General features: G+C 61.2%; 54 protein-coding genes and 1 tRNA gene (1 of these 55 cut by a window edge). 20 read left to right on the forward strand and 35 right to left on the reverse strand.

The genetic code is table 11. From position 1 onward, the window contains the following. Positions 1–174 precede the first annotated feature (174 nt). The 6 genes from BM399_RS07020 to BM399_RS07045 form a co-directional block, all read right to left on the reverse strand. Entirely contained in the window at positions 175–582 is a 408-nt protein-coding gene (locus BM399_RS07020) for a DUF3168 domain-containing protein (protein WP_092866540.1), read from the reverse strand. A 172-nt stretch (positions 583–754) separates the two neighbouring features. Beyond that, entirely contained in the window at positions 755–1,087 is a 333-nt protein-coding gene (locus BM399_RS07025) for a phage head closure protein (protein ID WP_092866543.1), read from the reverse strand. Then, positions 1,084–1,659, reverse strand: coding sequence for a head-tail connector protein (locus tag BM399_RS07030; RefSeq protein ID WP_092868091.1), 576 nt, complete (start codon positions 1,657–1,659; stop codon positions 1,084–1,086). The genes BM399_RS07025 and BM399_RS07030 overlap by 4 nt, the downstream gene beginning before the upstream one ends. 243 nt (positions 1,660–1,902) lie before the next feature. Next, a complete protein-coding gene (locus BM399_RS07035) occupies positions 1,903–3,141 on the reverse strand; it encodes a phage major capsid protein (protein WP_092866546.1) in 1,239 nt (412 codons plus the stop codon). Positions 3,142–3,319: 178 nt separating this feature from the next. Continuing rightward, positions 3,320–4,024 (reverse strand): HK97 family phage prohead protease, encoded by a 705-nt coding sequence (locus tag BM399_RS07040; RefSeq protein WP_092866549.1) that lies wholly within the window; start codon positions 4,022–4,024, stop codon positions 3,320–3,322. A 962-nt stretch (positions 4,025–4,986) separates the two neighbouring features. Continuing rightward, positions 4,987–6,339: a phage portal protein gene (locus BM399_RS07045; RefSeq protein WP_143111360.1), complete on the reverse strand. Its 1,353-nt coding sequence runs from the start codon at positions 6,337–6,339 to the stop codon at positions 4,987–4,989. Between the two features lie 72 nt (positions 6,340–6,411). Between BM399_RS07045 and BM399_RS07050 the strand changes: the two genes are divergently transcribed. Beyond that, entirely contained in the window at positions 6,412–6,732 is a 321-nt protein-coding gene (locus tag BM399_RS07050; protein ID WP_092866552.1) for an EF-Tu C-terminal domain-related protein, read from the forward strand. Here the strand turns inward: BM399_RS07050 and BM399_RS07055 are convergent. The 4 genes from BM399_RS07055 to BM399_RS07070 all read right to left on the reverse strand — a co-directional run bounded on the left by BM399_RS07055 (position 6,719) and on the right by BM399_RS07070 (position 10,107). Beyond that, the gene (locus BM399_RS07055) at positions 6,719–8,182 is read right to left on the reverse strand and encodes a DNA-packaging protein (RefSeq protein ID WP_177228077.1); all 1,464 of its coding nucleotides are present in this window, start codon (positions 8,180–8,182) and stop codon (positions 6,719–6,721) included. The genes BM399_RS07050 and BM399_RS07055 overlap by 14 nt on opposite strands. Beyond that, a complete protein-coding gene (locus BM399_RS07060; RefSeq protein ID WP_092866558.1) occupies positions 8,100–8,657 on the reverse strand; it encodes a hypothetical protein in 558 nt (185 codons plus the stop codon). Before BM399_RS07060 ends, BM399_RS07055 begins: the two co-directional genes overlap by 83 nt. 251 nt (positions 8,658–8,908) lie before the next feature. Further along, entirely contained in the window at positions 8,909–9,256 is a 348-nt protein-coding gene (locus BM399_RS07065) for a GIY-YIG nuclease family protein (RefSeq protein ID WP_143111361.1), read from the reverse strand. Between the two features lie 308 nt (positions 9,257–9,564). Continuing rightward, the gene (locus BM399_RS07070; protein WP_244531137.1) at positions 9,565–10,107 is read right to left on the reverse strand and encodes a YcgN family cysteine cluster protein; all 543 of its coding nucleotides are present in this window, start codon (positions 10,105–10,107) and stop codon (positions 9,565–9,567) included. 184 nt (positions 10,108–10,291) lie between these two features. On the opposite strand from BM399_RS07070, the gene BM399_RS07075 reads away from it, so the two are divergent. Genes BM399_RS07075 through BM399_RS07085 form a run of 3 tightly spaced genes read left to right on the forward strand, consistent with a single transcriptional unit; the run spans position 10,292 to position 13,904 of the window. Further along, entirely contained in the window at positions 10,292–12,649 is a 2,358-nt protein-coding gene (locus BM399_RS07075) for a transglycosylase domain-containing protein (RefSeq protein ID WP_092866564.1), read from the forward strand. After that, positions 12,646–13,329 (forward strand): DUF1214 domain-containing protein, encoded by a 684-nt coding sequence (locus BM399_RS07080; RefSeq protein ID WP_244531138.1) that lies wholly within the window; start codon positions 12,646–12,648, stop codon positions 13,327–13,329. Before BM399_RS07075 ends, BM399_RS07080 begins: the two co-directional genes overlap by 4 nt. Next, on the forward strand, positions 13,326–13,904 hold the full coding sequence (locus BM399_RS07085) for a DUF1254 domain-containing protein (protein WP_092868094.1): 579 nt from the start codon (positions 13,326–13,328) through the stop codon (positions 13,902–13,904). The genes BM399_RS07080 and BM399_RS07085 overlap by 4 nt, the downstream gene beginning before the upstream one ends. Here BM399_RS07085 and BM399_RS07090 read toward each other — a convergent pair. From BM399_RS07090 to BM399_RS07100, 3 genes are all read right to left on the reverse strand, one after another. After that, on the reverse strand, positions 13,901–14,107 hold the full coding sequence (locus tag BM399_RS07090; RefSeq protein ID WP_092866570.1) for a hypothetical protein: 207 nt from the start codon (positions 14,105–14,107) through the stop codon (positions 13,901–13,903). The two genes, BM399_RS07085 and BM399_RS07090, sit on opposite strands and share 4 nt — an antisense overlap. 208 nt (positions 14,108–14,315) lie before the next feature. Then, the gene (locus BM399_RS07095; protein ID WP_092866573.1) at positions 14,316–14,660 is read right to left on the reverse strand and encodes a DUF1491 family protein; all 345 of its coding nucleotides are present in this window, start codon (positions 14,658–14,660) and stop codon (positions 14,316–14,318) included. Between the two features lie 33 nt (positions 14,661–14,693). Next, positions 14,694–15,419 carry a peptidoglycan-binding domain-containing protein gene (locus BM399_RS07100; RefSeq protein ID WP_092866575.1) on the reverse strand — a complete coding sequence of 242 codons (726 nt, stop codon included), beginning with the start codon at positions 15,417–15,419 and terminating at the stop codon, positions 14,694–14,696. 258 nt (positions 15,420–15,677) lie between these two features. On the opposite strand from BM399_RS07100, the gene BM399_RS07105 reads away from it, so the two are divergent. Then, a complete protein-coding gene (locus BM399_RS07105) occupies positions 15,678–16,061 on the forward strand; it encodes a DUF5330 domain-containing protein (protein ID WP_092866578.1) in 384 nt (127 codons plus the stop codon). A gap of 121 nt (positions 16,062–16,182) precedes the next feature. Beyond that, positions 16,183–16,614, forward strand: a complete 432-nt coding sequence (locus BM399_RS07110) for a SufE family protein (RefSeq protein WP_092866581.1) — start codon at positions 16,183–16,185, stop codon at positions 16,612–16,614. 64 nt (positions 16,615–16,678) lie between these two features. Here the strand turns inward: BM399_RS07110 and BM399_RS07115 are convergent, their stop codons facing one another. The 3 genes from BM399_RS07115 to BM399_RS07130 all read right to left on the reverse strand — a co-directional run bounded on the left by BM399_RS07115 (position 16,679) and on the right by BM399_RS07130 (position 18,765). Then, a complete protein-coding gene (locus BM399_RS07115) occupies positions 16,679–17,254 on the reverse strand; it encodes a DUF6456 domain-containing protein (RefSeq protein ID WP_092866584.1) in 576 nt (191 codons plus the stop codon). Continuing rightward, positions 17,255–17,788 (reverse strand): helix-turn-helix domain-containing protein, encoded by a 534-nt coding sequence (locus BM399_RS07120; RefSeq protein ID WP_092866587.1) that lies wholly within the window; start codon positions 17,786–17,788, stop codon positions 17,255–17,257. 569 nt (positions 17,789–18,357) lie between these two features. Beyond that, positions 18,358–18,765: a Ros/MucR family transcriptional regulator gene (locus tag BM399_RS07130; protein ID WP_092868095.1), complete on the reverse strand. Its 408-nt coding sequence runs from the start codon at positions 18,763–18,765 to the stop codon at positions 18,358–18,360. 348 nt (positions 18,766–19,113) lie between these two features. Here BM399_RS07130 and BM399_RS07135 point away from each other — a divergent pair, with 348 nt between their 5' ends. Then, entirely contained in the window at positions 19,114–21,270 is a 2,157-nt protein-coding gene (locus BM399_RS07135) for a S9 family peptidase (protein WP_092868096.1), read from the forward strand. Between the two features lie 11 nt (positions 21,271–21,281). Here BM399_RS07135 and BM399_RS07140 read toward each other — a convergent pair whose 3' ends face one another. The 3 genes from BM399_RS07140 to BM399_RS07145 form a co-directional block, all read right to left on the reverse strand. Continuing rightward, positions 21,282–22,454 (reverse strand): hypothetical protein, encoded by a 1,173-nt coding sequence (locus BM399_RS07140; protein WP_092866592.1) that lies wholly within the window; start codon positions 22,452–22,454, stop codon positions 21,282–21,284. Positions 22,455–22,706: 252 nt separating this feature from the next. Then, complete coding sequence (locus BM399_RS21480; protein ID WP_280140533.1) at positions 22,707–22,838, reverse strand: hypothetical protein; 132 nt, start codon at positions 22,836–22,838, stop codon at positions 22,707–22,709. Between the two features lie 307 nt (positions 22,839–23,145). Next, a complete protein-coding gene (locus BM399_RS07145) occupies positions 23,146–24,480 on the reverse strand; it encodes a hypothetical protein (protein WP_092866595.1) in 1,335 nt (444 codons plus the stop codon). Between the two features lie 741 nt (positions 24,481–25,221). Here BM399_RS07145 and BM399_RS07150 point away from each other — a divergent pair. Then, the gene (locus tag BM399_RS07150) at positions 25,222–26,379 is read left to right on the forward strand and encodes a putative peptidoglycan binding domain-containing protein (protein ID WP_092866598.1); all 1,158 of its coding nucleotides are present in this window, start codon (positions 25,222–25,224) and stop codon (positions 26,377–26,379) included. A gap of 30 nt (positions 26,380–26,409) precedes the next feature. Here the strand turns inward: BM399_RS07150 and cutA are convergent, their stop codons facing one another. Next, complete coding sequence (cutA, locus tag BM399_RS07155; RefSeq protein ID WP_244531139.1) at positions 26,410–26,787, reverse strand: divalent-cation tolerance protein CutA; 378 nt, start codon at positions 26,785–26,787, stop codon at positions 26,410–26,412. A 55-nt stretch (positions 26,788–26,842) separates the two neighbouring features. On the opposite strand from cutA, the gene BM399_RS07160 reads away from it, so the two are divergent. Continuing rightward, positions 26,843–27,625, forward strand: coding sequence for an NAD kinase (locus tag BM399_RS07160; RefSeq protein ID WP_092866601.1), 783 nt, complete (start codon positions 26,843–26,845; stop codon positions 27,623–27,625). Between the two features lie 196 nt (positions 27,626–27,821). Here the strand turns inward: BM399_RS07160 and BM399_RS07165 are convergent, their stop codons facing one another. Beyond that, entirely contained in the window at positions 27,822–28,409 is a 588-nt protein-coding gene (locus tag BM399_RS07165; RefSeq protein ID WP_092866604.1) for a nitroreductase family protein, read from the reverse strand. 114 nt (positions 28,410–28,523) lie between these two features. Here BM399_RS07165 and BM399_RS07170 point away from each other — a divergent pair, with 114 nt between their 5' ends. Together BM399_RS07170 and BM399_RS07175 are read left to right on the forward strand one after the other, a co-directional pair. Continuing rightward, the gene (locus tag BM399_RS07170) at positions 28,524–30,455 is read left to right on the forward strand and encodes a vWA domain-containing protein (RefSeq protein WP_092866607.1); all 1,932 of its coding nucleotides are present in this window, start codon (positions 28,524–28,526) and stop codon (positions 30,453–30,455) included. Continuing rightward, positions 30,452–31,546: a hypothetical protein gene (locus tag BM399_RS07175; RefSeq protein ID WP_092866610.1), complete on the forward strand. Its 1,095-nt coding sequence runs from the start codon at positions 30,452–30,454 to the stop codon at positions 31,544–31,546. Before BM399_RS07170 ends, BM399_RS07175 begins: the two co-directional genes overlap by 4 nt. On the opposite strand, the gene BM399_RS07180 is transcribed toward BM399_RS07175, so the two are convergent. Then, positions 31,533–32,129, reverse strand: coding sequence for a hypothetical protein (locus BM399_RS07180; RefSeq protein WP_092866612.1), 597 nt, complete (start codon positions 32,127–32,129; stop codon positions 31,533–31,535). The two genes, BM399_RS07175 and BM399_RS07180, sit on opposite strands and share 14 nt — an antisense overlap. Positions 32,130–32,188: 59 nt before the next feature. Further along, positions 32,189–33,226: an amino acid ABC transporter substrate-binding protein gene (locus BM399_RS07185; RefSeq protein ID WP_092866615.1), complete on the reverse strand. Its 1,038-nt coding sequence runs from the start codon at positions 33,224–33,226 to the stop codon at positions 32,189–32,191. A gap of 194 nt (positions 33,227–33,420) precedes the next feature. On the opposite strand from BM399_RS07185, the gene metC reads away from it, so the two are divergent. Then, positions 33,421–34,608, forward strand: coding sequence for a cystathionine beta-lyase (metC, locus tag BM399_RS07190; RefSeq protein ID WP_092866618.1), 1,188 nt, complete (start codon positions 33,421–33,423; stop codon positions 34,606–34,608). 28 nt (positions 34,609–34,636) lie between these two features. Here metC and BM399_RS07195 read toward each other — a convergent pair whose 3' ends face one another. Next, positions 34,637–36,406, reverse strand: a complete 1,770-nt coding sequence (locus BM399_RS07195) for a L,D-transpeptidase family protein (protein ID WP_244531140.1) — start codon at positions 36,404–36,406, stop codon at positions 34,637–34,639. Positions 36,407–36,839: 433 nt separating this feature from the next. Continuing rightward, a tRNA-Arg gene (locus BM399_RS07200) sits at positions 36,840–36,915 on the reverse strand. A gap of 292 nt (positions 36,916–37,207) precedes the next feature. Here BM399_RS07200 and BM399_RS07205 point away from each other — a divergent pair. Further along, on the forward strand, positions 37,208–37,534 hold the full coding sequence (locus BM399_RS07205) for a hypothetical protein (RefSeq protein ID WP_092866621.1): 327 nt from the start codon (positions 37,208–37,210) through the stop codon (positions 37,532–37,534). A 70-nt stretch (positions 37,535–37,604) separates the two neighbouring features. Here BM399_RS07205 and BM399_RS21115 read toward each other — a convergent pair whose 3' ends face one another. Then, on the reverse strand, positions 37,605–38,087 hold the full coding sequence (locus BM399_RS21115; protein WP_177228078.1) for a hypothetical protein: 483 nt from the start codon (positions 38,085–38,087) through the stop codon (positions 37,605–37,607). Positions 38,088–38,430: 343 nt separating this feature from the next. Between BM399_RS21115 and BM399_RS07215 the strand changes: the two genes are divergently transcribed. From BM399_RS07215 to ligD (BM399_RS07225), 3 genes are all read left to right on the forward strand, one after another. After that, positions 38,431–38,658 (forward strand): hypothetical protein, encoded by a 228-nt coding sequence (locus tag BM399_RS07215; RefSeq protein ID WP_092866624.1) that lies wholly within the window; start codon positions 38,431–38,433, stop codon positions 38,656–38,658. A 229-nt stretch (positions 38,659–38,887) separates the two neighbouring features. After that, complete coding sequence (gene ligD, locus BM399_RS07220) at positions 38,888–40,570, forward strand: non-homologous end-joining DNA ligase (protein WP_092866627.1); 1,683 nt, start codon at positions 38,888–38,890, stop codon at positions 40,568–40,570. A gap of 4 nt (positions 40,571–40,574) precedes the next feature. Further along, positions 40,575–41,645 carry a non-homologous end-joining DNA ligase gene (gene ligD, locus BM399_RS07225; protein WP_244531141.1) on the forward strand — a complete coding sequence of 357 codons (1,071 nt, stop codon included), beginning with the start codon at positions 40,575–40,577 and terminating at the stop codon, positions 41,643–41,645. A 240-nt stretch (positions 41,646–41,885) separates the two neighbouring features. Here ligD (BM399_RS07225) and ku read toward each other — a convergent pair whose 3' ends face one another. The 4 genes from ku to betB all read right to left on the reverse strand — a co-directional run bounded on the left by ku (position 41,886) and on the right by betB (position 46,362). Next, entirely contained in the window at positions 41,886–42,791 is a 906-nt protein-coding gene (gene ku / locus BM399_RS07230) for a non-homologous end joining protein Ku (RefSeq protein ID WP_092866630.1), read from the reverse strand. A gap of 105 nt (positions 42,792–42,896) precedes the next feature. After that, on the reverse strand, positions 42,897–43,091 hold the full coding sequence (locus BM399_RS07235) for a hypothetical protein (RefSeq protein ID WP_177228079.1): 195 nt from the start codon (positions 43,089–43,091) through the stop codon (positions 42,897–42,899). Between the two features lie 102 nt (positions 43,092–43,193). Continuing rightward, the gene (gene betA, locus BM399_RS07240; protein WP_092866633.1) at positions 43,194–44,855 is read right to left on the reverse strand and encodes a choline dehydrogenase; all 1,662 of its coding nucleotides are present in this window, start codon (positions 44,853–44,855) and stop codon (positions 43,194–43,196) included. Between the two features lie 46 nt (positions 44,856–44,901). Continuing rightward, a complete protein-coding gene (gene betB / locus BM399_RS07245; protein ID WP_092866636.1) occupies positions 44,902–46,362 on the reverse strand; it encodes a betaine-aldehyde dehydrogenase in 1,461 nt (486 codons plus the stop codon). A gap of 372 nt (positions 46,363–46,734) precedes the next feature. Here betB and BM399_RS07255 point away from each other — a divergent pair, with 372 nt between their 5' ends. The 4 genes from BM399_RS07255 to choV all read left to right on the forward strand — a co-directional run bounded on the left by BM399_RS07255 (position 46,735) and on the right by choV (position 51,108). Further along, on the forward strand, positions 46,735–47,778 hold the full coding sequence (locus BM399_RS07255; RefSeq protein ID WP_092866642.1) for a GlxA family transcriptional regulator: 1,044 nt from the start codon (positions 46,735–46,737) through the stop codon (positions 47,776–47,778). Positions 47,779–48,048: 270 nt separating this feature from the next. Next, the gene (gene choX, locus BM399_RS07260; protein WP_092866645.1) at positions 48,049–48,975 is read left to right on the forward strand and encodes a choline ABC transporter substrate-binding protein; all 927 of its coding nucleotides are present in this window, start codon (positions 48,049–48,051) and stop codon (positions 48,973–48,975) included. Positions 48,976–49,066: 91 nt separating this feature from the next. Further along, positions 49,067–49,921: a choline ABC transporter permease subunit gene (gene choW / locus BM399_RS07265; RefSeq protein ID WP_092868101.1), complete on the forward strand. Its 855-nt coding sequence runs from the start codon at positions 49,067–49,069 to the stop codon at positions 49,919–49,921. Next, on the forward strand, positions 49,918–51,108 hold the full coding sequence (gene choV / locus BM399_RS07270) for a choline ABC transporter ATP-binding protein (RefSeq protein WP_092866648.1): 1,191 nt from the start codon (positions 49,918–49,920) through the stop codon (positions 51,106–51,108). The genes choW and choV overlap by 4 nt, the downstream gene beginning before the upstream one ends. A 10-nt stretch (positions 51,109–51,118) precedes the next feature. Here the strand turns inward: choV and BM399_RS07275 are convergent, their stop codons facing one another. The 5 genes in view from BM399_RS07275 to BM399_RS07295 are tightly spaced (at most 25 nt apart) and all read right to left on the reverse strand, a layout consistent with a single transcriptional unit that may run on beyond the window. Beyond that, the gene (locus BM399_RS07275) at positions 51,119–52,234 is read right to left on the reverse strand and encodes an FAD-binding oxidoreductase (RefSeq protein ID WP_092866651.1); all 1,116 of its coding nucleotides are present in this window, start codon (positions 52,232–52,234) and stop codon (positions 51,119–51,121) included. Between the two features lie 6 nt (positions 52,235–52,240). Then, the gene (locus tag BM399_RS07280; RefSeq protein WP_092868102.1) at positions 52,241–53,521 is read right to left on the reverse strand and encodes an aromatic ring-hydroxylating oxygenase subunit alpha; all 1,281 of its coding nucleotides are present in this window, start codon (positions 53,519–53,521) and stop codon (positions 52,241–52,243) included. 25 nt (positions 53,522–53,546) lie between these two features. Then, positions 53,547–54,332, reverse strand: a complete 786-nt coding sequence (locus BM399_RS07285; protein WP_092866654.1) for a hypothetical protein — start codon at positions 54,330–54,332, stop codon at positions 53,547–53,549. Further along, positions 54,325–55,449, reverse strand: coding sequence for an electron transfer flavoprotein subunit alpha/FixB family protein (locus BM399_RS07290; protein ID WP_092866657.1), 1,125 nt, complete (start codon positions 55,447–55,449; stop codon positions 54,325–54,327). Before BM399_RS07290 ends, BM399_RS07285 begins: the two co-directional genes overlap by 8 nt. Further along, positions 55,446–56,515 carry the 3' portion of a (Fe-S)-binding protein gene (locus BM399_RS07295; RefSeq protein ID WP_092866660.1) on the reverse strand. 811 nt of this gene lie beyond the right edge of the window, so 1,070 of the gene's 1,881 nt are visible here — the last part of the coding sequence; its start codon lies beyond the right edge, outside the window — the gene reads right to left on this strand; its stop codon occupies positions 55,446–55,448. Before BM399_RS07295 ends, BM399_RS07290 begins: the two co-directional genes overlap by 4 nt.

Genomic DNA, 56,515 nt, shown 5'->3' on the forward strand with positions numbered 1-56,515 from the left:
TGCCTGGCGACTCGCGTTCCGCGAGCCGGCCGCCAGGCACGGGGCCGATGAGAGAGTTTTCATTGGAGATGTTGGTCGGAGTGTCGTGTCAACGAAGCGCGCAACATCACGCTCGCAAACGCGTCGCCAGCGCGAACGCGGGATGGTTGCTTCAGAGACTAACGAAGCTTTGCGTCAGCCCGGCTCCGTCACCGCACGAAAGCGGGAGATGCCATGGAACGTCTCGCCGTCGTTGTCGCGTCTCGCTTCGGAGAATTCGTGACGCAAGTTAACCAGCCGGTGGCCTTCGAGAGACAATACCTGGTCGTGTAATGCTTTCCGCGCTGCGGCGATGACGGCATGCGTTTCCTTGCGTCCGCGCGCACGCGACCAGACGTGAAGCGTTATGACGTGCTCGGAGCCGTCTTCTGTTCCGGTCGACCAATCCCGTTCGGTTGATTGGCCAAACGTCATGAATGGAAATTCAGCACGGGCCGGAACGTCGTCATAAATCCGTGGGCCGCCCAATGCCGAAGTCGTCGCGTCATCTGTCGTCAGTTTCGTAAAGATCGCTTGTTGAAGGGCGTAGGCTGCGTTCGCCATCATTTGCCTCCTTGCGGGGAAAGCGGGTCTGTACTGCCGGTTGCGTGCATCGAGGGCCTGTTCGCCAATGCGGAAGCGAGGCTCGCCTCGCGTTTCGCAATTGCGTCGCGCACGAGCATCAATGCCCGTCGCCGGCCTGCCGATCGCAATCCGATCATGGTGCAATGCACATTCATAGATCGCGTTCCTCCGATGGGCACTTCAGCCAGCGCCCACGATCGTCGACGTCGATCGCGCCAAGAATGGCGAAGACGCGGTTGCCGCAGCGAATCCGCATGTCCGGCGTAACGTCGCTGCGGTGGCGTATCCAGATGTCGTGCGTCGCTATGCCCGCGATGCGGTCAGCTGAAAAAAATTCGCCAGCCGATCTTGACCAGATGGCAGCCCAGACTTCAGCGACGCTTTGCCAATCGATCGTCGCGCCGCCCGCCTCATCGGCCGTTCGCGCGGGGCTTTCGATCGTCACGCGATGCCGGAGATCACCGGCGTTGATGGGAGCCTTCATAGCCTGATCGTCCGAAAGGGATTGATGAGCGCGGAAACGGCTTCGGGGATGCGCGCCGCGTCCGATCCGATCTCCTCCGGGTCACGGTGCTCATACCAGTGTGCCGTCAGCATCAGCATCGCGTGCTTCAAAGGCGCAGGCACGCTCTCACCGGTGCTGCCGAAGCCGGCCGTCATGTCGATTTCGATGCCGCCCGCGGGGACTTGCGGTTCGGGCCGCGCCGTATTGTTCCAGACGAGCAGCGCGGGCCGCGATGAGAGATCGACGAGATAGCTTTCTGCAGGCACGACATTGGCGACGCCGGCGGCGTTCTTCACGCGGACTTCATCGATCGAGCGAAGCGGCGTCAGCGGCAGCTCGACATCGCGGCTGCCCGGCCAGCGATTAAGCGTCAGCGTCCACGACTGCGTGATGAGCGCGAGCGACAGCGCCACCTCGATGTGAAGCCGCGACGTCAGCAGCAGGCTCGCGATCAGAACGTCCTCGTCATTGCCGTCGATGCGCATGTGGGCCTTGGCGTCGGCGACCGTCACCGGCTCGACCGCCGGCGGCGCCGTCATCACGAGAGACATAAGAATTCCTTTTTTGATTGCGCTCGGCGACTCGCGTTCCGCGAGCCGGCCGCCGAGCGCGGCCTTGTGGCGCGAGCACGGCGTACAAAAAAATGCGGGGCTGCCGGAGTGAGCAGCAGCCCCGCAGGTTTCCGCGCGGGCGGGAGGGGAACCCGCGCGGAGATTTCGGAAGCGCGCTTGGCGATTTTTGGTCGTGCCGAGCGACTCGCGTTCCGCGAGCCGGCCGCTCGGCACGGACCGGGATCAGGCCGCGAACTTCAGAAGCTTGATCGCGTCGAAATCCTGGACGCCGCCGCCGACGCGCTTCGTCGTGTAGAAGAGCACGTAGGGCTTGGCGGTGTAGGGATCGCGCAGTACGCGGATGCCGGCGCGGTCGACGATGAGATAGCCGCGCGAGAAATCGCCGAACGCGATGCCGAGAGCATTGGCGCCGATCGCCGGCATGTCTTCGCTTTCCGCAACCGGATAACCGAGCAGCGACGGCCATTCGCCCGGTGCGTTTGCTGGCTGCCAGAGGTAGTTGCCTTGACCGTCCTTGAGTTTGCGCACGGCCGACACCGTCGATCGGCTCATCAGGAATGTGCCGTTGGCGCGGTACGGCGCCTTCGCCGCGTAGACGAGGTCGAGCAGTTTGTCGCCGGGATCGCTCTCCGGGAACGCGCCTGCCTCGCCCGTCGCGATGAAGCCGAGCTTGCCCCAGGCCCACGAGCCGTTGGCGACCGTGTCGTAGCTCAACAGGCCCTTCGGCTTGTTGGTGCCATCGCCGGTGACGAAGGCTGTTCCTTCCTGCGCGGCGAAGGCGATGCGAACTTCTTCGGCGAGCCACTCGTCGATGTTGACGATCGTATCGTCGAGCAACGTCTGCGACGCTGCCGGCATCGCGTAAAGTTCCATCGTCGGGAACTGCAGCTCTGCGAGCGTCGGCGCGGTGCTCTGCGAACGTGCCGCCGTCTCGGCCACCCAGCCCGTATCCGCACCTGCCGTTGCAAACGGCCGCTTATAGACAGAGCCAGACACCTGGCGGATGCCGGAGATTGCGCGCATCGGCGAGATGGCTTTGAGCGCGCGATTGACTGCCGCTTCCGTTTCGGCCGGCACGAGATAGCCGCCATCCGGGCCGGAGCCGACGGACAAGGCCTTCTCTTCGATGCGCGCGAGACGTTGCGCATCGCCACGGCGAACGTAGCCGTCGAATGCTGACTTGTGTGCGAGATCCGACGTGGACGGTGCGCCGCCGGTGAGATGCGGGCGCGCCGACTTCAGCGCGAGATTATCCGCCACACGCTTGGTGGAATCGAGAGTTTCCTCGATGCGCGCCAGCTTCTCGGCGACGAGCGTATCGGATGCGCCGCGGCTCTCGACCTCGGCCAGCCGCTGATCGTTCGTTTCCTTGAAGGCTTCGAAAGCTTCGAGGAATTCTTCGAAGGCGCGTGCGGTCTCCCCGCCCGCCCCCTTCGTTTCGAGGGAAGTCGTATCGGTCATGTGATGTCCTGTTTTCTATGGAGCCGACCGCATCCGATGTTGTCATCCCGGCCGAAGCGTAGCGGAGAGCCGGGATCCAGAACTTCAGCTCGGACTTTGCAAGTCCATGTCGGCTGCCCTGGGTCCCGGGTCTCGCCGAATGGCTCGCCCGGGATGATAAGTGCGGAGTTGGCGCGGCTTACGTTGCCTGCATCAACCGCGCCGCCTCGCGGAAACGAGAAGCTAGCGTGGCGTCGTCGCCGAAGGTCCGGCCTGCATCCCGCAAAGCCTTGAGACCGTGGAAACCCGAGCGGAGCACCGCCCTCGCCTCCATCCGCGTCAGCCCAGCATCCCGCGTGAGCCAACGCTCGAATTCACGTTCGGTCGGAGCGCCGGCCACGAACGGCCGCGCCTTCACGCTTTCGACGCGTGCGCCCGGCAGCATCGGAAACGTGACGACCGAAATTTCCCAGAGATCGACCTTCTCGATACGGCGCACGCCGGACGCCGCATCGCGCCTGGCCTTCACCGCCTTGAAGCCGATCGAAAGTCCATCGAGCGCGCCAGCCCGCATCAACTCCAAAACTTCTCGCGCCTTGGAGACAGCGGTCATCAACCGTCCGCGGACGTACAGCCCGCGCGCGTCTTCGCGAATTTCATCCCACACGCCGATCGGCTCGGCCGGGTCGTGCTGGAACAGCATCTTGATGCGTGCGGCGCCACGACTGAGCAAACTCTCGCGGAAGGCGCCGGGCGCGATGACGTCGTGCCCTAAGTCCTCGCGATTGAAGAGGCTCGCATACCCTTCGAAGATCCCGTCGCCGAGCGACTTCGCCTCGAGCGGCAACGCCCGGCCGCGTTTCGACAACGAAGCGGGCAGCAGGAAGTGTTCGGTCGCGTGCATTTGCACTCCGTTGTCAATTGAGCCTAGCGGTATTTGAAATTCGAAAAGTCTGGCTCAGCGGCCCTACGCGCCGCAGCGCGCTTTTTCGTTGGTGGTGAGGAAGGAGGCGCCTTCGAGGCGTTTCCACAGCGCGTCGCGTTCGGACGATATCAGGCCGAAGTCGAAGACTTTATCATCTGCTCGAGGTTTTGGAGCGTCAAATAGAGATAGGGTCGCAAATCAGGTTCCTGTATTCTCAGGATGACGGATTCAAGAAATCCGTCCTCTGGAACCTGCGCAACACCGTCGAGAGTCGCTGCGGCATAGCCACTTAAACCATGAAAGACTTCGTTGAAATTTTTTCGCGACCTCGACAACCACATCCGAAGGTTGGTCTAGAGCGAGCACCCGGAATCAACCGTCATTATGTGCATTAGATTTAAGAGAACAGCCGCGCGGTCCGCCGTCGGTTTACTCCAGAACCTTGCTTTTATTTCTTCCAATTCCATTCGAGAGGCTCCTTCAATTGAGCAAGCGGCGATTAGTAAAGAAAATCGTTTCGTCTATCTCGCAACGGCGATAATTTTGGTCCGCCCCCGAGGCCGCCTGGACCGCGAATACCGCCTCCTCCACCTCTCGGGCCACCAGAACTTCCTGCGCCCCCTCCTCCGCCACTGCCTTCTGAACTAGGCAGGGTCGTTCGTGGTAAGGTGTTCACGTCATACCCCCGCTCTTGCAGAATTTTGATCCTTTTATTCCCATCCATGATGGTGCCGTCGGGTTTGACTAGTAATGGCCCGCCCATTTTTTGACCCGATCCTGGCTTTAGGCTTTCGATGAGGAAGTCTGTAGACTTCTTTCGATGATATTCTAGCGAGCCTTTCGCTTTCTGATCTTGTTCATAAGTTGAATCGGGGTGCAATCTACGCAGCGGCGCTTCGCCGTCAGCCTGCGCAATGCGAACGCGGTCGTCGGTCTTCGCGTTATTTTAGGCTCGGTGAATTTTCGGGCTTTGCTGTGTATCCCGCCGCAACGCGTTTCTCGTCGTCGGTGAGGAATGATGCGGCTTCGAGGCGTTTCCAGAGTGCGTCGCGTTCAGACGACAGCGCTTCGATCTGATCGAGATCGGGTTTGAGTTCTAAGTTTGTGCCCCGCGACCGGCCATAGTTTTCGTTTGCGCTCGGCGACTCGCGTTCCGCGAGCCGGCCGCCGAGCGCGCTTGATGTTGCAAACGCAGGTGCCAACCAGCTCGAAAGTGCCCGCGAGGTTCGGTTCACCAGCGGCAGTACGGTCTGGCGCCAGAAGGCGCGCTGCGCTTCCTGATAGTTCGAGTACGTATTGTCGCCCGGAATACCGAGCAGCATCGGCGGCACGCCGATGGCGAGCGCTATCTCGCGCGCGGCAGAGTTCTTCGCCTCGATGAAGTCCATGTCCTTCGGCGAGAGCGACAGCGGCTTCCAGTCGAGGCCTCCTTCCAAGAGCAGCGGACGTCCGGCGGCGCGCGCGCCTTGGAAGTTCGTCTCAAGCTCGCTTTTGAGGCGCGTGAACTGCTCGTCCGTCATCTGCCCGTTGGCTGCTGCGTAGACGAGCGCGCCCGAGGGCCGTGCGGAGTTGTCGAGCAGCGCCTTGTTCCAGCTCGACGCGGTGTTGTGAATGTCGATTGCGGTTGCCGCCGCTTCGATCGGGCTCATGCCGTAGTGATCGTTCGCCGGATGGAAGAGGCGCACGTGCAGGATCGGCCGCACGCCCGCCGCCACTTCATCGATGAAGCGCACGGACCGTCCGGCGACGGTGTATTCGTAGCCTTCCGGCCAACCGTCGAGACCGGGGATGACCTTCATGCGGTCGGGGCGCAGGATATGCAGCTCGCGGATTTCGCCGTCGAGTGCGACGGCTTCGACATACGCATTGCCCGCGACGAGCAGGAAGCCGTACCAGGCTTCGAGGAAGTCCGTGCCGGTGTGATCGAGGCTCGGCCGCCGGAGCAGATCGATCAGCGGATGATCCTCGATCTCGTTCGCGCCCTCATAGAGGAGCAGCGGGATCGAGGCGGCGGCCTCCGCTATCATGCGCACGGAGCGATAGACGATGGCGTTCTGCATGAAGCCTTCGCGGGCGAAGGCTGCATAGTCCCGCGGCGCCCATACGGGCTCGCCGAGATTTTGATAGGCGATGAGCGGGCCGGTTGAGGTGCCTTTTTGATTGGCGCCCGGAACGAGTCTTTCATTTGCGCCCGGCGACTCGCGTTCCGCGAGCCGGCCGGCGAGCGCGGGGTTGTTGCGCACACGACCGTGCATCGGCAGCCAGCGCGTCAGCGCTTCCGAAATCAGCGACATTATTTATTTGTCCTGTGAATTGCTGTATCGAGATTGGACTTCCCAGACTCTGTCCGATCCGGGACCACCTGAATGTCAGTTGAACGACATATCGAGGCGACGCTCTATTTCCTCACTTCCGATGAAGGCGGCCGCGGAACTGCCGTTTCAACCGGTTATCGAGGTCAGTTTTACTTCGACAACATCGATGTCGATGCGCAGCACGAATACCCAGACGTTGAGTCGGTTCAGCCTGGGGATACGGTTCGCGGCTATTTTCGTTTTTATCGGCCGGAAGCGCATCTTCCTAAGATGCACATTGGCAAAGAATTTCTCATACGAGAGGGCATAAGAGTCATAGCCAAAGGCGTCGTGACGAGGGTGTTCAATCTCAACTCATTCAAAGCATCCTGACCGATGGTTTCGTCGTGTCGCCCAAAAGCAAATCGGTGAGCGCCCAGACGAGTGCGTCGGCGCGGTCGGGGCTGCGGCCCTTGACCGTGCCATCGGACCCAAACGCGCACATCTGATCTTCCAGCGCGTCGAAGCGCCCGACGTGCGCGACGCGGCCCTCCGCATAGAGCGCGGCGACCGGCTCGGCACGAACCCATTTTCCCCGCGTCGCCCTGACTTTGACGACGGGGAAATTCTCGCGAAACTGCTGCAGCACCGAGATCACCAGGTCGCCGCCCTGGTTGACTTCCGCCACCATGCGATCGGCTTCGAAATCATCGTAAGCGCCGAGCGCCGCCCGCGCCCAGAGTTCCGGCGTGCGGCCCTGGATGGTTCGATCCGCCAATACATAGGCGCGCTTATCGACGCCCAATCCTGCGACCACGATCCCGCAAGCGTCCGACGACGCCGTCGCCGTTACCGGCGGATCGAGCGCGACGACGACGCGTTGCATCTCGGGCGCGTTTTCGACGCGCGCCTCTTCGATCCAATGACGCCGCCAAAGGCCGTCGCTTGCATCTTCGACGATCTCGCCGAGCAATTCCTGCCGGCCGATGGCGGAGCCCGCGTAGCGGCGCGTCATCTCGGCGAGGAAGGTCGGCGCGAGGTTCGTCGCGTTGTCGGCGGTCGCGAGGTTGACGGTCACGGTCGCCTCGTCGGCAATGATCTGTTTCAAAAGCTTCGTCGCGCGCGGCGTCGTCGTCACGCACACGCGCGGCGCTTCGCCGAGGCGTAGCGCGAACTGCAGCATGTCCCACGCCCTTTCGGCTCCGCGCCATTTCGCGAGTTCGTCGCACCAGGCGGCCGTGAATTGCGGGCCACGCAGCGCTTCGGCTTCGTCCGCCGAGAACAGTTCCGCGACCGCCCCGTTCGGCCACGTCAAGCGACGCTTCGACGGCTCGAACAGCGGCCGCTCTCGCGGCGGATGAATGGCGAGCAGTCCCGACTGGCCTTCGATCATGACGTTTCGCACGTCGGCGAGTGTTTTGCCCACCAGCGCGATGCGAGTGTCTTTTGTTGGCGCCCGGCGACTCGCGTTCCGCGAGCCGGCCGCCGGGCGCGGGGATGTTGCTTCGTTCATTGGGGAAGAAAGGGCGAGTGATCGCACCCACTCGGCACCCGCTCGCGTCTTTCCCGATCCGCGGCCGCCGAGCAGCAGCCACACACGCCAGCTTTTGATTGCGCTCGGCGACTCCCCTGCGGGGAGCCGGCCGCAAGGCGCGGGCTTGTTGCGCGAGTCTTGCACAATCAATGCTGGTGCAAGCTGCTCATCGCGCGCCCAAAGCTCCCAATCATGGGAGATGAACTCGAGTTCGTCCGCGCTAAGCTCATTCAGGATTTCGCTGAGACGACCGCTTGTGATTGAGGCGTTCAAGACGTTCCGCAATTTCGCGGCGTAGGTTTTCCGCATGGGCGAGCGCCTCCTTGCTCTTGGCGTCACCTCCCGTTGGCTTCCGCTTCGTCATCACGCGTTGCATCTCAACAGCTTTCTCCAATGCATTGACCATTTGCGACAGGGCGCGGGACGCTCGCTCGCGATCCTGCGATGTCAGCCCTTTTTGCTTCTCGAGCTTCGTCAGCTCGCCATCGATCGTGTTGTAGACGCGCTGCACCAGGGCGTTAGGCTTTGCTCGCATTCGCGTCGCGGGCGGCTTGGCGCGCGTGCTTGCCGCCGTTTTCGAAGCCGGAGCGGAGCGGGCGGGTTTCTCGACGGCATCGTTTGCGACAGCTTTCGTTTTCGAAGCGCTCGCGCTCTTCGTGGCAGTCTTCGTAGCAGTGCGCTTCGCCTTCGGCTTTTCTTCCGCCGGATCGTCGTCGTTCGTTGCAGCCACCTTCGTCGTCGGGACGCGCGAGGTCGTTCGCCGCACGATCGATGCCGCCGCCATGCACACTGCCTTTTTGGAATTTCGGTGATTATCGCTGCGGAGCGTTGTTGGACATAGTCGCCCGGGGCCAGTCCCGGTGGCCCCTCACACTTTCCGCGTTATACAGAAACCTACCGGAAGAGCGTTACGCTGTCAATGGATAAAATGCGATAACGCATTGAAATTGCGTGATAAAATCTCTGACGCCAGGACAAACTTTCCGATTATAAGATCGCGCGCCAGAGCGAGGATAAGTTTTGTCGCGGAGCCGCTCAGATTGCAGCTGACCTCTTTTTAGTACCGCGGTTGCGATTTCCAAACGGCAACGCGCCGACCTCCGTCTCGAACATTCCGATCATGGAATGCTCGGCCTTGATCCGGTCGGAAGCGACGCCCCAATAAACTTCGACTGAAGCAGCAAGTAATTTGATTGCCTCTCCGCCCCTATGAGGGCTGGGACGACCATGCACGTGGCGATAAAATTCCGACAGCCGGCGGCGCAGCTTGGTCGCTCTGCCGATGTAGATTATCTGTTGTCCGGCGTTCCAGTGACTGAGCTCTGCTTCCGGCAAATTTTCAGCGAAGCTAGCCGCCGGATCAACAAGGCCAATGACGTACACCCCGGAGGCGGTCTCCGGTATCGGAGTGCTCCACGGCACGGGCCCACGCATTTCTATGGAAGCTCTTCGAAAAAGTTCGGGAACGGATAGCATTGCACTCCCCCCACTTCTTGTTTCGCTCTGTGTGAGCACTTTCTACGATTCTCTATTTTCGGGCGAACGCACCTTCGCGACCGCCCCACCATCGTCATGCCGGCGGAGGCCGGCATGAGGGCAAGTATCAGCGAGGGTGCTGTCGAATGTGCTGCACCGCCGATGCCGCTCGCGGGGACGAGCGTGAGGTGCACCGTCGCGAATCTTCGGCGGCGCTATTCCGTAGGTTCTGAGGGAATTTGCCCGGCGCGGGGACGGTGGCGGTTCTTCTCAATCCCGTCACCCTCCGGCCCGTCGTCCGGAATGATGTATTTCCAATAATTCTCTTCTTTGACGCGACGTTCGCTCATGGCGAAGCTGCGGACGGAAACGCCGGCCTGATGCACCGTGTCGGGCGAACCTGAAACCAGCGGGTGCCACCACATCAGGTCTTGCCCCTCGCCGACGAGGCGGTAGGCGCAGGTCTTCGGCAGCCAGGAAAGCTCGCGCGCGCGTGCAATATCGATCTCAAGACAATCCGGCATCTTCTTGAAGCGATTGGGATAGTCCTTGCAGCGGCAGGTTCGGACGTCGAGCTGCGCGCACGAGAGGCGCGTCAAGTAGACCTCGGCCGTATCCTCGTCCTCGAGCTTGACCAGGCAGCACCGTCCGCAGCCGTCGCACAGAGCTTCCCACTCGTCGCGGTTCATCTGTTCGAGGGTCTTCGTGCGCCAGAACGGTGGATCGTTGCCGTCCAACATCAAGTCTTGCTCTTCCATTGTCGGTTCAGTCGCGATAACCACAATTTCGTCGACTTACGCCGTGTAACGTCGGCAAATCGGTTTAAGCGGCGCGTCCTACTGGAAGCGTCGCGATTGTTGTTGCAAGAAAGACTCTCGCTGTTGAGGGCTTAAGCCCACGTCTCACGCGTGACAAGAGCGACGTCGTTAGGGTGGCCGTTTCTTGAACGACTGGTTTCATAGACAGGGCGGCCGCGACCGCTTCATCGACTGGCTGAGGCTCGATTCGCAGATCAATTCCGCGCTCGGGGAAGCATGGTCGCGCGTCAAAGACTACTGGAATGCCGGATCGAGCTACTTTGCCCGATTCCAGCTCGTCGGCTGGCGCCGCCTCCTCAATGAATTCGCCTCCGAAAGCCTGACGATGCTGTTCGGCGGCTTCGTCGTTCTTTATGGGCTCGCGCTGCCGGCGTTCGAGGAATTCGACGAGAGCAAATTTCTGACCGGGCGCTACGCGGTCAAATTCCTCGACGTCAACGGTAACGAGATCGGCCGCCGCGGCATTTTGCATAACGACGCGGTGCCGCTCGAAGATATCCCTGACGTCCTGATCAAGGCGACGCTCTCGACGGAAGACCGGCGCTTCTTCGAGCACTACGGCGTCGACGTCCTCGGCACGATGCGCGCACTCGTCACCAACGTACAGGCCAACGAAGTCGTGCAGGGCGGCTCGACGCTGACGCAGCAGCTCGCGAAGAACCTGTTCCTGTCGTCGGAGCGCTCACTGCAGCGAAAGATCAAGGAGCTGTTTCTCTCGTTCCTTCTCGAGAGCCGCTACTCGAAGCGGGAAATCCTGAAGCTCTATTTCGATCGCGCCTATATGGGCGGCGGCACCTTCGGCGTCGAAGCAGCTTCGCAATACTACTTCGGCAAGTCCGTCCGCGACATCAACATGTCGGAAGCGGCGGTGCTGGCCGGTCTCTTCAAGGCGCCGACGAAATACTCGCCGCTCGTCGATCTTGCGGCATCGCGCGCGCGCACCAACCAGGTTCTCGATAACCTCGTCGAGGCCAAATATTATACGGCGGGCCAAGTGCATTCGGCGCGCATGAACCCGGCGAAGATCGTCGAAGCGCGTACCTCGACGAGCCCCGACTGGTATCTCGATTGGGCGTTCGAAGAAGTCCAACGCCTCGCCGACGGCAAAAACCAGTTCGTGCTGACGGCGCGGACGACGGTCGATCTGACGCTGCAGCGGCAGGCCGAAGAGGCTCTCGCTGCGGCTCTGCGCAAGGAAGGCCGCGACCTTCACTTCACCTCAGGCGCGATCGTCCTGATGGAGACGGACGGAAAAGTCCGGGCGATCGTCGGCGGGCCTGACTACGGCGAAAGTCAATTCAACCGCGCAACCCACGCCAAGCGCCAGCCGGGCTCGTCGTTCAAGATCTACGTTTATGCAACGGCGATGGAGAACGGCTTCACGCCAGAGACCATCGTCCGTGACGCGTCGCGTTCCTGCGGAAACTGGTCGCCGTCGAACTACGGCGGCGGCGGCGGCTCGGGCTCGCGGATCCCGCTCTGGATGGCGCTCGCCAAATCGTTGAACACGGTTGCGGCAGAGCTGTCGTTCGTCGTCGGGCGCGAAAAGGTCGTCGAGATGACCAAGCGCGTCGGCATCGAGGGCGTCAAGAAAACCTGCTCGATGGCGCTCGGCGACGGCGGCATCACGGTTCTCGAGCACACCGGCGGCGTCGCGACATTCGCGAACGGCGGCAAGCTCGCCAAGCCTTATGGCATTCTCGACATCACGACATCGAAGGGCGATCTTCTCTATTCGCGCGAACGCGACGAACCCCCGCCGCGGCAGGTCGTATCGCGGCACGTCGCCGAAGAGATGAACGTCATGCTCAATCGCGTGGTGACGGAAGGCACGGGCGGCATGGCCAATCTCGATTTCACCAACGCCGCGGGCAAGACCGGCACCTCAACCGGTCCCAAGGACGCGTGGTTCATGGGCTTCACCGGCAAATACGTGGCGGGTGTCTGGCTCGGCAACGACGACAACCGGCCGATGCGCTCCGGCGTCACGGGCGGCCATCAGGCGGCGCCCATCTGGCGCGACCTGATGACGGTCGCGCACACCGACATGAATATCCCGACCATTCCGGGCCTCAAGCCGCATCCGCGTCAGATCGCCGAGCAGCAGCGGCTCGCGGAGGTTCGGGCGGCGCAAGTCGCGGCGGGCATCGAACCGGCGCAGCTTGCAGGCGACGCAACGAAGACGCAGGCTGTCCTGCCGTCAAAGACGCGCGATGCTCTCAAGGTTCTCGTCGCGGCGCTTCGCAAGGCGAACGGCCAAGCGGAGGCGGCACCTGCAGCCGCATCCGGACCATCGCATGCCCCATCGTCACCAATCGATCCGAAGCAGGAGGCGCCGCAGCCTGCGACCCGGCCGGAGGCTCCGAAGACCGACCGGCGCGCGACGCTGCTTGACACATCTCGCGACGATCTTTCAGTACCGGCAGCAATGCCGCCCGCGGCGCCGCCAACGAAGTCACCGGCTCCAGCAGCTGCCCATTGAAACAGAAAGCCACGGACTTGGCATCGGTCGAACTTGAGCCAGCAGCGATATCGCCCGCGTCGCGCAATAGCGTGGTGCGCACGGTGTTCGCGATCCTGCTGCGCGCGATCGGTCTCATTCTGACGATCGTCCTCGCTGTCACCGTCGGCGTCTGGTCGAGCCGGTACATGGTTGCGCGCGGTTCGCCGCTGTCGACCGACATGTACGGGCCCTGGCAACAGTGGCGCGACATCGGCCGCGAAAGCGCGGACCCCTACACCAAGGCCCACGTTGTCACGACGGGGAAGCTCAGGATTTCAGCCGACAGCGCCGGCACCTTCGAAGCGCGCACGGACTCGCAAGGGGCGCGGCTCCATTCGTCGTGCAACTACGTCGTCGAAGGCGCGAACATGCGCGGCTTATGGTGGAGTCTCGCCGTGTTCGATGCGCGCGGCAATCTCATCTCGAATGACGCCGACCGCTACGAGTTCACGGCCGACACGATCGCCCCCAATCCGAACGGCTCCTTCGTCGTCACGCTCGGCCGCGACGCGCGGCCCGGCAACTGGCTGCCGACGAGCGGCGCCGGACGTCTCGTGCTCGTGCTGACCGTACTCGACCCGGCAACGGGTCTTTCGGCCGACGAGCGCGCCGAGCGGAACAAGCATTTGCCCGTCATCGTGCGGGAGGGATGCTCATGAGATGGCTTCAGCGCTTCGATTTCCGGCTTCTCGCGATCTTCCTGCTGGTTACGGGGATCGTGCATCTCATCGCGACGTTCATGGCTGTCAACGATGCGCGCGGATCGGCGTATTCTCGCCTTGCGCGCTCTTTGCCGAAAAATCAGATGACGATTGCCGCCGCCGTCACGCCGCAGCACCAGCCGCTGCCTTTCCTTGCGCCCGACGAGCACTATGCGTTCTGTCTGTTCGATACCGCCGATACCACGATACGCGTTCGGGCGCTGCTTCCCGATCTCGGCTGGACCATCGGCATCTACGCGCCCGACGGGCACAATCTTTATTTTGCCGCCGCCTCAGCGGACCGGGAGACGACGGTTGATCTCTCCATAGTGCCCGCCGACGATCGCTTTCTCGGGCTGCCGCAAACGAGTTCCACGAAAGCCGGCGGCACGCCGCAAGCGGTCGATACGCAGCAGTCGATCGCCGCGGAAAAAGGATTGGTCGTCGTTCGCGCTCCCGACAAGGGCGATCCTTACCGCGCGGACGAACAGGCGGTTCTCTCGAAGGCGTCGTGCGCTCCGGGTGGAGCTTAGGAATTTTTTTCGGTCTCGAGGTCGAGCGTGTCGCGTGTGCCGCGTCGCGGCTTCTTCGGCTTGTTTGCCCGTTCCTCGCCGTGACGCTCGTAGCGCACGCCCGGGAAAAGCACGATCTCGGCTGATTGGCCTGCTCCGTATGCCGCGAGCACCGATGCTGTCGTCGGTTTCGGTGCGGTCTTGAATGCAATGATCGTTGCCATTCGTCCCCCTGGCGCGAGCCCTTGCCCACGCCGTGCGGCACTCCCCGCCCTTGAAGGCTCCCGCCACGGGAACGGGACGCAATACAGTCTTTGTACTGATTAGTGGCGTGAATGCGCTGCTGCCGCCAGAATCATCGCAATCAATGGAGTAGAGTCCGGGAGTTCTTAACGGACGGTAAAACGAAATCCGAACTCTCGGATAGCGTTGCTAGCTCATCAATTCGTCGCCGAGAAAGTGCCGCCCTTCGCGGTCCTCGATCTCGACGATCCAGACGTCGCTGTCGAATTCGGCTTCGCGTTTCAGCAGCTTCTCGGCGTCCGCCTCCGGCACGAAGTCCTGTTTGAATCGTGCGACCCAGCGCCGGTCGACGTCGGCGTCATCGAGCCCGGCCGGTGCGGGGGAGAAAACTGCCGCGGTTTGATCGGGACGTACGATCTTGATGAATACCGCTCCCGCATCGTCGTCGCCATGACGAGCGACCACGCCATGAGCGCCATTGACTTGGCAGCGACGCAGATAAGCTTTGACCCAGATTTCGGTTTTGAGGCGCATGTCGGTACGTTATCAGCAAGCACCCGGAAATCCCTAATGCTTCGCCGCCTTGGCAATCGCCTCGCGCCGCGCCTTCGGCTCGCCCTGCAGACGGATCAACCGGCTCATCAACGGACCGGAGATGCGGCCGGTGACCTTCAGCTTCTGATCGGTCTCGAATTCGCGGACGGCACGGGCGAACTCGGGCGTCATCGCGGAACCCGGAACGCCAGTCTGATAGCCAAGCGTCGCGAGCTGCTGCTTGACGGAGCGTACGAGGCTTTCGCCATCCGCCGTCATTGTCTTGCCGGGCCGCGCAGCGCTCGGCGACATCGACGATGAACCAAGGATGAGCTGGCTCAGAAGCTGTTCGCTCGGTTCGCCCGTCAACACGAGTCCGTTGTCGTACTCGTATGCGAAGATCGCGGCGCGCGTGACCATTCCCAAAACGCCGTCGGGCTGGCCGGGCTCGTAACGGATGTTGCCGAGTTCGCGTTGTATGCCCTTCGTCAGTTCCGCGCGGTTGGCATCGTCGCTTTGGCCCAATGGCGCTGGCGGCAGAACGCCCTCGTCTGCGGGCTGCTCGGCTGCGGGACCCGGCGACGTCGGCCCAAGCGCAATGCCCGGACCATCGACCCACGAGGTGCGATCCGTCACGATGCCGCCCGTTTCGATGGCGCTCGTCTTGGTGGTGTTCTGGAAGACGAACATGTTCAAAGCCACGCTCGTCGTCGCCAGCAGCGATATGACAGCTGCGAGCTTAATATCCCTCTCGGTCATGCTGACGCCCGTTGCTCGTTCCCAAGCTCGAAGTATGGCGAGTCAGCCGTTAAGACCTGCTTAACCGTCGGGAATTTCGGGCCCGCAAAGCACATCCAATTTATCTAAAACTTGAAGCAAAAACGGTTCGAATTGCACTGCACAAACTAGCGTGACCTTGAGCCGGGGCTGGTATCCATTGAGCGAGGGTAAGAGCCTTCACTGCCAATCCGTTCAACGGCCGATCGCGTTTCGGCCGCAGATGGGGAAGTTTGAGCTATGGGTTTGTTGCGTATTGCTGTGTTTGCGGCGGTCGCCGTCGCACTGCTTCCGTCCGACCGGGAGCAGCAGCAGCGTCTTTACGAGCGCGCCGGGTCGACGGCGGAATGGGTCGTCACATTCTGCGACCGCAACGCTGCTACGTGCGCGAAAGGCTCGGAGTTGTGGTCACAATTCGTTGCCAAAGCCGAGTTCGGCGCCAAGCTCGCCTACGACATGATCCGCGAACGGGAGGCTTCGAGCCTCGCCAACACGAACTTGCACCTCGACGAGAGCAAAGGCCGGGTTGCGCCTGCTATCCTGGAGCGGGAGAGCGGCACTCTGACGCCGGTCGACAAAATGCCGGACTGGCGCGGCAAGAACGCCCACAAGAGCGGCGTTTGAGAAACACTTAGGTCATTGAGTTCAAGCATCCTAAGCGCATACGGCCTTGCCCTCGACCGGCCCACATACCTATGTGTATTGTGAATGCCCGATTAAGCGGGTTGCAGGCTGGACTTTCCCGATGACCCTCGACGACATTCGCGCCGATTTCGCGCTCCTCGACGATTGGGAGGACCGTTATCGCTATGTCATCGAGCTCGGCCGCGCGCTCCCGCCATTCCCCGACGCCCTTCGAACTGACGCCAACAAGGTCCGCGGCTGCGCGAGCCAGGTTTGGCTGGCGACTGAGCGTGTCGGCTCGCCGGGCGCACCGGCTGCCGGCGACAAGCTCGAAATGCAGGGCATGAGCGACGCTCACATCGTGCAGGGCCTGATCGCCCTCCTCTTCATCATCTACCGGGGCAAGACGCTCGACGAGATCGTGAAGACCGACGCCGAGGGTATTTTCGCAAGCCTCGGCCTCAGGGAGCATCTGACGCCCCAACGCTCGAACGGGCTCGCCTCGATGGTGAAGCGCATCCGCTCGGACGCGACAGAGATGCTCGCGGCTTAACTTCGAACCACGCTCAACGTTCTGCTCAGACTTGGGCTCAGAGACTTGGCTCAGAGACTTGGGCTCAGACTTGCCCGGGGTCGATTGCGGGGCGGTAGTCGTTCGCGCCCCAATGCCTGACGCGCACCGGTCTTTGATCATTCGCTTCGGGCGGCGGCGGAAGCATTCCGTAATGCCGGGCGAGCTGGCGTAGCGCGATTTGCAGAATGATCTTGCCGGACCGTTGCGGCCAGCCGCTCGCCTTCTCGCTCGCCTCGAGACCCTTCAAATGGCAGCAGACGTCGATCAGAACGCCGGCGAGCTCGGGGCCGACGGCTGCGAGCGCGCGTTTGACCCGCTCGTGCGCTGCTATAACGGAATCGCGAATATCCGGCCCGATGTCCGGCGCGCCTCTGGCACCGCCTCCCACGCTCAGGAACGACGACCAGTTGGTGGTGACGCGCGGGGTCATTTGCGCAAACCAAAAATCGGCGCGGAGTTTTTCGCCTGCATCGAACTCGGCATCGGTGAGCATCGGCTGGCCGTCCTTGTCCTTGCGCCGCGCGAGCCACGCAAGCGGGCTTTCCGCGAGATTGCGTTCCAGCGCGTGCTGTTCCTCTGTCCGCGCAACGCTGCGGGCGCGCGACGATCTTGCTGCCATTTACTGATCCTCGGTGTGGGGGGAAGATTTCTGGGCGCTAGAGCGGACTTCGCGCATCACCAGCGTCGGGAGTGCCCATCCCAGCACGTCGAGCGCACGATCGAACGCCGGATTGTCGCGCCGGCATTCGACTTTGAGACAGGCATGAGCGACCGTCGTCCGGTCGCGGCCGAACATGGCTCCAACCTCGGTCAGCGTCATGCGGCAACAGACGTGAGCGAGATACATGGCCACCTGCCGCGCCTCCGCCACGTCTCTGACGCCGCGCGTACAGTGCCAAAGTCCTTCCGAACCGATGCCGAACACGTTCGAAATCGCGACATCGATCGCGAGGCGGGCGCAGCGGTGGCGATGTTCGCCCTGCGTGAGATTAAGATTGGACGTAGACTGATCTTGCTGCGCTGGCGAAGGCTGCGCCGAACCGCGCAAGATCAGGCGTACGCGTGGTCCGAGTATCGTGCCATCGATGCTGCCATCCTCGGCGGTGGCTCCGGCGATGTTCCGGGTCAGAACTGAAGACGCTATCTGTTCCATTGCATGAGAAGAATACGGCCCTGTCACATCGCGGGGATAAGTTTTTTTCGCTCGTCGTATTCACCCTAACGGGATGGCATTTTCAGAAAGATATCCCCGCATCTCGCGACCGCCGCACAGTCGGCGGCATGCAAAATCGCGTTTCGATACGAGACACCAGAGCGCCTAGAAATACGTGGCGCGGGAGACACCGCAATTCAGAGTCCAGTTGTGCACGCGACGCTGCGCAGCTCTTACCGGTCTGGCCAAAAGATCTCGCTGACCGAAGTCCAGAGGGCAGACGAAAGCTGGTCGCCCTCATCGAGCGCGAGATCAGAAAGGAGCGGCGGCGCGGGCTCGCGTGCAATTCGGCATATAACGTGGCGCGTCACGCTCGCCTCAATCATCTGCTGAAGGAGGAACGCCGATCGCTCGCCACGCTCGAACTTTCCGAAATCGGAAATCGTGTCCGGGGCGGCGGGGAACAATTAACTCATAAGCGATAGTTGCCGCGCCGTCGGACAGCGCCAGTCCTTCGACAGCACACGGCTGATATTTTCGATGTCCGCTATTTTTCCCGGCGCGGGTTGTTACTTTTCCCTGCGCGTGCCGAGACCCATCTTCTTGGCGAGCTGGGAGCGCGCATTGGCATAATTCGGCGCGACCATCGGATAGTCCGGCGGCAGGCCCCACTTCTCGCGGTACTCTTCCGGCGACAAGTTGTAGTGCGTCCGCAAATGACGCTTCAGCGATTTGAACTTCTTACCGTCTTCGAGGCAGATGATGAAATCCGGCATCACCGATTTCTTCACTGCGACCTTCGGCTTCGCCTCTTCCCGCTCCTGCGGAACGGTGCGGCCTGCGGCCCGGCTCAAAGCGGCGTGGGTTTCAGCAATCAAACCCGGGAGTTCAGTCGATGAAATTGAGTTGTTGCTGACGTAGGCGGCGACGATCGTCGCCGTGATCGTCACGAGTTCGGGGGAGGCTGAACTTTCCATTCGTTTGTCTTCCGCTTCCTCTGGCGACCGAAAACCCGGCACCGCGCGCCCATCCATGTCCACTTCCCGCCCTTGCCTTGTAAAACCGTTACTGGCAAAGCCCGTCGCGGATCTCAAAACCACTCAAAAGACTAGGAGATCAACTCCATTTCACTTGCGAAAGCTTTGACTACAGGACGACTTCCCTGTCAATCTCGACCTCTGTTTAGATTACGACATCGCTAATGCTTGGCGATCCCCCTTCTTCATTTGATCATTACTCCGGCATGTTGGCGCGTTGACGTGCGGGCGCGGGCGGTCGAGAAGAAGCGCAAATCCGTTCCCATCCTCAAAAAAGGTCCGCACCCCATGACCGGCCAAACGAAGACGCCTGCTCAGATCGAAGACGAGGCTGCGGCTCAGCCGCGCCCGCCGGTCGCGGAGCGCGTGGCGACGGTCGCGACGCACCATGGCGTTTCCATCAGCGACGATTACGGCTGGCTTCGCGCCGCCAACTGGCAGGAGGTCATGCGCAAGCCCGACGTGCTTGCCGCTGACATCCGGTCGCATCTCGAAGCCGAGAACGCCTATACGAAGGCGATGCTTGCGGATACGGACGCGCTGCAAGCAACCCTGTTCCAGGAAATGAAGGCGCGTCTCAAGGAAGACGACCGGCAGGTTCCGCAGCCCGACGGCCCCTACGAATACTTCCCGCGCTTCGTCAAAGGCGGGCAATACGCGCAGCTCTGCCGTATTCCCCGCGGTGGCTCGGTGGACGAGCCGGAAGTCCTTCTCGACGGCAACAAGGAATCCGAGGGGAAAGGCTATTGGGATCTCGGGGCCACGGCCCACTCCGGCGATCACAAGCTGCTCGCCTATGCGATCGACGACAAAGGCTCAGAGCTTTACACGGTCCGCGTCCGCGATCTCACGACGGGCAAGGACCTTGCCGACGAAATCCCCGACACCCACGGCGGCCTCGAGTGGTCGAGCGACGGCCGTACGCTGTTCTACATCAAGGTCGACGAGCATCAGCGGCCGCTCTTCGTCTACAGCCACGCGCTCGGAACACCAGCCTCGGAAGACAAGCTCGTTTACGCCGAACCCGATTCCGGCTTCTTCGTCGGATTGTCGTCGACGCAATCGCGGAAGTTCATCGTCATCGACATCCACGATCACGAGACGAGCGAAGTGCGGCTCATCGATGCCGAGAGGGCTGATGCAGCTCCGAGGCTCGTTGCCGCCCGGCGCGTCGGGCACCAGTACAACGTCGAGCATCACGGCGCGAAGCTCATCATCGCGACGAATTCGGAAGGCGCGGAAGATTTCCGCATCGTCACGGCGCCCGTCGAAAATCCGGGAGAAGCGAACTGGCGGGAAATCGTCTCGCACAAGCCCGGCCGCCTGATCATCGACGTCAGCGTATTTCAGAATTTCATGACGCGCCTCGAACGCGAAGAGAGCCTGCCGCGCATCGTCGTCACGCCGCTGAAGCCTGAGACGGACGAATTTCTCGACTACAGCGGCGAGCACACGATTTCGTTCGACGAAGAAGCTTATGCGCTTGGTCTCAGCTCGGGATACGAGTTCGATACGACGCGTATCCGCTTCACCTATTCGTCGATGACGACGCCGGCCGAGACCTACGATTACGATATGGCGACCCGCGAACGGACGTTGCGCAAGCGGCAGGAAATTCCGAGCGGGCACAATCCGTCGGAGTACGTGACGCGGCGGCTGCTCGCGCCGGCCAAAGACGGCGAACTCGTTCCCGTCACCTTGCTCTACAAAAAGACGACGCCGCTCGACGGCTCGGCGCCACTCTTTCTTTATGGATACGGCGCCTATGGCATCGCGATGCCGGCGTCGTTCTCGACGGGGCGGCTATCGCTCGTCGACCGCGGCTTCATCTTTGCGATCGCGCACATTCGCGGCGGCAAGGACAAAGGCTATCGCTGGTACAGCGACGGCAAGATGAAGAAGAAGAAAAACACGTTCACCGATTTCATCGCCGCGGGCGAACATCTGATTTCGGAGGGCTTCACGCAACGTGGCCGGATCGTCGCCAACGGCGGATCAGCGGGCGGGATGCTGATGGGCGCGATCGCCAACATGGCCCCCGACCTTTTCCTCGCGATCATCGCCGACGTGCCGTTCGTCGACGTGTTGAACACGATGCTCGACAAGGATCTGCCGCTGACCCCGCCCGAGTGGCCCGAATGGGGCAACCCGCTCGCAAGCAAAGAGGACTTCGACTACATCCAGAGCTACTCGCCCTACGACAATGTCGAAGCGAAGGACTATCCGCACATTCTCGCGCTCGCTGGGCTCACCGATCCGCGCGTGACCTACTGGGAGCCTGCGAAGTGGATCGCGAAGCTCCGCCGGCTCAACACAAGCGACAACCTCGTGCTTCTCAAGACCAACATGGGCGCCGGCCACGGCGGCGCCTCGGGACGCTTCGACGGGCTGAAGGATACGGCTTTCAACTATGCATTTGCGGTGAAGGTGGCTGGCTGCGCTTAGCGTAGCCGGCGCTAAGCCGTCGCCATGTCGGGACGCCGGTAAAACCGGCGTAGCGGGCGGGTGCGCAAACGCACGTCCCTGACGAACCTCTTCAGGTTGCTTTCCAGCACGGCGGCGCGGAGGATCCAGACTAACCCCCTGGCGCCCCTCTGCTCCGCGGCAGCAACCGCTTGGCGCGCGCAGTGCACATCGTGAGGATTATCCAAGGGAACGCGGAAGTAGTGATACGGCGAGGGAACCTTGGGAAACGTTGGAAATTTGTCCAAAACGCCAAGAGAGTCCAACGCCGCCATCGTGCCGCGGCAGTTGGCGCACTCTCCGCAATTGTGAAAAGCCGACGGACACTCGTAGCATATTCTGGCGGCTTCCCTCAGCGGCGCCCAATCCTTCATCTCGCTCAACTTGTCGAAGCGCGAGTTGATTGCTCCATCGTGGATGATCTGCATCTGGTCCGTCGACAGCAAGTTGTCGATCAAGGGGCTCGACCCCCACGGCCTCAGTGACAAGTACCTGAGCGAAGACGGGACGAAGAAACGATTGACGCCGGACGACAGGATGAGCGCGGTGCCGCTCAATATGCTGCCGTGCGAAATTTCCCATTGAAGCGACCGCACGAAATCACGGGCATTGGTCGTCACCTTGACGAGCTCGACGCCCATCTCAGCCAGCAGCGGCTCATACCTCGCGGCCGCGGCTTCGTAGATGTCCGCATCCTTTAGCGGAATGTCGAAGCCATGGACGAACATCGCGTATCTGGTGCGGAATCCGGCCGGCCGGTTCTTGTTCAAGAACTGCGTGAAAAATGAATCGACGCCACCCGAGAACGCCGCCGCCGGATGTCCCGGCGAAATGGTTTCCGGTGTCAGTTGTCCGCCCGTCAGACGAACGGGGTGGAATTCATTTGGAAGCCACGCATGAACGACCTTCCAATATTCATCGAGGCCGATACTGAGCCGATCAGAGAACGGTCCTTCGAACTGAATTTCCTCCTTCCGCGCCGAGGCGAGCGAACTCAGTGCGACAACAAACGGCTCAATAGCGCGCGAGCAGAGATGTTCGTAGCGCTCCGGAACGGTGAACCAGAGTTCACCGGGAATATTTTGTGGGTCGCCGTCCAAACTGACGCGAGCGCTGATCGTTACGAGACCGTCTTTTACCGTGAGCTCCGGCGGATGAATGCGCATTCTAATTTCTCAGGTCGTTCGCTTCGATGGTCGCTTACCGCGAATTGTTCGTAGGTCTCTTGTTTCAGGGCCGTTTGCAATTCAAGCGATACGCCAAGAGGCAAGATAGTTGTGGGCTAGAAGCCATTTCGCCCGGATACGTCCGTGGCCAGTTTGGGTCGCTCCGGACTTCGCCGCTGCTCATGGCGTTCAGTCCGAAACAAAAAAGGGCCCGCTTGCAGCAGGCCCTTTTCGAAAACTTGGATCGGCGGGTCAGCGCTTTCCGCTCTTCTGCGATTTCGCAAACGTCGCGGTGACGGAGCTCGTCGCGGGCTGCGATTTTGCAGCGGCGCTCTTCTTAGGCTTGCGGACTTCCTTGTTCGAACGCTGTTGGCCTTTGGCCATAGCAAACCTCTTGAGTGTTGGAGGGCGCGTCGCATTAGACCTGCGGCGTGTGCCCCTCACTCTTTCACACTGTCCCGATGAGCGCCAGGAGGGAACGCCGGGTTCGCCGATCACAACATTGCACAACTCGAAAAAGTGAAAGCCGCCGGACGCCTTCCTCAAAACGGCAAAAGGCCCGCCGGAGGGCGAGCCATTCAACAAGCAAGTCCGCGAAACAAAAAAAAGGCCCGCACTGGGCGGGCCGTCGAAAGTTGGAAACTTGCAAGAAATGGCCCGCCGAAGCGGGCCAAAGATTTTGGAAGCAGCGCTAGGCTGCGACCGTGCCGAAGAGAGGCGGTTTCATAGCCTCCTCGAGAACCATGTCGGACTTCAGTGCGATACCGATGTAGCGCACTCGGCCGGCTACCTTTTCCTTCTTCACGCCAAGGTCTGCAAATTCTCTTGCAAAGCTCGGAAGTGCTGCGGGTTCCTTGTTCTTAGACTCACACCATGAACAATAATCCTCGTAGAGTTCAGTAGCCGTAACGCTTGATCCGTCGCGGACCTCGATGTTCTCCTTGTAGAAACGTTCAGTGTTGGTTTCCGGGGCAAGACGCCTGACGGGCATCGTGCTGCGGCTTTCTGCAACCTTCGTCTCAACCTGATGCACTTCAGCGGGTTGAGCTTCGATTGCGGGCGTCGAGGCAACGGGTACTTCGAGAGGGATCTCGATCGACCGGTTGTCGTTGGCGCCAGAACGCGGCTTTTTCGTTTCAACGGTAATCGGTGTGAGCACCGGAACCGCCACCGCTGCCGCAGCGGTGCTTTCCTCCGTCAGCGCCATTCTGGGCGTGACAGGCATTGGCTGGCGATCATACAGACGCCACTGGCTGAATGCGACGTACATGCCGAACCCAGATCCGATCTCGAGCAGCAGCGCGACAAACAACGTCAACGCCATCTGAACGTTTTCGATCTTGATGTTCGGGAAGAACGCGTTCGCAAGTTCGGTCAGAACCTTGGCTTGCGGATCAGCTTCGGAGAGAGCAGGCGAACCTGCGGTAGCATCGACCTTCGCCGTGAGTTCGGCGATACGGGCTTCGGCCTGCTTCGCCGCGCTTGCGGACGCAAGCTCGGAGTCGAGAGCCGTCAGCTGTTGGCAGAATGTCCGTTCGGTTTTCGAATTGACCTTCGTACAGCCGTCAGACCATTGCCAAGCCTTCTGCATTTTCATGCCGTCGATCTGGCTCTGCACCGCCTCGAAGGGTCGATGCTGAGGGATCCATCCGGCCTGCTCCTGCGCACGCTTCAGCTCGCCTCTCAAATCCTGATAGGCTTGAGCTTCCTGAGCACGCTGCCCGGTCGAATCGAAGCGGTTCAACGCTGCGTGTCCGAGCGCTGATGTCATCGAGTAGGCCGTCACGACCACCCAGACGAGCGCCGACGCAGCCGCCTGCGACCAGATTCTATTTCGAACTGCGGCAAAGAAGAAGAACGGTACCAGTGCTTTCATGCAGTCGGCCGCAGCGGATGCTGCGCCGTAGATTTGGCCGTCCAGCTCGGTTCTTCCGAGACTGAAGCCAAAACGCCAGTTCATAGCAGCTGATACGGCGAGCAATACGCCTGCTGCTAGAACACCCAACACGCCTAAAACGTGTCTCATCGTGTGCCCTCTCCTGTGAGAGGCCGGTTAGGTCACGCGAATACAATACCGGCCATTTCGTCTTGTGGTCCTTGCGCCCGAGGGAGGCGCCGACCAGGCTCCGGAACGCACAACGGGCATGGCTGCAAATGATGTCCTCTTCGATCGGCTGTGAGCTCCGATATCATCCCCATGACATCGGCAGACGAGCGACGCGGAGACCGCGCAACCAAGCAAACCAGAGCTGCCACTCTCAACGCTGTCTCAAAGTATCGCCACGATTTCGCCGCAAGAAATCAGAGGTGGATAATTCTTATCCTCAAGACAGGCCGAGGGTGGAAAACTACGCAATTAAACTCCCCTCTCCTTCACGCGTAACTGAGTCGGACCCAGATGGGAATCATCGAATAGCGAGAAGAATCATAATTCTAGTATTCGGGTACCGGAGCTGCGCGATGGTCTCAGCCTGAGTATTCGAAGCGCCGCGAGCGGTTGAAAAGCGCTGGTTATCAAGAGGTTTTGCACCGGTCGCCCGCGGCTTATGCACGGCTGAAATGTGGCGGACGATGCGTGCAAAGCGACGTTCTAGCGCAACAATGGGGCGAGGCTTTCGGGACGCTCCACCGCGCCACCGTGGAGTGCTCGCAATTCCCGTTTACCAAGTCTCGCCGGCGATGCATTCTCCATTGCGCACGTCAGAAGCTTTGCGCTGAGTGTTCCCGGCGCAAGCCACGTGCAAGTGAGTTGAGTGGAGTTTGCGCCATGCCGCGTTTCGGTGGAGTGCTGTTGCTGACGGCGACTTCCCTGCTCGTCACATACAGCTATCTTTTTCCGGCATCCGATCACACCGCAGACCTTACCGAAGTCACGCGCATCTCGGCGGCGCCGGACCGTGACTATCGGAGCGATAGCGGAAACAGGATTTTTTCGGCCGCCTCGCCCGTGTTTCACGAGGTGATCCCCGACGAAGGCGCCCGTGTTGCGGTTGCCCCTCCGCAGAAGCTCGGAACGTGGTCCACGGTGGTGCAGTCGGCGCGCACCGTCTCGACACCTCTCAAATCGGCGGAGCCCGGCGATCCCGAAACGCGCGCCGAACTGGCGAGCGATCTGCAGCGCGAGTTGAAACGCGTCGGCTGCTATGAAGGCGAGATCACCGGCGCATGGAACGGTTCGACGCGGCGCGCCATGGCGGCATTCATGGATCGCGCCAACGCCACGCTCCCGACGGACAATCCCGATTACGTGTTGCTCGCCCTCGTGCAGAGCCACCATGACGTTGTCTGCTCCGCCGAGTGTCCAGCGGGCCAGATCGCCGACGGCGGCCGTTGCGTGCCGCGTGCGGTCGTCGCTCAGGCGACCAAGCGGTCGAAGCGCCTCGAGGAGCGGAGACTGGCCGCCGCGCGTCTCTCCGGCAGTAACCAGCCGATGGTCACCGCGGAGCCTGAAAAGCTTCCCTGGCTTCAGAATGAGAATGCGGTCGAGGTTGCGGCTGCGCCGCGCCCAGAGCTGCCGCCGGGGCGGATGTCGATCGGAGCCGCGACCGTCGAGGCTGCGCCGCTGCCTCCGCCGAACGGTGCGGCGGCCGCCGCCGCGCCGGCTTCTCAGGGATGGAAGATCTTCACGCTCGTCCCGTCGGCGACAGATGCGGCAGCCGATGTCTCTCCGAAAGTTGCAGCGCTTGGCGAGAGCGGCGATACCGATGACCTCTCAGCCGACGCGCGTGCGAACACTAACGCTGCTCCCATCGCCATCGAGGATGATGCGAATGCACATGCCGCGAAGTCCAAGCCCTCCCGGCGCACCTATGACGAAGATCGGCCGAGACGAAAATATGCCTCGTCCGGGCGGGGCCGGCGCGGAGATCCGCGGCCCGGCACCATGCGCTACAATGTGATGCAATCGCTCGGCGGCATCTATTGATCATCTAATGATCGGGCCGGATACGGGTCGTCAGGGACGCGTGCCGCTAATGACCCAGTTCAGATAATCGGAACTTCCTCCGACCACCGGAACGACGAGGACCGCGGGCGTCTCGTAGGGATGATTGGCGACGATATGCGCGACGGCGCGATCGGCTCCCTGGCGGGCGAGCTTGGCGATCAACACGGCTTCTTCTGCGGTTTCCGTTTCGCCCTTCCAGACATAGATCGACGTCATCGCGGGCAGCACGTTAATGCATCCGGCCAAGCCCTGCTCGACCAGCTCCCGGCCCAGCGCCATCGCCGCCTGCCGATCCGGGAACGTGGCATAAATCATCACCACATCGCCGGCTGGCGTCGCGAGTTCCTCTTCGATATCCCGCGAGGGGGGCTTGTCGTTTGTCGACACTTGGGCGAGCTTCCCTGCCTTGTTACGCGACCCCCTCCTGAACCCAAGGGCCTAGATGCCGAAAGAAAAGCACAAGTTCGAACGCATCGCCTTCGTCGCGAGCGAGGTTCCCGAGGCAATCGAAGCACAGGCGGCCTTGATCAAGCGTTACGGCGAAACCGCACCCACCGAAGCCGATGCCATCGTCGCACTCGGCGGTGACGGCTTCATGTTGCAGACGCTACACCGCTTCATCAACGACAAGATCCCGATTTACGGCATGAACCGGGGTTCGGTCGGCTTCCTCATGAACGACTATAAGGAAGACGACCTGATCGAGCGGCTGCAGGCGGCCGAGATCAGCCGCATTCACCCGCTGTCGATGATTGCGACGGATGCGGCCGGCAAGGCGCACAAGAGCTTGGCGATCAACGAGATCTCGCTCTTTCGGCAGCGCTATCAGGCCGCCAAGTTGCAGATCGCCATCGACGGCAAGGTGCGGCTGGAAGAGCTGATTTGCGACGGGGTCCTGGTTTCGACGCCTGCCGGTTCGACCGCCTATAATCTATCGGCTCATGGGCCCATTCTGCCGATCAAGTCGCAGCTTCTGGCGGTCACGCCCATCAGCCCTTTTCGGCCGAGGCGCTGGCGCGGCGCCCTCGTCCCCAACCGGGTACACATCACGATCACCGTTCTCGAGGATGCGAAGCGGCCGGTCAGCGCCGTTGCCGATCACTTCGAGACCCGCGATGTGGTGAAAGTCGATATCGAGCAGGCCCGCGCCATCGAGCTCTTCATGATGTTCGACCGCGAGCATGGGCTCGAGGAGCGCATCCTGACCGAACAGTTCAGGTTTTAGGAGCCTTGCGGTCTCCAAGGGCGAGCCCAAAAACCGACTGGCCCTCCTACAGGTGCCTCGGAGCACCGGCGGAGGGCCATGATTTGGTCAAGTGCTGCATCCCGTTCTTCGGGCATGGCGGTGCTGATCCCGCCGCCACGAATCAGGATCGCTAACGCGTATTTCCGAACGGTCGCACGTTGTGGTTAACAGGGTGTTAACCCGCTTCCGAGGCCGGCCAATGGCTGACGAGCGCGTCGATGTTCGGGCGTTCGCGCTCTTCAGGTTTCTCCATCGGCGTGCCGATGTAGATGAAGCCTGCGATCTTCTCGTTTTCCGCAAGGCCCAGCCCTTCGCGGACGGTCGGGCTATAGGCGATCCACTCGCTGATCCACGACGTGCCGAAACCGAGCGCATTCGCCACGAGACAGAGATTGAAGCAGAGCGCGCCGACCGACAGGACCTGCTCCCATTCGGGTGCGCCGGGCTTCGGCTTCACGGCCGACACGACGGCGACGACGACGGGCGAGCGAAGAAACCGCCCGCGCTCGGTCTCGAGGCGGATCGGCGACGGCGCCTGACGGTCTTCTTTCTCACAGGCCTTGGCGAAGATTTCGCCGGCCGCCTTGCGGGCGTCGCCTTCGAAAACAATAAAGCGCCAGGGAGAGAGCTTCTTGTGGTCGGGAACGCGAGCGCCGGTCGCGAGGATTTTCTGCAGCTCCTCGGCGTTCGGTCCCGGTGCGGCGAGCCGATCCGGCTTCACTGACCGTCTTGCCGCAAGAAATTCAAAAATAGCGGGATTCATGTCATGTTCCGTACTTATTCGTGTCCGTCTCGCTATACGAGGCTCCGGCCTGTTACAAGCGGCCCATTACAATCAGAATCGACACAATGAGCGAAAAATGGGCGTGGAGATAAAATGCGCCGGGATTTTTTGAAATTTGTCGCGGCTGTCGTGGCGGCAGTTCCTTTGATCGCCGCCGGACCGGCCGTCAGCAGCGACGCGCCGACTGCCATGGTCGTGCTCGATGGGTCGGGGTCGATGTGGGCGCGTCTGCCGCCCGATAACCGCGCCAAGATCGATATCGTGCGCGAGAAACTCGGCAACCTGCTCGCCATGCCGAATTCGACGCGGCTGGGCCTCGTTTCGTTTGGGCACCGCCGCCGTGGCGACTGCAACGATGTGGAATTGATCGCCGGCCCCGACAGTCCGCGCCAAGCCGTTCTCGATCCGATCGCCAAGCTCAATCCGCGGGGCCCCGGCCCGCTCACGTCCGCGCTCACGGTTGCCATGACCGCGATCGGACAATCGCGTCCGGCGCAGATCGTCTTCATCGGAGATGGTGCGGACAATTGCCGGCAAGATACGTGCGCCATCGCCGCCGGGTTTGCGAAGACGTCGCCGGGCGTCGCCGTTCAAGTCATCGGCATTGGCATTCCGGCACATGAACGGCCGCGCATGGCGTGCATCGCCGAGGCAACGGGCGGCCATTACTACGACATCGTGGATTCTAACGGTCTCACCGCGGCGATCGACGAGGCGACGCGGCTGGCCATTCTCACTCCGGGCGCGCCGATTGCGGGCGGCACAAATCCCGGCGACGGCAAGCCCATGGCGCCGCCGCCGCCCGAGGGCGCATCGCTCCGGGCATCGGCTGCGCTTGCCGACGGTGGCGCGCTTCTCACAATTCCGGTCAGATGGAGCATTTATAAGGGTGGCGAGAAAACGCAGCTGGCCCAATCGGAAGGTCAGGACATCACCGCCAAGCTTGCGGCCGGCAGCTACGAGGTCGTGGCCGAACTCGGCTCGCTCACGGCGCGTCAGGACCTCACGATCGCCGATGGAGACAAGCAAAGCATCATCGTGCCGTTCAACGCCGCGCATCTTATCGCGCGCGTGACTTCGAGCAAGGGCGGAACACCCTCTCCCAACGCTGTTTTGACCGTCTCTATCGGCGATAAGCCGGTCGCAATCGCGAGCAACGGTGCGCTCGATCTCTATGTGCAGCCCGACACCTACACGCTGACGGCAGTCGACGGCGCGGCGCGCGCGTCGCAATCCATCCAACTCGCTGCCGGCGACGCCAAGCCGCTCGACATCTCGCTCGGAACGGGACGTCTTGATCTCTCCGCGGCCGCAGCAGACGGCGCCAGCATTCCGGACGTTCTATTCGCCGTTTCCGCCGACGATCCGGAAAGTCCGGACGGGCGCCGCGAGGTCGCGAGATCGCGTAGTCCGAACGCGAGCTTCACGCTTCCCGAAGGCACCTACTATGTCAGCGCGCGCTCGAAGAGCGGCGACGTTCGCAAGCGCATCGCCGTCGGCGCCGGGCAGACCGTGAGCGAAACGCTGGAACTCGCCCTCACGCCGCTCAAGGTCTCGGCTCTCGTCGCGGGCGCTCCCGCAAAGGCCGATCAGAACATTTTCTATCGTGTCGACCGTATCGACGGCGATCACACCGGTATCGCGCGCGCGATGGGGCCGGATCTCTCGCTCGACCTGTCGCCGGGGCGCTACCGCATCACCGCGTCGCTCGTCGTCTCACACATCTCGGCGACGAAAGAAGTTGTTATTGAGCCTCGGAAGCCCGCGAGCGCGATCGTCGACATCGCTGCGGGAGAGGTGAAATTCGCTCCGCCCGCGGGCGAGGCGCTGCCTGCCGGCGACGTCTATTGGGAAGTCGCCGACGAGAGCGGCATGCCGACATGGCGTGCCACCGGCACGGAGGCGACAGCGCTTTTGGCTCCGGGCCGATACACGGTGCGCTTCGATGCGCGCGGCAAGCACGGGCAGGCTTCATTCGAAGTGCGTGCCGGTGAAAGCCAGAAGATCGAGATCGGACCAGGATGACCGAAGCGTTAGTGAAATCATGCGGATCGCGCGTTGAGCAGCAACTGCGCGGAGTTATCGGCGGCGCTCAGGCTCTGCTCCTCGCCGTGCTTCTGTCTATTGCCGGGGCGACGATTTCGTTCGCGCAGGAGCCCATCCCGGACGGGCCGCCGACCGGTCCGTGGGGTCCATCGATCGAGAAGCGCAAGAACACCACCACCGTCGAACGCGGCAAGACCGCGAAAGGTCCGGGCGTCAAGCTCGTGGCATTACTGACGGGCGACGGCCAGCAGATCGATCAAGGACTGGTGTGGCGGGTTTTTCAATCGGCCGGTCAGCCGGGAAAATCGAAGCTGCTCATGGAGTCACATGAGGCCAGTCCGTTCCTCAGGCTCAACCCTGGCGAATACACCGTCAACGCCGCTTTCGGACGGGCCAATCTGACCCGCAAGATCGTCGTCAAGGCTGCCGACGGTCCGCCGTTCGAAGCGTTCGTGCTGAACGCGGGGGGCTTGCGGCTTCAGGCACTGATCGGCGGGAAACCTGCGCCGGCCGGTTTGGTGACCTATTCCATTTTCGCCGACGATCGCGATCAGTTCGAAAGCCATTCGGCCGTGATCACGGGGGCGAAGCCGAACCTGATCATACGGCTCAATTCCGGCATCTACCGGGTTGTGTCGCTTTATGGCGATGCCAACGCCAAGATCGAAACGGATATCACCGTCGAGGCGGGCAAGCTGACGGAGACGACGGTCACGCATTCGGGCGGCAAGGCGACGTTCAAGCTCGTCACCCGGTCGGGCGGCGAAGCGATGCCCGACACGCGCTGGACGATACAGACCGAGGACGGCGAGACGGTCAAGGAGAGCGTCGGCGCGCTGCCGACGCATGTGTTGGTGCCGGGGAAATATGAAGTGACGGCCTCTTCAGGCGGACATATTTTCCAGAAGGCCTTCCAGATCAAAGACGGCGACAACGTCAGCGTCGAGGTCATGATGGCGGTGTCGCATGAACAGCGTGGCCAGTCATCTTCCACCGGCGCAACGACGATCATGCCAACGGAACAAGGTGGGTCGCAAGGCGGCACGACACTCGATTTCAAAAATCAGTGAGAACCCAGTCCGTCGGGCAGCCGTTTTCCCGCATCCGCTTTTCGATGCGCGCGTGATGCTCCGCCTCGCCCGCCTGAAGATATGCCGTGCGCGCCATTTGCCACTGTTCGCAAGCCGTGGTCAGGTCGCCCGCGCTATGCGCCGCTTCGCCCAGCGCTAAGCGAGCTGCGGCGTGTGCGCCGGGTGGTCCATGGAGCGCGCCATATCCGGCTGCCGACCGCAACGCCGCCATGCGCGCCTCGGCTTTGCCCAGTCGCGCATGGCCCGCCGCCAACTCGTAGTAGAGGCCGGAAAGCGCGGTCTTTTCACCGCGAACGAGGGCCGTCTCTATTTTCTCGAGGATTGTTTCAACGCTCTCGACAGGGGCAGGCGGCGGCGTTTGGGCGTGCTGATCGGGGGACAACGCATGCAGCGGTTCAGCTTGCGGCGGTTCCGCAGACGGCTCTCGAGGCTGCGCGGCTGGAGATTGCGCGCTCCGCCGTCGCCGCCGCGACAACAGCAAAATGAGGGTGAAAAGGACCGCGATCGGGATCAGAAAAACGGCGGCGCTCAACAGTGTTTCAAGCGTTGCCTTGTCGCCCATGACTAACCTCGTGGTTCACGAGCTCGCGTGCATTTTTTCCGGCAATGGCCCGATTTCTATCAGCGGAAGGGCGCCGCGTACATCAGGCCGCCTTTGCTCCACAAATTGTTGAGGCCACGATCGAGCTTCAACGAAGACCCCTGCCCGAGCGTCCGCTCGAAGATCTCGCCATAATTGCCAACCTGCTTGACGACTTGATAGGCCCAATCGCGCGCCAGGCCCAGGGGCGCGCCGAGATCGGCACCGAGACCGAGAAAGCGGCGCACCTCGTGAGAGGGAGACGACTTCATCGTGTCGACGTTGGAACTTGATATGTTCAGTTCTTCGGCGGCGACGAGCGACATGAACGTCCAGCGGACGATTGCGAACCAGCCGTCGTCACCCGTGCGCACGGCAGGTCCGTAAGGCTCCTTCGTGATCATTTCCGGAAGCAGCATCTGATCCGAGCCGTTTGACATGCGGCTTTTTTCGAATGCAAGAAGGGAGACTTCGCCCGTCAGGACTGTGCAGCCGCCATTCGCGTAGGTCTTAACCAGATCATCCCACCGGTCGGACGTGATGAGCTGGTAGCGCATCTTTCGCGAGCCGAAGAAGTCGGCGATCGCCGTTTCGTCGCTCGAACCCGTCAAGACGCAGATCGAGGCGCCGGAAAGCTCGAGGACGCTCGCGATCGAATGGTTTCGCGGAATGATGAAGCCCTGGCCATCGTAATAGAGGGGGCTCGTAAAACGCGCTCCGAGTTCCGTATCCCGGGTGAGCGTCCAGGTCGTTGCGCCGAGCAGCACGTCGATTTCGTTATCCTGGAGGGACTTGAAGCGATCGCCGGGGTTCAGGCTGAGATATTTGACCGCGTCCCGGTTCCCGAGCACAGCCGCCGCCAGAGCGGAACAGAATTCGACGTCGAGCCCGCTCCAGGTTCCGCGGGTGCTGACTTCGCTGAAGCCCGGCTCACGGTCGGCGACCCCACAAATGACCTTGCCCCTGGCGCGAACAGCATCGAGAGTGCTGGCCGTCGCGCTCCAAGCTTCGGAGGACAGTCCAACGCCCATGACAACGAGCGAAACCGCTGCCGCCCAGAGCCTCGACACACTTCTCATCTGCACTTTTCCGGCCAATGCTTCACTGAAGTCTCTTCGTTTTCCCTCGAGCAGACGAAAGCAACGGCCTCGGGCGCGCCCGCCCATGAATAGCTCGCCCTGCCACACATCCCGCGCCCGCGCCGAATGGTCAAGGCCTTGACCATGAACGAAACTTGCGCCACGAGGACGCGAACCGCCCGGAGAAGTTGAAAATGGCGAAGAAAGACGACAGTTCCGAGCGCGGCGAACAGCCCGAAACCGAGGTCGTGCACCTCGGGCGCAAACCGTTCGAGCAGCACGGATTTGTCAACACGCCGGTATACCGGGGATCGACGGTTCTCTATCCGACGCTCGATGCCATCAAGCAGCGGACGCAGCCCTTCACGTACGGACGGCGGGCGACGCCGACGACGAAAGCGCTCGAAGACGCGATAACGCATCTCGAAGGCGGCGCGGCGACCGTTCTCACAGCGTCGGGCCTCGCCGCGATCTCGACCGCGGTGCTGGCATTCGCCGAGAGCGGCGACCACATCCTCATGCCCGACAACGTCTATCAGCCAGGCCGCGCGTTCGCGGACAAGATGCTGAAGAAGCTCGGCGTCGAGACGACGTATTACGATCCGCTCATCGGTCGCGACATCGCCGGGCTTTTCCGTCCCAACACGAAACTCGTGCTGGTCGAGGCGCCCGGCTCGCAGACGTTCGAGATGCCGGACATCCCGGCAATTGCCGCCGCGGCCCGCGGCCAGAACATCTGGGTTATCGCGGACAACACTTGGGCGACGCCGTTTTTTTGCAAGCCGCTATCGCTCGGCGCCGACGTATCGCTCGAAGCCGCGACGAAATATATCGTCGGCCATGCCGACGCGATGATGGGCACGGTCACCGGCAACGCGCGCGCCGCGAAGTATCTCGACAACGCCAAGGAAACGCTCGGCACGTGTCCCGGCTCGGAGGAGACGTATCTCGCTCTCAGGGGTCTCAGAACACTGGCTGTCCGTCTCGAGCGGCATCAGCAATCAGGCATCGCGGTGGCGGAGTGGTTGGCCGGGCGTCCCGAGGTTGACCGGGTTCTGCATCCGGCCCTTCCGGGCGATGCCGGTAACGCGATTTGGAAACGTGATTTCAGCGGCGCGAGCGGTCTCTTCGCGGTCGTCCTCAAACCTGTGCCTGAGAAAGCGCTCGCTGCATTTCTCGACGGGCTCAAGCTGTTCGGCATGGGCTATTCGTGGGGCGGCTACGAAAGCCTCGTCATCCCGTTCGATCCGACTTCATACCGGACGGCGACGCGCTGGCGCGGACCGGGGCCGGCGCTTCGGTTCCACATCGGCCTCGAGGCCGTCGACGATCTGATCCACGATCTCAGCGAAGGGTTTGCCCGCCTCGAGAGCGCGCGGTAGCCGCAACGGCAGCAGTTCAAAATTCCACTCAGAATCCGAGCGCCCGGCGGATCACATCGCCGACCGAGTTGCCGTACGAGTAGCCGCGGCCGGAGCGCATCAGTCCCATATCTCCTCCGTAGCTTCCGTATCCGCCACGGCGATCATAACCGCCGCCACGCCTCCTGCGGTCGCCGTCATCGTCTTCGTCTCTTCGTGCGGAGCGGTAGTGTACCTTCTTGACCGCGGAGGTTTCGAGCGTCTCGGGCGTCACATGCTCCTGGGTGACGTCGATGTCTTTCCACTTGCCGGCGAGCGCCAGCGTGATGCGTTTCTGGTGGCCGTAGTAGTCTTCAAAGAACTGCGGCGTGCCGTCGTTCGCGACCCAGGTCGTAAAGTATCCGACGTGCACGGGGATCGGCGTGTTCAGGGCAATTTGATTGTCCATGGGACCTTTGTTGACGAGCTGCCCGACGTTCGGGCTCAAGTGTCCACGGTCAATGTTGAAGACGATTTGCGCGAACTGCTGAGGGTTTCGCACGCGCATGCAGCCGTGACTGAACAGGCGAACGCGTTCGTTGAAGAGATATCGCGAGGGCGTATCGTGGAGATAAACCGAGTGCTTGTTCGGGAAGAGCAGCTTGACGAGGCCGAGCGCGTTGTCGTCGCCCGACGGCTGGTAGATCATATAATTGCTGAGCTTGGCTTTCGACCAGTTCACGCGGCTGCTGTCGATGACATGGCCGTTGTGCATGACGACGTAGCCTTGCCGCTCGATCGAGCGGCCGGTTCGCAGTGCCGTCATCTTGATCGAGTCCGGCAGGTTCCACCTCGGACGCAGGACGATCTTCGTCATGTCCTTCGAGAACACGGGCGTCTGCGTGCTCGGCGTGCCGACGACGACACGTTCTTCGAACACGGGCTTATTATTGTCGGTAAGCACGATCGAAAACGCTGGAATGTTGACGAAGACGTGGGTGGCGCCGAGCGAGCGGGGCATCCACCGCCACTCTTCCATGTTGGCGATCACCGCCGCAATCTTCTCGGGAGTCGTTACGACGTCTTCGCCGGACAGCTTGGCTCGCGTGCTCGCTCCGACGATGCCATCAGCGTGAAGTGACTTCGATGCCTGGAACTGTTTGACGGCCGCTGCCAGCTGATCGTCGTACAGCTGTTCAGAACCCGGAGCCGAGGCAATTCCAAATCTCTGCTTCAGCGTCGCGACATCGGGATCGCGCACGCCGGCCTGGAGCATCGCTCCTCGCCGCGGGATATTGAAGCGATCCGGCTCGGTCGCGGGCGTGTGGCCCCGCAACCGCGCGAGAAGCGCCTTGAGCTTCAGGAATTGATCCTGCGACGGTTGAAACGCGCGCATCACCTCGTCGGGGTTCTGCGCGCCGGCCAAACGCGTGAGCACAGACGCTGCATCGGTGAGGACGGGCGCGCGATCCAGGTAGCCGGAGAGGCGCTTTTCGGGCTCTGAAATGCGGCTGCCCTCGGCTTCGTGAGCGTACCGCAAGACAGCAGCGGTGATTTCGAGTTCCGCCGCCGCCGTCTGCTCCGGAGTCCAGCTTCCGGCCAGCATCGGCTCCTTTACTGCGGCGAGTTCGAAGTCCGCTGCCTTGAGACCCCAGTCCTCGGCCCGGCCCAGCTCTGCCATTACAAGCGTTGCTGCACGCGTCGGCCCCTGCTCATCGACCCACAACGGCCGGCATTGCCGGGCCTGATAAAACGTCGAAACGGCGGCGCTATCCTGCTCTTCAAATGGTGTTGCGGGTTTGGTTGCGAGCTTCGCGCATATGGCGGCTGCGGTACCCATCAGCGGTTCCGTAGGTTTGCTGGATTCGACGCTTGGGGGTTCGACGACCGGGGGTTCAACGACTGGGGGTTCAACGACTGGGGGTTCGACGATTGGCGCCTGCGGCGGCGGAACGGGCACGTCTTGCGCTCTCGTCAGTGAAGGCTGGAGCACACCGCCAATGAGGCTCAGTGTAAAGATCGTTGCTTTGTGTGCCGATCGATGAGGGGGGCGGAGAGACATGGTCATTGCGACTACTCTCTACTGTCGGTTTCAAGTCCCCGGTGGAAGGCAAACTAATGCAGTCGCGACTCATCTCTAGAGTTAGTTTGAGAAATGCGGTCCGTGGTTAAATGTAGGTGACGGATTGAATTTGCAATCTCGCGAACGCGCGATCGAGTTCCCATTTCCGCATCAAGTTTTTTAGAGATGAATTTGATGGCGATGAATTTTGTGGCGATCCCGGCAGGGCTCGAACCTGCAACCTTCGGAGTCGAATTCCGACGCTCTATCCATTGAGCCACGGGACCGTTGCGCCAGGCCACTCGGCGAAGAACCGTCTCGTTTCGATTTTATGAAACCGAAAATCGCGAGCGCTACGATTCTCGACGAATGATCGCACAATCCGCGCGGCGGCAAAATGGATTAAGTGGAACCAATGGCGCCATTCGCAGTTTGGGCGCGCTGCTCTTCAATTCCGCGATCGTTGCGATGGTTAGCCGCCCTCAATGAACATCGACGGATCGCCCACTATTTGCGCGGAACCAACGGCGACGAGAGGCCGTTTCCGACAGGGAACGTCCACAAGAAAAGGAGATTTAGATGAAGGTTATTAAAGGTGCCGTCGTGACTCTCGGACTGCTCGCCGCTGGCTCCGCCGGTGCCATGGCGCAGGCGACCTACGATAATGACGGACAGCCGCTAACGCCTCAGACCAAGACTCAGCCCGTAACTCCAGCGCCGTCCAACGGTGCAAGTAGTGGTGACACGGGCGTATCGAGCCCGGCAGGCATTCCGGCAGATCCGACGACCAATGAAAATGTTCAACCGGGTCCTTCGACCAATACGCCGAATGATCCCGCCGCGGGCTCCAATCCCGGCGCTCGTGCTCCGACATCTCCAGCCGGAACCGGCACCTCTAGCCCGTGATATTCGGTCCGGTAATACGATGAAGGTTCCGGGAAGCCCCGGAACCTTCATCAGCTTCAGCACTGCAAAATCAGTAGTCGCAATTCTGATATCGTCTCCACCAGTACGGACTACCCGTCTCGATGGCGCGGCGATACAGCCATTCGCAGTCGTAGCCATAGTAGCCGTTGTCGTAATAGCCGTAAGAGTAGTACGGATAGCCGACGATAAACCGTCCGCGGCGGTGATGGTGCCGGCCGCCGTGTCCGTAATAATTGCCGGCGAAATTCCGGTAGCCGCGATCACCTACCCGCGGACCGCGTGGTCCGTGACCACGGAAATTGCCGGCGCCGAAGTTCGGACCCGCGCGGTACGCCCGCCCGGAGAAATTGCCGCTCCGGTAATTGCCGCCTCCACTGCCGAAGTGTGGTCCGCCTCCGCCACCGCCGCTGAAACGGGGCCCTCCGCCACCGCCTCCGCCACCACCGCCGCTGCCGTGTCTCGCATCGGCGACAGTCGTGCCCAGCGCGAGGAGCAGGATTGCTCCCAGCGCAGCAACGCTTTTTACCTTCATCTAGAACGCTCCTAGGTCTCTCTCAAACGGACGCCCTCACGACATCCATTTTAGTAACGGGTGGGTAAATGCTGCAGTTCCGGACAGCACTAACCGGAGATGGCTAACTGTTCGACCTTAGCACATTGCTCTGGGAAGAAGTTAGGCGCCAGACTGCGTCGAAACCAGCTTAGTCCGCAACCGAGCGTATCGCGTCAAGCACCGCCGGAGACCCAATCGGCTGCAAAACAAGGTTCGACTTAAACCGTTCCGTAACAGCATGGTGCTTGGCTTGGCGGACATGAGGGATTTCCAGGAGACGAGAAGCGGCGCACAGTGATTTTTACGTGGAGGATGGTTTGACATGTCTGTCGCTTACAATGTTTTTGGGCCTGAAGACCTCGCGTTGGCTGAAAGCGTATTGAACGAAGTTTGGACTTCGCTTCCGAGCGGCGTCCGAAGCGGACCGCACGGACTCGAGTGCCGGGACTGGTTGGCCAAGCAGGTGCTGGCATCGCTCCACAACGACGACGTCAACCGCGATCTTCTAAAGATGCAGCTGCTGAATAGCGATATGACGGCGTGGGCGTGACGGCCGCGTTTGGGAACAATTCGCGTTCCTCGACCGTTTTTCGGCTAGGCGCATGCACCAGCGTGCGTCAGGCGCCCTTAAGCCAGGTGCCCAGGCCGCTGGGGAGCTTTACGCTTCCGGCGGCTTTGCTTTGACTTGAGACGCCGGAGATTTAAGACTTCGATACTTCAAGCCTGAACGACATTTGCGACCTCGGACTTTCGACCTCGACCGGGTGGGATGCCTTCGAATGGCAAAGAAAAAGCTTTCCGAGTATCGCGCCAAGCGTGACTTCACCAAAACCGCGGAGCCGAGCGGCACCACGAATGTCCGTCCGGCGAAGTATCTTCGCTTCGTGATCCAGAAGCACGACGCCTCGCATCTTCATTACGATCTTCGCCTGGAACTCGACGGCGTATTCAAATCGTGGGCGGTGACGCGCGGTCCATCGATCGATCCCAAGGACAAACGTCTCGCTGTCGAAGTCGAGGACCATCCGCTCGACTATGGCGATTTCGAAGGAACGATCCCCAAAGGCCAGTACGGCGGCGGAACGGTGATGCTGTGGGACCGCGGGTTCTGGGCGCCGGTCGGCGATCAAAGTCCCGAGGAACAGCTGCGCAAGGGCGAGCTGAAATTCATCCTGGCCGGCGATAAACTCAAAGGCAGCTGGGTGCTTGTCAAAATCAAGAACGACCGCTTCGGGGGAAAGCGCAACAACTGGCTTCTCATCAAGCATCGCGATGAGGGCGCGCATTCCGGCGATGCCGACGCGATACTTGGCAATGATCGCTCGGTCGCATCGAAACGCACGATGGCGCAGATCGCGGCTGGACAGGGCAAGGGCCCCGAGCCTTTCATCACGCGGCGGCGGACGGCCGCAAGCCCGAATGCCGTCTGGAATTCGAACCAACCGTCGGACGACGATCCCGAGCCTCAGCCTGCTTCGTCATCGACGATGCCGCTCAAGCGAACGCCGGTTCGAAAAGCGGCGAGACCGAAAAAGGCAGCTGCCGCCGCGGAGAGCACATTGGCGAACGTCGTTTTGGGAATTACGATTTCGCATCCCGAGAAAGTTCTGTGGCCTGCGGGTGAAGACGCCGCCGTTACGAAGCTCGATCTCGCGCATTATCTCGAAACAGCCGGCGCCTGGATGCTCGAGCACATCAAGGGGCGCCCCTGTTCGGTGATCCGCGCACCGGACGGCATAACCGGTCAAACGTTTTTTCAACGCCATGCGATGAAGGGCATGTCACCCGAGATCGATCTCGTTCGCATTTCGGGAGATCGCGAACCTTATATCGAGGTGAACTCGGAAGAGGCGTTGATCGCGCTTGGGCAGATCGCGGCGCTCGAGTTTCATCCCTGGAATTGCGCCGAGTTGGAGCCGGATATCGCGGGCCGCCTCGTCTTCGATCTCGATCCCGCACCGGACGTCGACTTCTCTCGCGTCGTCGTTGCAGCCAACGAACTTCGCGAGCGGCTCGAGAACGTCGGGCTCGTCGCCTTTTGCAAGACGACCGGCGGCAAGGGCCTTCACGTCGTCACGCCGCTCAAAACAAATCGCGGCGATGCTGCGAACTGGGCTGATGCGAAAGCGTTCGCTGGCGCCGTTTGCCAACAAATGGCGGCCGACAGCCCGAAAGACTATCTCATCAAGATGACGAAGAAGCTTCGAACGGGCAGGATTTTTCTCGACTACCTTCGCAACGATCGCATGGCGACGGCAGTTGCGCCGCTATCGCCGCGCGCGCGACCCGGAGCCACCGTGTCGATGCCGCTCACCTGGCGTCAGGTCAAACAAGGGCTCGACCCCAAGCGCTTCACGATACACACCGTCCCTTCCCTGCTCAAAAAGATGACCGCCTGGGAGGATTACGATTCCTCGGATCGCTCGCTCAAGAGCGCGATCAAGAAGCTCGTCGGATCCTGATCGCGTGACCGCGAAGACCAACATTTCAGGGCGCGTATCAAAGCACGCGACCGCATCAACGGTCGCAAAGCGCCGCCGCCCTTTTAGCGCGCCGCCGATTGCTGGCGCGGTCAAATCGGCGATGCCGGCCTTTGTCGCGCCATGTCTGGCAACACTTGTTGCGAAGCCGCCGGTTGGCGATGACTGGGTGCATGAGATCAAGTTCGACGGTTATCGCATTCAGGCGCGCATCGAGAAGCAGTCGGTGCGGATGCTGACGCGGAACGGCCTCGACTGGACGGAACGTTTCGGCAAACTTCCCGAACTTCTGGCTGAGTTTCATGATGGCTCGGCGATCATCGACGGAGAGCTCGTCGCCGATGACGCTTCAGGTCATTCGAGTTTTTCAGCTCTCGCCGATGCGCTCAAAAGCGGACGCAGCGAAAAGTTCGTGTTGCACTGCTTCGACCTCCTTTATCTGGACGGCATGAACCTGCTCGACGCCGAACTCGGCGATCGCAAAGCCGCGTTGCAGAGGCTCTTCTCGGGCAAATCAAAGACCGGACAAATCCGCTACAGCGAGCACCTTGCCGTGGACGGCGCGCAGATGCTTGCGCATGCCTGCAAGCTCGGGCTCGAAGGCATCATTTCAAAACGCATCGACCGGCCCTATCGCTCTGGCCGTCATGACGACTGGCTCAAATCGAAGTGCGTCCAGGTCGATGAGTTCGTCATCCTCGGATATCTCAAATCTAAAGCCGCACCCAATGCGGTCGGTGCGCTCGTCGTCGGCTATTACGAGCGGAAGCGGCTCGTCTATGCGGGACGTGTCGGCACGGGATACACGAACAAGACTGCAAGCAGCTTGATGCGCACGTTGAAGCCGATGCGCATCGACGCTCCTTCTTTCGCCTCATCGCTCACGAACCTGCAGCGGCGAGACGTGACGTGGGTGACGCCCACGCTTGTCGCGCAAATCGAATATCGCGCGTGGACCTCCGATGGCCTGTTGCGGCACGCAGCCTTCAAGGGGCTGCGCGAAGATAAGCCCGCGACCGACGTTCGCCGCCCCGCAATAAAATCCATCATTGAATGAAGTTGGTCAGAACGGCAGAAACAGCTGCTGGGTGAAATGCGGGATCATCATGATCCACATCCAGAGCGCAAAAATGGGGTGCATGGAAACCTCCTGAAATTGCCAACGCAATCAGGCAACAACGCTTCCTGTACTCACATTTATTGATAAGACGCGGCGTCCATGGACATCGATAATATGATCGAGCAGCGAACTTCGCGACGCACACAACGTAGCACGAGTCTGTTGTTTTCCGTCTTTTTATCCGCGTGCGCGCGATTTTTTCTTCGGCGTTTTTGCGGGAGCGCGCTTCACCGGTTCGCGCTTTTGGCGGGACGCCGCGGTCTTGGTTTTCGATGGCGCAGCCGGTTTCGATCCCGACTTTTCAGTGGAGCGGCGCAGAGCCTCCATGAAATCGATGACCGTTCCGCCTGACGGCTGTTCCTCGCCTCCGGAAACTTCGGTCGAGAGGCCGCCCTCAACCTTTTCCTTCACGAGTTTGCGCAGCGCTTCGGCGTAATGGTTCTTGAAGTCGGCCGGATTGAATTTTCGCGTACGCTCGTCGATGAGTTGTTTCGCCATACCTACGAGCTCGGGACGAAGCTTTTCGTTGCCGATCCCGTCAAAGATCTCGTCGGCGTCGCGCACTTCGCTGGCATAGCGCAACGTTTCGATCATCAGGCCGTCGCCGCAAGGCTTCATTGCGATCAGATTCTCGCGGCCTCGCATCGTCAGCTGGCCGACGCCGTATTTCTTGGTGGCCCGGAGCGCGTCGCGGATGATGCGATATCCTTCCTCGGCGACGTCTCCATCGGGCAGAACGTAATACGGGTTGTCGAAGTACAGCGGATCGATGGAGCAGGCTTCGACGAATTCGGTCAGCTCGACGGTGTGGCGTGTCGATAGCTTCAGCTTGTCCAGTTCATCCGCATCGAAGAGGACATAGTTGCCATCATCAAGCTCATAGCCCTGAACGATGTCGGACTGCGGCACGACCTTGCCGCTCTCGCCCGCCACTTTCTGATAGCGAATACGCTGCTTCGATTTTTTGTCGACCTGATGCAGGGCGATCTTGTCTTCGGATGCGGTCGCGCTAACCAACCTGATGGGAATGGTAACGAGCGCCAAGCGCAAATGTCCTTTCCAGAAGGACCGCGCGGTTGCCATCGTTAAACTCCTCGAGAACGCAGTACAGGATAGCAGGATAGCATGCCTCAGCGTTCGTCGGAACGCGGTCGCAACGTTCGAGGTTCCCTCCGTCAGGTTTCCGGGTCAGCTTCCGGCGGTCGTCGCGACCCAATCGTACGGGCGCTTCAAGTTCCGGCGGTGGGCCTCGGCGGCTTCCCGCGTCTGGAACGTCAATGCCATGCCTGGATCGCTCGTTTCCCCGCCATTTACGCCGAGATAAACGGCAGGCCGGCCCGCGTACACAACGTCCGGTTTTCGCTCGACCAGCAGCCATCTCATCGCGCACCTCCGTCCCCGGAAGGTAAGCTTAATCCGGCATTCATCCTAGAGAGAACGCGCGTGTCAGGTCCGGCGTTGCTCCCGCCGCCTAATCAAAATTTCTTAACGCTGGCTGGTCTGGTAGTTGGGATTGACCCACACCGGAACTTCCTCGCGCGGCAAAGGCGTCCGGCCCCGGATAACGTCGGCCAATTTCTCAGCCATCATGATCGTCGGGACGTTCAGATTGCCGCTCACGACGTCGGGCATGATCGAAGCGTCGACGACGCGCAGACCCTCGATGCCGTGAACCCGCGCTTTGCCGTCGACGACCGCCATATCGTCCGTCCCCATCCGGCAGGAGCAGGACGGATGGTACGCGCTTTCGGCCTTCGCCCGAATGAATGCATCGATATCCGCGTCGCTGTTGCTCGCCGGGCCCGGCGTCAGCTCATCACCGCGATAATGATCAAATGCCTTCTGAGAGAATATCTCGCGCGTCAGACGGATGCCGGCGCGCATCTCTTTGCGATCCTGCTCCGTCTGCATGTAGTTGAAGAGCACGCGCGGGTACTGGCGCGGATCGGACGATTTGAGTTTCACGTATCCGCTGCTCGTCGGGCGCATCGGTCCGATGTGCGCCTGAAATCCATGGCCTTTCGCGGCAGACGAACCATCGTAGCTGATCGCCATCGGGAAGAAGTGATATTGCAGGTCAGGGTGGAGGACTCCGGGCTCACTGCGAATGAAGCCGCCCGATTCAAAATGGTTGGTCGCGCCGAGGCCCTTCCCCGTCAATATCCATTCGATGCCGATCTTCAGTTTCGCCAGCGGATTGTTGGCGCTGTAAATCGAGACCGGCTCCTTGCATTCGTATTGGACGTAGGCTTCGATATGGTCTTGCAGGTTCTCTCCCACGCCCGGCACGTGCTCCACCACAGGAATGCCAAGCTTCTTCAACTCGTCGGCGTTGCCAATTCCCGACAACATCAGGATTTGTGGCGAATTGATCGCGCCGCCGCTGACGATCACTTCGCGCGTGGCGCGAGCGGACTGAAGACGTCCATTCCGGCTGTATTCGACGCCGACCGCTCGTTTGCCTTCGAAGAGGATGCGCGTGACGAGAGACTTCGCCTTGACCTCGACGCCGCCGCGCTTTTGTGCCGGGCGGAGGTAAGCCTTCGCAGCACTCCATCGCCGTCCTTTGTAGACGGTCATGTCCATCCGGCCGAGGCCTTCCTGCTGGCGGCCATTCATATCTTCGGTAACGGGATAGCCTGCCTGACGGCCCGCCTCGACGAATGTATCGTAGAGCGGATTTGTGCAGGGTGCGGTGGTCACGTAGAGCGGACCCGAGCTGCCGCGATAGGCATCACCGCCTTTGAGCCGCGTCTCGGATTTCTTGAAGTACGGGAGACAATCGAAATAGCTCCAGTCTTGAAGACCCTGACGCCGCGCCCAGGCGTCATAATCGAAGGCATGCCCGCGAATGTAGATCATGCCGTTGATCGATGACGAACCACCGACGACGCGGCCGCGCGGACAGTACATCTTCCGGTTATCGAGAAACGGTTCCGGCTCCGACTCGTACCACCAATTGTATTTGGTGCCAGCTAGCGGATAGGCGAATGCGGACGGCATGTGAATGAAAATGCTGTGGTCCTGCGGCCCTGCTTCCAGAACCAATACGCGGGTGTCCTGATCTTCCGTCAGGCGATTGGCGAGCACGCACCCGGCCGACCCGGCGCCGACAATGATATAATCGAAGTCTTGGGCAGTGCTCATCTCTGGACAGATCCCCAGGTCTTAGGAGTGAAGCCTAGCATTCTCGTCATTCATAGGGGCATTGGACGTCGCCGAGCTCGACGTAGACGCTCTTCAACTGCGTGTAGTGATCAATCGCGGCTTGCCCGTTCTCATGACCGAAACCAGACTCCTTGATGCCGCCGAACGGCATCTCGACCGGAGTCACATTGTAGTTGTTGATCCAGCAGATGCCGGCTTCGAGACGCGCTGCAACACGATGTGCGCGCGCGAGGTCTCGCGTGAAGACGCCGGCCGCCAAGCCAAAGCGGGTGGCGTTCGCGCGGGTGATGACGTCATCCTCATCGCGGAACTTCAGAACCGACATCACCGGTCCGAAGATCTCCTGGCGGACGATGCTCATATCGTCGGTGCATTCGGTAAACACGGCTGGACGTACGAAATTCCCGCGGGCGAGTTCGTCCGCGTCGACGCGCTCACCGCCGTAGCAGAGGCGCGCGCCCTCCTTCTGGCCCGCCGCGACAAAGCCCAGGACGCGATCCATGTGCACTTGCGAGATCAGGGCGCCGACCTGCGTCTCAGGCGCCAAAGGATCGCCGATGCGCAGTTTCTTCGTGCGCTCGACGACCATATCGACGAAGCGATCGTGAATGTCCTCGTGGACGTAGACGCGCGTGCAGTTCGTGCAGATTTCGCCCTGCGTATAGAAATTGCCGAGCATCGCCGCAGATACCGCCTGGCGCAAATCCGCATCCGGAAAGACGAGAAGTGCCGACTTACCGCTCAGCTCCATCGTCGTTCGCTTCAAGGAGGCTGCCGCTGCCGCGAGGATTTTCTTCGCCGTTCCGACAGATCCCGTCAGCGAGATCTTGGCGACACGCGGGTCCGACGTCAGCAGAGTTCCCGTCCGCGCGTCGCCGTGCAGGACGTTGAAGACACCGTCGGGAACGCCTGCCTCCGTATAGATTTCGGCGAGCTTTGCCGATGTCGTCGGCGTCAGTTCCGACGTCTTGAAGATCATCGCGTTGCCGCAGGCCAATGCGGGCGCCGACTTCCAACACGCGATCTGGATAGGATAATTCCACGACCCGATGCCGACACATATGCCGATGGGTTCGCGGCGCGTATAAACAAAGGCGTTATTCAGCGCGATCTGCTCGCCGCGCAATGAGCCGGCGACTCCGGCGAAATATTCGATGCAGTCGGCGCCGCTCACGATATCGACGGCTTCCGCTTCCTGAATTGGCTTGCCGGTGTCTTGGACTTCAAGGCGAGCCAGCTCGTTATTGCGGTCGCGTAATATGCGGGCGGCCTTATTCAGAATGCGGCCACGCTCGGCGCCCGATATGGCGGACCAACGCTTTAATCCTTCCTCGGCCGAACGCAGTGCAGCATCGACCTCCGGCTCAAGCGCGATTTCAACGCGCGAGATGAGCTTCCCGGTTGCGGGATTCGTGTTTTCGAAAGTTTCGGCGGCTTTGGAGGCGGTGTACCGGCCCCCGATGTAGCTCTGCAGCACGTGCACCATGAATACTCAATTGCCTAGGAATTCAGCTGAACGAGATGTCTTTCTCGCCGATGGTGAAAGCTATTAGTGCGCACGTTTCCGCCGCTTCCCAAAGCCTTCTTTCCTATGCGGCCTCAGCCTTTTCCGAGCTATCTCAGATACGACGCAAATGACTTCGGCGGCGACAGCGGACGTAAACTCCGTCAGCGCCAATGGAATGTCGGCGGAATGCGTTATCTGAACTTGTCAAAATGCGACTTGGTGCTACTATTTGCGTTCGGGGTTCTGCTCGCAAACCTTGTCGCCTTGGCTTTATGCCAGGAGCGGCAAGCCCCAGACGCACTGATCACGACATAATCTAGCCTTCCCGTTTGACGTGGGAGCTTTTGCGACGTGAACGAAGTTCCGGCGAAGTTGAGCGCGATCCGCAGGATCGGATTCTTGACTTTAGACGAATACACCATGATCGCCGTCTCAAGCGCGATCGAAGTTCTTCGGATGGCCAACCGCTTAAGCGGCCAAACCCATTACTCTTGGACAATTCTTACACTCGATGGCCGGCCTGTGCCGTCGAGCAACGGAATGTCGTATTCCAGCGCCGCCACTTACGATGCCGCGGACGATCTCGACATGGTGCTCGTTTGCGGCGGCACCAACGTCGCGAACTTCGTCAACGACAAGGTCGTCAATCTTCTCCGCCGCATAGCGCGTGACGGGGTCGTGCTCGGCGGGCTGTGCACCGGCACTTATGCACTCGTGAAATCAGGCCTTCTCGACGGCTACAAGTGTACCATCCATTGGGAAAATATGGCCGGACTTCGCGAGTTTCACTCGCGGGTAAATTTCCAGGAAGAGCTGTTCGTCATCGATCGCGATCGCATGACCTGCACGGGCGGAATTGCCCCCATCGACATGATGCTCGCCCTCGTGCGCAGCAGCTTCGGCAAGACGCTCGTCGCCGAGATCTCCAATCAATTCATTCTCGAGCGCGTGCGAGACGGCTACGACCGGCAGCATATTCCGCTGGCAGCGCGCCTCGGATTTAACCACGGCGCCCTGGTCGATATCGCGGCGCTCATGGAAGCCAACTTCGAGGAGCCGTTGAGCGCCGTCGAACTCGCCAAGCTGGCGGGACTGTCTTTGCGTCAGGTTCAGCGAATGTTTCAGGAAACGCTCGATACGACGCCGACGAAATATTACCTGCAGCTTCGGCTGCGGCGCGCACGCGAATTGCTTCTCCAGTCGCAGATGTCCATCACGCAGATCTCCGTTTCCTGCGGCTTTCAATCGACCTGCCATTTCAGCAAGTCCTATCGCGCCCTTTACGGACGCACGCCGCGAAGCGAGCGTCAGCCGCAGAAGTCCGAGCCGCCGGCGTTCAACACATCGCCGGCACTCAGACGCGAAACGAGCCGCGCGCGACTGCCGTCGATCTGAGTTCGCCGATCTGGGGAGGCTGCGATTTTTGAAGCCCGGCTCAATAGAAACGACTTTCAAAACGAAAGGATGCCCGTTAGGCGCGTAAACGCAGAATCGCGTCGCAATTGTGAAATCGACGGCTATTGGCCGTGCTTAGCTTCGGGGGTTGCCCTCTCGGGTGACGCCATCAACAGATTGCCAACGCAGGAGGATCACCGGCTGTTGCTCCGATCCGATCAGGCGGTCTGTTGTCAGTAACACCTGGTATCGCCAACAACAGGAGTTGTCATGACACGCATCGCGATGGGGGTCGCCCTTGCCCTGGGTCTGGCCGCAACCACGGCACACGCAGAAAGCGCGAGTTGCAAGAAAGTCCGCTTCGCCGATGTCGGTTGGACGGATATTCAAGTCACGACCGCGACCGCTCAGAACCTGCTCGAAGCCCTCGGCTATGCGCCTGAGGTCAAAACGCTGTCGGTCCCGGTGACCTACGCTTCATTGAAGAACAAAGATATCGACGTATTCCTCGGCAACTGGATGCCGAGCATGACGGCCGACATCAAAGCCTACGTCGACGACAAATCCGTCGAGACGATCGGCGTCAACCTGAGCGATGCCGGTTATGGCCTCGTCGTTCCGCAGTACGTGGCGGACGCGGGCGTGAAGAGCCTGGCGGACCTCGGTGCTCATAAGGATAAATTCGGCGGCAAGATCTACGGCATCGAAGCCGGCAACGACGGCAATCGCATCATCAGCGGCATGATTGCCAAACCGGAAAACAACTTGGCAGGCTTCGAACTCGTCGAAAGCTCGGAAGCCGGCATGCTGACGCAAGCCGAAAAGGCAATGAAGAAGAAGGATTGGATCGTATTCCTCGGCTGGACGCCCCATCCGGTGATGGGCGAAATGAAGATCGCCTATCTCGACGGCATGGGCGACAGCGGCTTCGGCGCTGCCACCGTCAGCACCAACGTGCGCGCGGGCTACGAGAAGGAATGTCCCAACGTCGGTAAATTCCTCAGCAACCTCAAGTTCAATCTCGCCATGGAAGGCGCGATGATGGGACCGGTTCTGAAGGACGGCGCCGACCCCAAGGCAACCGCTCTCACGTGGCTGAAGGCCAACCCCGACGCCGCCACGCCGTGGCTCGAAGGCGTCACGACATTCGATGGGGGCGACGCCAAGGCTGCCGTTAAAGCCGCACTCGCGAAATAGCATCATCAACGACATCCACCCGACAAGTCCGGACGGCCGCATCTAGCGACCGTCCGATACGGGGATGAGCTTCAGCTCAGGGGGAGCGCCGATGGATCCCGTATCGAAGCTGATTGCCGCCTGGAAAATTCCGATAGGCCAGTTCGGCAAGTCCGTGTTCGATTTCGTAACGGACTATTTTCAGTGGCTGTTCGATGCCATTTCCGGGATTCTCGAGACGGTCGTCGACGGGACATCCGCTCTCCTTCTGCAAGTCCCGCCGGTCATCCTTGCCGTCGCTCTCGCCGGGTTCGCCTACTGGCTCAGGCGGTCCAAGCCGTTAGCCATCGGCGTGCTGATCGGTTTCCTCTTCATTCTGAACCAGGGTCTTTGGAAAGAAACCGTCCAAACGTTGGTTCTCGTCGTCGCCGCCACGGCTCTCTCGATGGCAATCGGGGTGCCGCTCGGCATATGGGCTGCTCACAACCCGAGGGTCTGGAAGGTGGCGCAGCCGCTTCTCGATCTGATGCAGACGATGCCGACGTTCGTTTATCTCATTCCCATTCTCATTCTGTTCGGGCTCGGCGCCGCGCCCGCGCTCATCGTAACGATCATCTTCGCCATGCCGGCGCCCGTGCGGATGACGTATCTCGGCCTGACATCCATTCCGAAGCCGATGCTCGAAGCCGGCGAAAGTTTCGGCGCGACGAAGCGGCAGCTCTTATGGAAGGTGGAGTTGCCGGCGGCCCTTCCCTCCATCATGGCAGGCCTGACGCAGTGCATCATGCTTTCGCTGTCGATGGTCGTCTTCGCGACACTGATCGGTGCGCCGAGCCTCGGCAATCCGGTCAATAAGGCTCTCGCCAACCGGAACATTCCGCTCGGCATCGAAGCGGGTCTCGCGCTCGTCATTCTCGCCATCATCCTCGACCGGGCGCTCTCCGTTCAAGCGGGAGTGCGAAAATGAACATCGCGGTCGACTTCAAGAACGTCGATATCATCTTCGGCAAGGACGTCCCGAAAACGTTGGCCATGGTGGATGCGGGCGCGACGCGCGCGCAAATCCTCGCCAAGACCGGCGCCGTGCTCGGCGCTGCCGGCGCCAATCTCACCGTGCATGAAGGCGAAATATCCGTCCTGATGGGGCTTTCGGGCTCCGGCAAATCGACATTGCTGCGCGCCGTCAACGGGCTCAACAAGGTGTCGCGCGGCGCTGTCCTGGTGAAGGACGGCGACCGGATGGTGGACATCGCCTCGTGCGATGCCACTACGCTCCGTCATATGCGGCAGACGCAGGTCGCGATGGTTTTCCAGCAGTTTGCGCTGCTGCCGTGGCGGACCGTGCGGGAGAATGTGGGGCTCGGCCTCGAACTCGCCGGCGTTCCGCATGCGGAGCTCACCGAGCGCGTGGACCGTCAGCTCAAACTCGTCGGGCTCGACACGTGGGCCGAGAAGCATGTGCATGAGCTTTCGGGCGGCATGCAGCAGCGCGTCGGCCTCGCCCGCGCCTTTGCAACGGACGCGCCGATCCTGCTGATGGACGAGCCGTTCTCGGCGCTCGATCCCCTCATCCGCACCAAGCTGCAAGACGAACTCTTGCAACTGCAGAAGTCGATCAAGAAGACGATCATCTTCGTCAGTCACGATCTCGAGGAAGCGCTCAAGATCGGCAATCGCATCACCATCATGGAAGGTGGGCGGATCGTGCAATCGGGCTCGCCGGAAGAGATCGTGCTCCAGCCTGCCGACGACTACGTGCGCGATTTCATCGCCAATGTTAATCCATTGTCGGTGCTGACTGCGTGGAACGTCATGCGCGACATGCGCGATCTCGAACAAGCGGGCGATGACTGGATCTGGCTCGACCGGCGAAAGACGACGAAATTCAAACTCGACGCGGCAGGCAAGGTGGAAGCCGCCGAGTGCGATGGCCGCCAAGCGGCTTGGGTGACATGCGGCGAGTGTGAAAAGCACGTCGACGAAGACTCTTCACCCGTCTATTGGGCAAGGCCCGGCACGAGCCTGAAGACAGTCATTCTCGCCATGCACAAGTCCGGCACCGCGCCCGTCGCGTTGTTCGACGACGAGGATCGCTTCGTGGGTGCCATCGGCATTCGCGACGTCCTGCAGGCCATCTTGCGCCGCAAGGATTGACGAGCGCGAATTACTTTTCGATCGTGATGTTCTCGAGCGGCTTGCTGCAGCAAATCAGGATCATGCCGGCGTCGATCTCGCGCTGGCGAATGCCGCCGCCGTGCGTCATCGCAACCTGACCTGAGAGCTTCTTGCTTTTGCACGTGCCGCACACGCCCTTGCTGCAAGAAAACGGAAGCCGCATTCCGGCGGCTCGCGCCGCATCGAGAATGAACTGATCCGGCCGGCAGTCGATCGTGCGGCCCGATCGCGTGAATTCGATTTTGAAGCTCCGACCGGGCGCTTCGGCTCCTGCCCCAGCAGCGGCGGATTCTGCTAGCGGCACGCCTTGCCGTTCGAACGAGAAGCTTTCTTCGTGGTAGTGCGCCATATCGAAAGCGGCGTCTCGCAACATGGCACGGACATTTGCCATGTAGGCTTCCGGCCCACAGCAGAAGACTTCGCGCTCAGCCAGATCGGGGACGATGGACTTCAGCAGCGGCAACGTGAGGTAGCCTGTCGGCGCACTCCAATCGCGGGCCTCGCCCTGCTTCTCGCATACGAACGCCGTTCTAAAGTTGCTGGTGCCGTGGGTCATCATCGCCAGCTCGTGGCGAAAAATGATGTCGCGCGGCGACCGCGCGCTGTGGACGAAGACCACATCATGATCTTCGCCGAGTTCGTAGAGCGTGCGCGCCATCGACATCAACGGCGTCACGCCGGAGCCGCCCGAGAGGAACAGGTATTTCGGGCCCGAGTGCAGCGTGCAGCTGAAGTCGCCCGATGGTCCGAGCGCCTTGATCTTCGAGCCTGGCTTCAAGTTATCGTGCAGCCAATTCGAGACCTTGCCGCCCGGATGGCGCTTCACCGTTATCGACAGCGTGTCGGGCCGCGTCGGCGGCGAAGAAATCGTGTAGCAGCGATTGATCACCGCGCCATCGATCTCGAGTTCGAGCGTGATGAACTGGCCAGGCCGGAAGCGGAAGAGACGCGGCGACTGCGTCCGGAACAGGAAGCTCTTGACGTCGTGCGTCTCCTGGCGCACGTGCGCGCACACGAGCGTATCGTCCTCATCGGCATTCCACTTGCCGGGCGTCGCGTCCCAAAGTTCCGGCCCCAGGCGGCTCGGCCGGCCTTTATCACTCATGATCGATCAGGCGCTCGCTGCAAATGGGCTGACGATTGCGGATTCCTGCCCCGTTTCCGTACGCAGACGCTTGAAGTACCAGGACATGAATTTTTCCACCAGCTCCTCCGTGTAGGGCGAATACGGGCCAGGCTGGTAGGCTGCGCTTTGCGAACCGATTTGCGTGCGCTCAACGAGCGATCCGTCCTGCTTGTTGGTTGCATGCCACACTTCGCTCAGCTCCTTCGGATCGTAGTCCCGGCCTTCGACCGCGTCCTTGTGAACGAGCCACTTCGTTCTGAGCAGTGTGCGCTCGGGATCTATCGGCAGCACGCTGAAGGTGACGATATGATCGCTCATGAAGTGATGCCAGGAATTCGGCTGGGTCCAGAACGACAAGCCGCCGAGATTGCGCTGCGTGAGGTCACCCAGCAATTTCTGGCATGCGACTTTGCTGTTCATCGTTTGCGATTCACCCGCCTTGTCGAGCGGCAGACGCTCGGTACGGAAGGCCGTGGCGCGGCTGTCCAGGAATTCGAGTTCGACGGAGGGAAGCCCGCACGATTCCCACCGTGCATGCTCGCGTTCAATCAGTTCCCGGAACGCATGAACCTCTTCGGCATTCTCCGGCGACGGCTGGTAGCCAAATCCGAATTCGTAGAGCGAGACCGTGAGCTCCGGATGGTTCGCCTTGCAATGATAGCATTCGCGGTTGTTCTCCATCGTGAACTTCCAATTGCCGTTCTCGATGAGATCTTCCTCGTACGCGATTTTGCAGTCGCTGATCCGATGCGGGAGAATATATGGCTCCATTTCCCGGCGCATCTGTTCGAAGTCCGCTGGCGGCTCGTCGGCAAGGCATATGAACAGGAGGCCCGCAACGTTTCCGACGTGCACCGTCTTCAGGCTGAATTGGCTGCGGTCGAATCCCTCGCCCATGTGCTCAGTGTGAATAAGATTGCCCCTTAAATCGTATGTCCACTGATGATAGGGGCAAACAACGTTGCCAACGCTGCCTTTATCGCCGTCGCAGAGGCGCGCGCCGCGATGGCGGCAAACGTTGTGAAAAGCGCGGATCGTCATGTCGTCGTCGCGCACAACGACAACCGACGTGCGGCCCAACGGCACCGTGAAATAATCTCCCGGCTCCGGAATGTCCGGTTCGACACCGACATAGATCCAGTGGCGTCCAAAGATGACGTCCATATCGAGGTCGAACACCTCTTTGTCCCGATAGAACGGCGCTTCGAGGCTATACCCCGGCCGGCGGCGTCCGATCATCGCCCGCAGTTCGTTGGATATTTGCATGTGATCCTCCCTTCGCACGGGCATGCTAGAAATCGACGAGACGATGTTCTCTCAGATAGTTCAGCATCACTTGTGCTTTATCGACGGTTGAGCCTTCAAAAGCGACAATGCCACCTTTCGCCTCGGCGACGACGGCCGCCTGCATCCGTGCGTGGCCGGACTTTGTTTCCCGCGCCTTGAGCCGAATGGGACGGCGTGACGCAGTCTCTACGGTCCACACGGGCTGCGCGACGCAAGTATCTGTGGGCGTTTCCGGAAACCGTTCGATGCGGCCGGAGAGGCGCCGAGCGTATGCATATTTCAGTTGAACGGGCGCGCGCGGATGAACGGCAATCACAAGCGGCAGAGCGCAACCGATGCGCCGCCGTTGCCCCTTCGGCAGGAACTGGCGAATTTCGACGTCCCAGCCCTCACCCGCGGTTTTTTGAACACGCGCGTCGAGGACGTTGCCTGCGACTGGGCGCGCGAGAGCCCGTGCCAGCGCGTACGGCAACAGCCCGCTGCCGGCGCCCGACTCCGCGTTGCTTCCCGTCAGGATGATATCGACGTTCTTCAGGTGGGCGGCAAGCGTCGCGACGGCATCGCCGCTGCTATCGAGCGGCAAGGCCTCGATCGTGCCTGCTCCAAGCGCCAGATAGTCCTGAAGCGACGGTTCTTCCGCGGCACCGGCGTGAACGACACGAAGGCCATCACCGGCCATCCGGCGGCCCAATGCCATCGCGACGGCATCCCCGCGGCAGGCTCGCGGCGCGCCGCTTACCGGATGCCGGCCGGCCGAGATCAGAGCCGCGACTGTGAAGGCATTACTCATCCTTCGACCTCGGAACTTCACCCTGGTTGCGTGCTTGCGATACCCGCGTGATCAGCGCCTGCATAAGCTCTTCGGCGTCGCCGATGACGGTGAGGTCGGCGCGCTTGACGATGGGTGCACCGCCGTCGCGATTGATGGCGATGACGTGCCGGCAGCCCTTGATGCCTTGCAGATGCTGAACCGCTCCTGAAATGCCGATTGCGAAATAGGTCGTCGCGTTCACCGACTTTCCGGATGCGCCAATTTGCTTGTCGCGGGAGAATTTGCCTTCATCGACTGCGACGCGGCTCGCGCCGATCGCAGCGCCGAGCGTGCGAGCGAGCGTGCCGAGCGTTTCGACGTTCTCTACGCCATTCCCGGCTGAGACGATGAAGTCCGCTTCTTCGAGTGCAATGTCAGCGGCCTCGGTCGGCTCGAGCCCGAGGTCGCGGTAAGCCTCGGTAACGCCCGGCAGTTTCGGAGCCGGCAAGAGCTCACCAGCGCCAGCGAACGGCAGCTTGGCGTCGACCACGCCGGGCGCGAGGAGGACGAAGCGCGGCAACGGCGCTTTCGCGATCTCCGCGCCACCGGACCAACTTACCGAGACGTGTCGCGCGTCCAATTCGATCACATGCGTTGCCGCGAAGGCATTGTCCTTGGCGATCAAACGGCGACCAAGGTCGCCATCCCCTCGCAGATTGTCGGGCATGAACACGTGCGCGGGTACGAATTCGTCCAACAGAACTTGGACGACCGCCTCTTCTCGTTGCGGCTGAAATCGGGTGGCGTCGAGGTCAGGAACAACGACAATCTTATCTGCGCCGAGTTCTCCGGCGTTCTCATGAAGTTCGCCGAGGATCACCGCGACGACGCCCGTGTCCGGCGTCGCGAGGATGCTTGCCGCCGCTATGGCTTCGCGCGCGTGATCGTCGAGGCGGCCGCGCTCGGAATGGGCGACGGCCATGTGCCAGCGCTTCGCCGGCTCGCGCGTGCGCAACGGTTTAGCCTGCTGCGTCTCATGTGCCGTCACGCCAATGTGCGGATCAGCGGATGCGATTTCTCCCAGCACGATACGGCGCAGCCCCGTGGGCGACATGCGGTAGGGCCGGCGCGGATTGATGCGTTTCACATCGCTCATGGGCGAGCCTCCAGCGAGGCGGCGGCAAGTTCGGCAATATCAAGTACCTCGGCGTGCGCTCCTGCGACGCCCTCCAGCATGGCGGTGCATTGCGGGCATGCGACGGCGATGACGTCCGCTCCGACATCGCGTGCATCGGCCATTCGAATATCTGGAATGCGTTGCTTGCCGGGAATATCGGTCAGCGGTGCGCCGCCTCCACCTCCACAGCATCTGCCGCGCAGACCCGAACGCTGCATTTCGCGCACTTCAATGCCGAGCTTTCGCAAGAGGGCGCGTGGGGCTTCCGTCTCACCGTTATAGCGGCCGAGGTAGCAGGGATCGTGATAGGTCAGCGCCCTCGCCTCGGGTGATTTTCCGAGCTGCAGCTTCCCTTGCTCGGCCAGCTCGGCAAGAAGGGCGGTGTGATGAATGACAGTGTATTTCCCGCCGAGCGCCGGATATTCGTTGCGCAAGCTGTGCAGCACATGCGGGTCGGACGTGACGATGCGTTTGAAATCGAGCGACGCAAACGTCTCGATATTCCGCTTCGCAAAAGACTGGAACGTCGCCTCATCGCCGAGACGGCGCGCGGTGTCGCCGGTATCGCGCTCACGCTCGCCGAGGACGGCAAAGTCAACTCTTGCAGCCTTCAGAAGTTTGACGAGCGCTCTGAGTGTCCTCTGGTAGCGCATGTCGAATGCGCCTTCGCCCGCCACAAGCAACAAATCTGCGGGCTTGCCTGGCTCGATTATCGGCACATCGAGATCGACGGCCCAGTTATATCGGGCGGCCCTCGCATGGCCGCCCTGGGTTTCGGTCTCGCGCAAGTTACTCAACGTTTCGGGCGCGGTTCCGGGCACCTCTCCCTGCGTGAGATTGAGGCTGCGGCGCATGCCGACAATCGCGTCGACGTGCTCGATCAGCATGGGGCACTCTTCGACACATGCCCGGCATGTCGTGCAGGACCACACCGTCTCCGCTTCAATCAGCTTCGGGACGATCGCGGCGGAAAGCTCCCCGTGATGCGATCCGATCGGGATGCCCGGATAGGGCCTTCCCGCATAGGCGCTATCGTTCGAGCCCG

The sequence above is a fragment of the Hyphomicrobium facile genome (assembly GCF_900116175.1).
GTDB classification, from domain to species: domain Bacteria; phylum Pseudomonadota; class Alphaproteobacteria; order Rhizobiales; family Hyphomicrobiaceae; genus Hyphomicrobium_B; species Hyphomicrobium_B facile.

Excerpts from the sequence above, each read along its gene's own strand:
- BM399_RS07175 (WP_092866610.1), top strand. The coding sequence starts at position 30,452 with ATGACCGAAGCGTTAGTGAAATCATGCGGATCGCGCGTTGAGCAGCAA.
- BM399_RS07040 (WP_092866549.1), bottom strand. The coding sequence starts at position 4,024 with ATGCACGCGACCGAACACTTCCTGCTGCCCGCTTCGTTGTCGAAACGC.
- betA (WP_092866633.1), bottom strand. The coding sequence starts at position 44,855 with ATGAGCACTGCCCAAGACTTCGATTATATCATTGTCGGCGCCGGGTCG.
- BM399_RS07180 (WP_092866612.1), bottom strand. The coding sequence starts at position 32,129 with ATGGGCGACAAGGCAACGCTTGAAACACTGTTGAGCGCCGCCGTTTTT.
- metC (WP_092866618.1), top strand. The coding sequence starts at position 33,421 with ATGGCGAAGAAAGACGACAGTTCCGAGCGCGGCGAACAGCCCGAAACC.
- BM399_RS07060 (WP_092866558.1), bottom strand. The coding sequence starts at position 8,657 with ATGGCGGCGGCATCGATCGTGCGGCGAACGACCTCGCGCGTCCCGACG.
- BM399_RS07050 (WP_092866552.1), top strand. The coding sequence starts at position 6,412 with ATGTCAGTTGAACGACATATCGAGGCGACGCTCTATTTCCTCACTTCC.
- BM399_RS07070 (WP_244531137.1), bottom strand. The coding sequence starts at position 10,107 with ATGGAAGAGCAAGACTTGATGTTGGACGGCAACGATCCACCGTTCTGG.
- choV (WP_092866648.1), top strand. The coding sequence starts at position 49,918 with ATGAACATCGCGGTCGACTTCAAGAACGTCGATATCATCTTCGGCAAG.
- BM399_RS07085 (WP_092868094.1), top strand. The coding sequence starts at position 13,326 with ATGAGATGGCTTCAGCGCTTCGATTTCCGGCTTCTCGCGATCTTCCTG.
- BM399_RS07115 (WP_092866584.1), bottom strand. The coding sequence starts at position 17,254 with ATGGCAGCAAGATCGTCGCGCGCCCGCAGCGTTGCGCGGACAGAGGAA.
- BM399_RS07185 (WP_092866615.1), bottom strand. The coding sequence starts at position 33,226 with ATGAGAAGTGTGTCGAGGCTCTGGGCGGCAGCGGTTTCGCTCGTTGTC.
- BM399_RS07170 (WP_092866607.1), top strand. The coding sequence starts at position 28,524 with ATGCGCCGGGATTTTTTGAAATTTGTCGCGGCTGTCGTGGCGGCAGTT.
- choW (WP_092868101.1), top strand. The coding sequence starts at position 49,067 with ATGGATCCCGTATCGAAGCTGATTGCCGCCTGGAAAATTCCGATAGGC.
- BM399_RS21115 (WP_177228078.1), bottom strand. The coding sequence starts at position 38,087 with ATGAAGGTAAAAAGCGTTGCTGCGCTGGGAGCAATCCTGCTCCTCGCG.
- BM399_RS07280 (WP_092868102.1), bottom strand. The coding sequence starts at position 53,521 with ATGCAAATATCCAACGAACTGCGGGCGATGATCGGACGCCGCCGGCCG.
- BM399_RS07025 (WP_092866543.1), bottom strand. The coding sequence starts at position 1,087 with ATGAAGGCTCCCATCAACGCCGGTGATCTCCGGCATCGCGTGACGATC.
- BM399_RS07160 (WP_092866601.1), top strand. The coding sequence starts at position 26,843 with ATGCCGAAAGAAAAGCACAAGTTCGAACGCATCGCCTTCGTCGCGAGC.
- BM399_RS07035 (WP_092866546.1), bottom strand. The coding sequence starts at position 3,141 with ATGACCGATACGACTTCCCTCGAAACGAAGGGGGCGGGCGGGGAGACC.
- BM399_RS07205 (WP_092866621.1), top strand. The coding sequence starts at position 37,208 with ATGAAGGTTATTAAAGGTGCCGTCGTGACTCTCGGACTGCTCGCCGCT.
- BM399_RS07100 (WP_092866575.1), bottom strand. The coding sequence starts at position 15,419 with ATGACCGAGAGGGATATTAAGCTCGCAGCTGTCATATCGCTGCTGGCG.
- BM399_RS07055 (WP_177228077.1), bottom strand. The coding sequence starts at position 8,182 with ATGCGGAAAACCTACGCCGCGAAATTGCGGAACGTCTTGAACGCCTCA.
- ligD (WP_092866627.1), top strand. The coding sequence starts at position 38,888 with ATGGCAAAGAAAAAGCTTTCCGAGTATCGCGCCAAGCGTGACTTCACC.
- BM399_RS07110 (WP_092866581.1), top strand. The coding sequence starts at position 16,183 with ATGACCCTCGACGACATTCGCGCCGATTTCGCGCTCCTCGACGATTGG.
- BM399_RS07105 (WP_092866578.1), top strand. The coding sequence starts at position 15,678 with ATGGGTTTGTTGCGTATTGCTGTGTTTGCGGCGGTCGCCGTCGCACTG.
- BM399_RS07030 (WP_092868091.1), bottom strand. The coding sequence starts at position 1,659 with ATGTCTCTCGTGATGACGGCGCCGCCGGCGGTCGAGCCGGTGACGGTC.
- BM399_RS07090 (WP_092866570.1), bottom strand. The coding sequence starts at position 14,107 with ATGGCAACGATCATTGCATTCAAGACCGCACCGAAACCGACGACAGCA.
- BM399_RS07130 (WP_092868095.1), bottom strand. The coding sequence starts at position 18,765 with ATGGAAAGTTCAGCCTCCCCCGAACTCGTGACGATCACGGCGACGATC.
- betB (WP_092866636.1), bottom strand. The coding sequence starts at position 46,362 with ATGGTGCACGTGCTGCAGAGCTACATCGGGGGCCGGTACACCGCCTCC.
- BM399_RS07235 (WP_177228079.1), bottom strand. The coding sequence starts at position 43,091 with ATGAGATGGCTGCTGGTCGAGCGAAAACCGGACGTTGTGTACGCGGGC.
- BM399_RS07215 (WP_092866624.1), top strand. The coding sequence starts at position 38,431 with ATGTCTGTCGCTTACAATGTTTTTGGGCCTGAAGACCTCGCGTTGGCT.
- BM399_RS07150 (WP_092866598.1), top strand. The coding sequence starts at position 25,222 with ATGCCGCGTTTCGGTGGAGTGCTGTTGCTGACGGCGACTTCCCTGCTC.
- BM399_RS07045 (WP_143111360.1), bottom strand. The coding sequence starts at position 6,339 with ATGTCGCTGATTTCGGAAGCGCTGACGCGCTGGCTGCCGATGCACGGT.
- BM399_RS07120 (WP_092866587.1), bottom strand. The coding sequence starts at position 17,788 with ATGGAACAGATAGCGTCTTCAGTTCTGACCCGGAACATCGCCGGAGCC.
- BM399_RS07195 (WP_244531140.1), bottom strand. The coding sequence starts at position 36,406 with ATGGGTACCGCAGCCGCCATATGCGCGAAGCTCGCAACCAAACCCGCA.
- BM399_RS07095 (WP_092866573.1), bottom strand. The coding sequence starts at position 14,660 with ATGCGCCTCAAAACCGAAATCTGGGTCAAAGCTTATCTGCGTCGCTGC.
- BM399_RS21480 (WP_280140533.1), bottom strand. The coding sequence starts at position 22,838 with ATGGCCAAAGGCCAACAGCGTTCGAACAAGGAAGTCCGCAAGCCTAAG.
- BM399_RS07165 (WP_092866604.1), bottom strand. The coding sequence starts at position 28,409 with ATGAATCCCGCTATTTTTGAATTTCTTGCGGCAAGACGGTCAGTGAAG.
- choX (WP_092866645.1), top strand. The coding sequence starts at position 48,049 with ATGACACGCATCGCGATGGGGGTCGCCCTTGCCCTGGGTCTGGCCGCA.
- BM399_RS07275 (WP_092866651.1), bottom strand. The coding sequence starts at position 52,234 with ATGAGTGATAAAGGCCGGCCGAGCCGCCTGGGGCCGGAACTTTGGGAC.
- BM399_RS07020 (WP_092866540.1), bottom strand. The coding sequence starts at position 582 with ATGGCGAACGCAGCCTACGCCCTTCAACAAGCGATCTTTACGAAACTG.
- BM399_RS07285 (WP_092866654.1), bottom strand. The coding sequence starts at position 54,332 with ATGAGTAATGCCTTCACAGTCGCGGCTCTGATCTCGGCCGGCCGGCAT.
- ku (WP_092866630.1), bottom strand. The coding sequence starts at position 42,791 with ATGGCAACCGCGCGGTCCTTCTGGAAAGGACATTTGCGCTTGGCGCTC.
- BM399_RS07290 (WP_092866657.1), bottom strand. The coding sequence starts at position 55,449 with ATGAGCGATGTGAAACGCATCAATCCGCGCCGGCCCTACCGCATGTCG.
- BM399_RS07135 (WP_092868096.1), top strand. The coding sequence starts at position 19,114 with ATGACCGGCCAAACGAAGACGCCTGCTCAGATCGAAGACGAGGCTGCG.
- BM399_RS07140 (WP_092866592.1), bottom strand. The coding sequence starts at position 22,454 with ATGCGCATTCATCCGCCGGAGCTCACGGTAAAAGACGGTCTCGTAACG.
- BM399_RS07145 (WP_092866595.1), bottom strand. The coding sequence starts at position 24,480 with ATGAGACACGTTTTAGGCGTGTTGGGTGTTCTAGCAGCAGGCGTATTG.